The organism is Rhizobium sp. SG2393, assembly GCF_042610495.1.
Taxonomy (GTDB): Bacteria; Pseudomonadota; Alphaproteobacteria; order Rhizobiales; family Rhizobiaceae; genus RU20A.
In genome coordinates this window covers 112,938-168,519 of sequence record NZ_JBHGAP010000001.1, presented here as the reverse complement: position 1 = coordinate 168,519, position 55,582 = coordinate 112,938, and the positions used below count along the sequence as shown (strand labels likewise).

Genomic DNA, 55,582 nt, shown 5'->3' with positions numbered 1-55,582 from the left:
CGCCTACGAGAAGAACCCGGACATGTTTGCAGACGGCAAGGCGCCCGCGCATTTCGCCACGATGCGCTGCCCGGCAAAGACGCCCTGATCCCGCGCAAAAAACAGAAAAGGCCCGGCCGCCATACGGCGCCGGGCCCTTTGCTGATGTCAGTCCGCTGAAAATCAGCCGACGATTTCGGTGCCGGAGAACCAGTAGGCGATTTCTTCGGCAGCGGTTTCCGGGGCGTCGGAGCCGTGAACCGAGTTTTCGCCGATCGAGAGGGCATGCGTCTTGCGGATGGTGCCTTCGGCGGCGTTGGCCGGGTTGGTGGCGCCCATGATCTCGCGGTTCTTCAGGATGGCGTTTTCGCCTTCGAGAACCTGAACGACGGTCGGGCCGGAGGTCATGCCTTCAACGAGTTCGCCGAAGAAGGGGCGATCCTTGTGAACGGCGTAGAAGCCTTCGGCCTGACGCTTGCTCATCCAGACGCGCTTGGAAGCCACGACGCGCAGGCCGGCATCTTCGAGCATCTTGGTGATGGCGCCCGTCAGGTTGCGCTTGGTGGCGTCAGGCTTGATCATCGAGAAGGTGCGTTCAATCGCCATTGTCCCAAATCCCTTGTATCTTGAAACGTTGCCCGCAACGGTTTGCGGATGTGGGCGCCTCCTTACCGGCCTCCTTGCCGCAAAACAAGGGGGCGCGGCCGTTTGGCGCCCCGCACGTGTCAAGTTTCACGCAGCCGTCACGCTGCGCCCCAACGCAGCGTGGAGATCGAGGCAGCGGTCGAACCAGAGGGTGACGGGGTCATCGGCTTCCAGAACCATGGTTTTCGACACGATACGGGCCCACTGGAAGGCGCCGAAGACGATGTAATCGGCAAAGAGCGGGGCCTCGCCGCCGAGAAAGGGCTGGTGGCGGAGCGTGTGGCGCAGCGGCTCCAGCCGGGTGCGAAGCTCGGTGATGGCGGCAGGCGCGCCGGCGGCGGTTTCCTCCAGCGTGCGGCCGAGACGCTTTTCACGGCTTTCGCGGAAATAGGCCTGATCGGCGGGCGCGAGCATCGCATGGATATCCGTGATGAGGATGGGCGTCAGAAGCGGATGGACCCGGGTTTGCGAGAATCCTTCCACGAAGCGGGCCGTGGCGAGCCCGCCCGGACCGCCAAAGAGGCTCGGACGATCCGGATAGGTCTCTTCCAGATAGCGGGCGATGGCGAAGCTGTCGGAGACGAGCGTGTCGCCGTCTTTCAGCAGCGGGACGAGCTTCGTCGCACCGTTTTCGATCGCGGGGATGGCGGTGAAGCCGACGGCGACGGTTTCGGCGGCAAGCCCCTTGTGGGCGAGCGCCATCGCCACCTTCCACACATGCGGCGAAAACGGGCGGGCGGGATCGGCGCCCGCGAGGGCGTAGAGGGTCAGGCTCATGGGCGGCTCCTGCGTTTCGGGATCACGTCCATTCACACATGGCGTTGGGGCGTGATCCAATCAAAACATTTCATCGGTCGCATCACGCCCCTGGATGGCGGAACAGGATAGGGTCGTCTTTTCCTGCAGGGACGAAGCGCCATGATCGATCATTTCCGCATGTTTGCCCGCTACAACCGCTGGGCCAATGAACGCCTGTACGCCGCCGCCGCCACGCTCACCGAAGCCGAGTTCAACGAGAGCCGCGGCGCCTTCTTCGGCTCACTGTGTGCGACACTCAACCATCTCGTGGTGGCCGATGGCATCTGGATGAAGCGCTTTACCGGCGAGGGCGAGGCCGCCAACCAGCTTGCCGCCATCCTTTACACAGAGCTCGCCGCGCTGACGGCGGCGCGCGAGGCGCTTGACGCACGCCTCATCGGCTGGCTGGACGGGCTCGACGATGCGGCGCTTTGCCGTCCCGTCACCTACTCGGCCATCACCAACCCTGCCCCGGTCACCCATGCGCTGGCGCCGGGGCTCTCCCATATGTTCAACCACCAGACCCATCACCGCGGCCAGTGCCACGCCACCCTGACGGCGCTCGGCAAGGAAAGCCTGGCGCTGGACCTGATCTATTTCCTGCGGGCGGAGGGAAAGGAGTGGCTGGCGGCGGGCGAGCCGGCGTGAAACGCAGCGCCTCCCCGCTTGCATCCCCCTGCCCCTCACTCTTATACACGCCGGCATGATCGCGATTTCCGGCCTCACGGCCCGCATTGCCGGGCGACTGCTTATCGAGAATGCTTCCGTCACCTTGCCTTCGGGCACGAAGGCGGGGCTTGTGGGGCGCAATGGCGCGGGCAAGTCCACGCTGTTCAAGATCATCACCGGCGACATGACGCCGGAGGCGGGCACCGTGTCGCTGCCGCGCCAGGCGCGGATCGGCCAAGTGGCGCAGGAGGCGCCCGGCACCGAGGATGCGCTGATCGAGATCGTGCTTTCGGCCGACAAGGAGCGTGCGGCGCTCTTGAAGGAAGCGGAGACGGCCAGCGATCCGAACCGGATCGCGGAGATCCAGACGCGGCTCGCAGACATTGGCGCCCATGCGGCGGAATCGCGCGCGGCCAGCATTCTCGCCGGCCTCGGTTTCGACCATGCCGCCCAGCTTCGCCCCGCCTCGTCCTTTTCCGGCGGCTGGCGCATGCGCGTGGCGCTGGCGGCCGTGCTCTTCTCCGAGCCGGACCTGCTGCTGCTCGACGAGCCCACCAACTATCTCGACCTCGAGGGCACGCTGTGGTTGGAGGATTACATCCGTCGCTATCCGCACACGGTCATCATCATCAGCCACGACCGGGATCTGCTGAACACCGCCGTCAACTCCATCGTGCATCTCGACCAGAAGAAGCTGACCTTCTATCGCGGCCCCTACGACCAGTTCGAGCGGCAGAAGGCGGAGGCCGACGAACTGCAGATGAAGGCGAAGGCCAAGAACGATGCGGCGCGCAAGCACCTGCAGAGCTTCATCGACCGGTTCCGGGCCAAGGCCACCAAGGCCCGGCAGGCCCAGAGCCGCATCAAGGCGCTGGAGCGCATGGGCACGGTGGCCGCCGTGATCGAGGATCACGTGCAGGGCTTTTCCTTCCCCGAGCCCGAGAAGCAGCCGGCCTCGCCGATCGTCGCCATCTCCTCGGCCGCGGTGGGCTACCAGCCGGGCGCGCCGATCCTGAAGCGGCTGAATCTTAGGATCGACAATGACGACCGCATCGCGCTGATCGGCTCGAACGGCAACGGCAAATCCACCTTCGCCAAGTTCATCTCCGGCAAGCTCGCCGCCGAGAGCGGCGAGGTGAAGACGGCGCCGGGGCTGAAGATCGGCTTCTTCGCCCAGCACCAGATGGATGACCTGATCCCCGCCCAGAGTGCGGTGGAGCATGTGCGCCGGCTGATGCCCGGCGAGGTGGAGGCGAAGGTGCGCGCCCGCGTCGCCCAGATGGGTCTTGCGACCGAGAAGATGGACACGCCCGCCAAGGATCTCTCCGGTGGCGAGAAGGCGCGGCTTCTGATGGGGCTTGCCGCCTTCGATGCGCCGAACCTGCTGATCCTCGACGAACCGACCAATCACCTCGATATCGACAGCCGCCGGGCGCTGATCGCGGCCCTGAACGACTATCCGGGCGCCGTCATCCTGATCTCCCACGACCGCCATCTGATCGAGGCGACTGTCGATCGTCTCTGGCTCGTCAAGGATGGAACGGTGACGGCCTTCGAGGGCGACCTTGAGGATTATCGTGGCCTGATCGTCAGCGGCCCGAAGGGCAAGGACGACAAGGCGCGGCCGACGCTTGCCGATGACGGCCTTTCCAAGGCCGACCAGCGCAAGGCCAGCGCCGACCGGCGCGCAGCCCTTGCCCCCTTGCGCAAGAAGATCAATGAAATCGAGTCCCTGACGGCGAAACTCGAGAAACTGATTCAGGCGCTTGATGCAGAGCTTGCGGATCCCGCGCTCTACGAAAAGAGCCCGGCGAAAGCCGCTGCCAAGGCCAAGAGCCGCGCCGATGCGGCTGCGCAGCTTGCCGAGGCGGAGGAAAAGTGGCTGGAGCTTTCGGCGGAGTACGAAGAGGGGATGGCGGGCTAACGGCCTGACGCGCCCCTGCGTGCGCGCTCTCTCCTCATGCGCTCTCTCCTCGCCACCCGCCCCAAACTGGCGACTTCGCGCGATTGACGTTTCTCCCCCACCTCATCAGACTTGCGGCATGGACGCCAACGAGACCGGGGCCGAGCCCGGAGCAACCACCACCATTGATGCCACGCTCTGGGCTTTCCTGCGCGGCGACATGGCTGTCCGGGATTTGGAACTCTGGATCTATTCCGACGATTCCCTGGACACGGTGTTCGGTACAGAGCTCTATCTGACACTCATCTCCGCCAACTGGCGTGATCGCCATGCCGTGGCAAGCCTCATTGAGCGGCTGGAGGCCTTTGGACGTCTGCGGCTTGCCTGCGAATGCATGACGCTGCGCGATCTCGATGTCCTTCCCATGGGCTTCACCGATCGCGCCGACCGCTTCTTCTCTACCGTCGGACCGCGGCACTGGCATGGCGGGGCGGAATGGTGGCTGTTTGCTGCGCGATGCAGCGTCTGCGGCCAGCATTGGCTGGGGGCGCAAAGCGAGCGAGCCTATGATGTCTACGCGCTGCGGCGGCTGAGCCCCGCGCAAGGGTCGCGGATCGCGGGAGACGGAGCCTGGCCGAACGAATTCCGCACCTATGAGCGTGTGCTGGCGGTCGCCGGTGGTTTTGCCGCAACGGCGGAGCCGCTTGAGGAATGATCAGCCTAGTTCAAACGTTGTGATTCCGTAGATGCGATCGAGCGGCAGATCCGGGTCGATGCCGCGATACATACGGGCGGTTTCGAAAACCGGTTTCAGATTGTAGCGGGCAGTAAGCGCCTTTGCGGCGGCATTGGGTTCCGGCACGTCGAGGAAGACGGGGCCGCCCTCGGCGAGGCTGACGAGACGGCGGAAGAGGAGGTCGGCGCCGGTTTCGGTATCGGAAAAGAGCGGGCCGATCTTCGAGCCCTCGTGGCAGCGGCGCACCGTGCCATAGCCTGTGATCTTGCCGGCGCGCAGCAGGGCAACGCTCTGGCGGCCGCCGCTATCCTTCAGCCATTCGGCCAGAAAGGTCTCGCGCCGGGCAGGGTTGAGCGCGCGGTCGTAGTCGACGATCATGGGAACGTGCAGGCGCTGGACCTCGACAAGATCGGCGCTGGCGGCGGCCGGGACGGTCGGCGTGCCGCCGTAGCGGATATTGGCATGGGCGTAGGCGAAGCCGGATTTTCGATAGTTGTCCTGCTGGGCGACCACGCCATCGAGGCCGATGATGCGGTTGCCGGCGCCGGCGATGGCCTCCTGCCAGAGCGTATAGCCGATGCCCTTCCCGCGAAACTCCGGCGCGGCGATGTAAAGGCCGAGGAAGGCATAGGTCTCGCCATAGCGCACCAGCGACAGGCCGGCCGCCAGCCGCCCCGCCACCTCCGCGACGAAGAATCCGCCTGGATCGGTGCGGAAGAAGGCGTCGGCATCACCCGTGCCCGGGTTCCAGCCTTCGGCGGCGGCCCAGTCGATGAGCGTGGCGACATCGGCGGCAGTGGCAGTTCGGATCAGGGGCGACATGGCGTCTCCTTTGCAGGATGAGAAGGAATAGCGTCGAGCCGGACTTTGTCCACCGCCGGAGGGCGGCGAAATCGCGCGGGGCTGCTTGCCGATGCCTTGCGATCTGCTACAACAGCAACAAAAGTCATACTATTTGGGACGGAGATACCATGAACCCCATCCGCATTGCCATCGTCGGCGTCGGCAAGATCGTGCGCGACCAGCACCTGCCGGCCCTTGCGGCCAACAGCGATTACCAGCTGACGGCGGCAGCCAGCCGCAACGGTACGGTGGACGGCATCCCGAACTTCAAATCGATCGAGGAGATGCTGCAAGCCGTGCCCGAGATCGAGGCGGTGTCGCTCTGCATGCCGCCGCAGTTCCGCTATGCGGCGGCCGTGACCGCGCTCAAGGCCGGCAAGCATGTCTTCCTTGAAAAGCCGCCGGGCGCGACGCTGAGCGAGGTCGAGGATCTTGCGGCGCTGGCCGCCGCCAAGGGCTTGTCGCTCTTTGCCAGCTGGCATTCGCGCTATGCGCCGGCGGTGGAAGCTGCCAAGGCATTTCTCGCTGGCACGACGCTCGAAAACGTTCAGGTGATCTGGAAGGAAGATGTGCGCCACTGGCATCCGAACCAGGCCTGGATCTGGGAAGCCGGCGGCCTCGGCGTGTTCGATCCCGGCATCAATGCGCTCTCCATCGTCACCCACATCCTGCCGCGCCCGGTCTTCGTCACCGCCGCGACGCTGGAATTCCCCGAGAACCGCGACGCTCCGATTGCCGCCGCGATCACCTTCAGCGATGCAGAGAAGCTCGCCGTTTCCGCCGAGTTCGACTGGCGCCAGACTGGCAAGCAGAGTTGGGACATCGTGGCAAAGACCGCGGCCGGCACCATGGTGCTTTCCGAAGGCGGCGCGAAGCTCTCCATCGACGGCAAGCTCGTTCATGAGGAGCCTGAGCGCGAATATCCTGCCCTCTACGCCCGCTTCGCCGAGATCGTGAAGGCGGGGCGTTCGGACGTCGATCTGGCACCGCTGCGGCATGTGGCCGATGCCTTCATGCTGGGCAAGCGGAAGGTGGTCGAGGCGTTCTACGACTGAGCGTATAGCGAATAGGATTCTGGGGAGCGGCGTTTCCGGCAAGGGGCATTGTTTTATGGGCACGATTGAGAAACCCGTGCGGCGATGCCACCGGGTTTTTTCATTTCAGGGTCTTTCGGACGGGGCGCTGGAAGCCGCCGGTGGCGAAAGGGAATGGTAAAGTGACGCCTTTCAGCGCCCCGTTCAGCGGTTTTTGTCGGCAAGCCTGACCGCTCGGGCGTGATGAAACCGGCTCGACCCGGTTCCTCGTCCGACCCCTGCGGCGCGGCTTGATGTACGTCGCAACGACCGAGTTTTACAGGACGACGGTGTTTCGCCCGCCGCCATTCACCTCCCTGAGGCCTTGCCTCCGCCCACGGTTCTTCGGGGCGAACGGCCGTTTCGCGGACCCGGACCGGTGGGGGCCACGTCTGCCCCGTCCCAACCCGCGCCGGCCCCGCAACGCCGGCACGCCTGCCGGTGTATCCGCTGCGGGACGGGGCCAGTATGGGGCGGACCTGCCGGGAGGGGGAAAGCGGGGTAGAAAATAGGCCTTGAGGGATCATCGATTTAGCAATCGGAGGATCTGTTCCACGCTGTCCTCGACCGAGAGATGCACGGTGTCGAGGCGCAGGTCTGGCTGCCAGGGTTCATAGGTCAGCGCGCAGATCTCGGTCCAGCTTGGCGGGATGAGCCCCTCCACCTCGGCGGCACGTGTTTCGGCGCGGTGGCGATGGGTTGCGGGATCGGAACAGATGATTTCAACCTCGACGAAGGGCCGGCCGGCAGATGTCGCGACCGCACGAAAGGCGCTGCGGGTGATCTCCAGCGGATTGACGGAATCGGCGATGACGGTCTGGCCGAGCCGGAGATTGTCAGCGGCCAGCCGGGCCAGCGTCACATAGCCGCTGGCGCCGACATCCTGCCCTCCCGCCAGGGGGGCCGTCGCGCGGATGGCCTGCTCGATCGTATCGACGCGCAGGTAGCAGGCGGAAAGCCGCCGCGCCAAGGCCTGCGCCACCGTGCTTTTGCCAGAGCCCGCCAATCCCCCGAGAATGATCAGCATGGGCGATCTCCGCTGGTGGGCGCCTGCGCCGGCTTGGCGCTCACCCCTTCTTCCCCCAACGCCCGTCCCGGTCCTGCTGCCAGTAGGTCAGCTGGTGGCCTTCGGCTTTCAGACGCTTCCATTCGGTGCGGGCGTGTTCGACCTGTTCGGTCTGGAAACCGTCGAAGAGGAAGACGGCGCGCTGGTAGGCGTCGAGCGCGGGCGTCACGACACCGTCGACGAGGAAGCGGACGGTGGCGGCGTTGTCATTGCCGGGGCCAGCGGTGATCAGCACGGGCTGTTCTTCCGCATGCGGGGCCGCATCCGTGCCATGCGGCAGGAAGCTGTCGTCGCGGAAGGACCAGAGGTGGTCATCCAGCCGGTCTCGCCGCGTCTCGTCCGGCACCTGCACCACCACGCGCCAGTCCCGCTCCAGGCATTTTTCCAGAAGCGGCGGCAGCGCGTCTTCCAGCTTGGATTCGGTCAGGTGGTAGAAGAGGACTTCGGTCACCGGTTTACCCCTTATCCCTCGTACTCCTCCCGCACGAGGTCATCGAGCAGGCGGACGCCGAAGCCGGAGCCCCAGGAGGTGTTGATCTCGTCGGAGGGGGAGCCCATGGCGGTGCCGGCGACGTCGAGGTGGGCCCAGGGGGTTTCCTTGACGAAGCGCTTGAGGAACTGGGCGGCGGTGATGGCGCCGGCATAGCGGCCGCCGGAATTCTTCATATCGGCGAACTTGCTGTCGATGATCTTGTCGTATTCGCGGCCCAGCGGCATGCGCCAGAGCTTTTCATTGGTGCGCAGGCCGGCGGCGAGCAGCTTTTCGGAAAGCTCGTCGGAATTGGAGAAGAGGCCGGCATGGTTGCTGCCGAGCGCGACCATGATGGCGCCCGTGAGGGTGGCGAGGTTGATCATCATCTTCGGTTTGAAGCGCTCGTTGCAGTACCAGAGCGCATCGGCCAGCACGAGGCGGCCTTCGGCATCGGTGTTGATGATCTCGATCGTCTGGCCGGACATGGAGGTGACGATGTCGCCGGGGCGCTGGGCGTTACCGTCGGGCATGTTTTCCACGAGGCCGAGAATGCCCACGGCATTGACCTTGGCCTTGCGGGCGGCCAGCACATGCATGAGGCCGATGACGGCGGCCGCACCGCCCATGTCGCCCTTCATGTCTTCCATGCCGCCGGCCGGCTTGATGGAAATGCCGCCGGTGTCGAAGACGACGCCCTTGCCGACGAAGGCGAGCGGCTTGTCCTTCGGCTTGCCGCCTTTCCACTCGATGACCGCCAGACGTGGCGGGCGCGCGGAGCCCTGTCCGACGCCCAGCAGCGCGCCCATGCCGAGCTTCTTCATCTCGCGCTCGGTGAGGATTTCCACTTCGGCGCCGAGCGCTTCAAGCTCCTTGGCGCGGGCGGCGAATTCGACCGGGCCCAGAACGTTCGGCGGCTCGTTGACGAGGTTGCGGGCGAGCACCACGCCGTCCAGCACCGCTTCGGCATCGGTCCAGGCCTTCTTGGCGGCGATGACGGCTGAGGTGACGATGGTGACGCGCAGCGTGCGGTCACGCGGCGTCGTGTCATCGTCGCTCTTCTTCGTCTTGTACTGGTCGAAGCTGTAGGCCGAAAGCGCCATGCCGAGGGCGAAATCGGCCGCCTCGCGCCCGCCGACTTCCAGCGGCTCGGCATCGAGATAGACGGTGATCTTTTCCGATCCCTTGACCTTCGAGGCCGCCACGCCGCCGGCCTTCAGCCAGTCGTGGCGGGTGATCTTGGCCTTGTCGCCGAGGCCAAGCACGAGCAGCCGCTCGAAGGGTGAATTGGTGGGGGCGAGGATATCGAGGGTCGAGAGCGCCTTGGCGGTAAACTTCGCCGTGCGCGCCGCGCGGGCGGAGACACCGTCCGGATCGGCCGCCGTCACCCAGGCAGGCTGGCTGCCTGCGACCTGCAGCAGCACGCCGACACCACCAGCGGGGCGGACGGATTTCGCGAAGGTGATCTCGACTTTGGATGGCATGGATGGCTCCGGGACTGATGTCTTGTGGCGCATGCGACGACGCGCCTGTCGCCACACTGTTACGGAGCGGAGCGGCAAAGGCAAAGAAAAAGGGGCGCGGCGCATGGCAGCAGACGGCTCCATCTACAGGAAAGCGTCATGGCCTATCGCCGCACGCAACTGCCAAGCCTGCCATTCGTCACCAAAAAGCCACCAAAGGAGAAATTGTAGCGCCGCCCCTGCCCGCTGCATTGCCCGCGGCGGAGCCATTGGCTAGAGCTGTGCCCGAGGGGATCGTATTGAGGGCCCACACCAACGCGCGTCCATGAGCTGTGGTCGCCAGATTGCTCCATGAAGGGGTCCACCCCGGGATCACATGACGATACTCGAACGCTACATCCTGCGCCGCGTGTTCCAGATGTTCCTGGCGGCGCTGCTTCCCGTGCTCGGCATCATTTGGACGACGCAGGCGCTGCAGCGAATCAACCTCGTGACGGATACGGGACAGTCGATCGGCGCCTTCCTGCAGCTAGCGACGCTGATCCTGCCGACCGTCATTCCGCTGGTGCTGCCCTTCGCGCTCGCCATCGGCATCACCCAGACGCTCGGCACGATGAACACCGATTCCGAGCTGACGGTGATCGAAGCCGCCGGCGGCTCGCGCAGGATCATCTTGCTGCCCATCCTGATGCTGGCCGCCATCCTCAGCGTCTTCTCGTTTACGGTCGACAATGTGGTGGAGCCGAAGGTGCGCCAGGCCGTGCGGCAGATGATCGCCTCGGCCAACGCCGACCTTCTGTCTTCCGTCGTGCAGGAAAATTCGTTCCGCCGCATCGCCGACGGGCTTTACGTGCAGGTGGGCGGGCGGCGCGGCAATGGCGTGCTGACCGGCATCTTCGTTGCCGATTCGCGCAATCCGGAAAGCGAACTCGTCTATTATGCACGCGAGGGTGCCGTGGACGAGGCAAGCTCGGCGCTGGTGATGAAGGACGGCGAGGTGCATCGCAAGCAGCCGGATGGCGGTGTTTCGATCATCAAGTTCGACAGCTACGCCTTCGACCTCGCGGAGATGACGAAGAAGGCTGCGGGCGCGTCCCTGAAGCCGGGCGACCGGGAGCTTTCCTATCTCTTCCATCCCGATCCGAAGGACGAATTCTACCAGAGCAATCCGCTCTCCTTCTCAGCCGAAATCCACCGGCGCTTCGTGGAATGGACCTTTCCGCTGGTCTTCGCGCTGATGGCGCTCGTCGTATCCTCCGACGCCCGCTCGCATCGCGAGGCGCGCATGCACCCGACGCTGCAGGTGATGATCATCGCCTTCGTGTTCCGCTGGATGACCTTCTATGCTGCCAACAGCGCGGAGGATTCGGCCATCTTCATCCCGATCCTCTATGCCGTGCCGCTCCTGACAACGGGACTTTGCATTCGCCAGCTGATCGGCAGCAAGAAGCTGATCCTGCCGGCGCGGTTCTCCGACCAGTTCCACGATCACATGATCAAGCTGAAGCTGGTCCGGCCGGCCGGTGACGATGCGGGGAACGCTCCATGATCGGCGGCACGCTGTTTGGTTATTTCTTCAAGCGCTATGCGCTGACGACCTTCTATTTCCTCGTCGGGATCTTCTCGCTGATCTTCATCATCGATTTCAGCGAGACGACCAGCCGAATGTCGAACCTGCCGAATTATCACGTGGCGGGCGCGCTCCTCATGACGGCGCTGCGCATTCCGATGATCCTGCAGCAGACCGTGCCTTTCGTGGCGCTGTTTTCGGCCATGACCACGCTGATCGCGCTCAACCGCCGCTACGAGCTGGTGGTTACGCGGGCGGCGGGGATTTCGGCCTGGCAGTTCCTGCGGCCCTTCGTGGCGGGTTCGCTCATCTTCGGCATTCTCGCGGTCGCGGCCATCAATCCCATCGCGGCGTGGGGTGCAAAGAAGGCCGAGGCGCTGCAGGCCGAATGGGGCGGCGGCAATCGGTCGTCCTCCGCGCTTTCCATTCCGTGGCTGCGCCAGATCCACAAGGGCGACGACGCGATCATCGGCGCTGGCTCAGTTCAGGACGACGGCGCGACACTGCTCGATGTCACCGTGATCCATTTTGATCCACAGGGCAGCATCACTGTTCGGCAGGATGCCCGCTCGGCAAAGCTCGAAGATGGTTACTGGCTGCTTAACACCGTGACGGAAACCCGAAACGGGGAATTGCCGCGTCGATTCGAGACACTGAAAATTCCGACGGCGCTCAAGCCCGAATTCGTACGCGAAACGTTAGCCAAGGCAGACGCCATTGATTTCTTTGATCTTCCCCGGAAGATCGAAGTGGCCCGTTCGTTCGGGTTTTCCACAGCGGCGATGGAGACGCAATTTCACTCCATGCTCTCGCTTCCCGTGCTTCTCGTGGCCATGACGCTCATTGCCGCCAGCGTTTCGCTGAAGTTCAGCCGGTTCCACCAGAGCCGGTCGGTAATTCTCGGTGGAATCCTCGCAGGCTTCGTGCTTTATGTCGTGACCGTGCTTGTAAAAGCATTCGGGAGCAGCGGTGTAGTGCCTCCGTTCGTTGCAGCCTGGTTGCCAGTTGTTGTAGCGATGGCGCTGGGCTCGACGATTCTATTGCATCAGGAGGATGGCTAGTGGCGGCACGTGACCGCGACCCGATCAGGCGGACGAAGGTGGCCCTGCTTGCAGGCGTTGCCGCGTTCGGTCTCATGACGGGAACGCCCCTCACCGTTCAGGCTCAGTCCACGACGATCGACCAGTTGCAGCCCAACATCGCGCCCGACGCGAAGATGCTGCTCTCGGCGAACGAGCTTGTTTACAATAATGATTCCGGCCGCGTGATCGTGCGTGGCAATGTGCAGATCAATTATGGCGGCTACCAGATGGTGGCCGAGCAGGTCGAGTACGATCAGAAGGGCGGCCGTGTCATCGCCACCGGCAAGATCGAGCTGATCGAGCCCGGCGGCAACCGTGTGTACGGCGACCGCATGGATCTGACGGACGATTTCGGCAACGGGTTCATCGAGCAGCTGCGAATCGAGACGACCGACCTCACCAAGCTTGCGGCGGCCAGCGGCGAGCGCATCAACGGCGAGGAATTCGTGCTGAACAAGGCCGTCTACACGGCCTGCACCCCGTGTGCGACGAAGCCCGATCATCGCTCGCTCTGGCAGATCAAGGCACAGCGCATCGTACAGAACGGGCGCACCCGGACTGTCCGGCTGGAAAACGCCCGTTTCGAGCTCTTCGGCCAGCCCCTGGTCTACCTGCCGGTGCTTGAACTTCCCGACCATACGGTGAAGCGCAAGAGCGGCTTCCTGTTCCCGCGGGTGAAGTACACGCAGAAGCTCGGCGCGCAGCTGTCCGTCCCCTATTACTGGGCGATCCGCCCGGACATGGATGCGACGCTGACGGCGACGGGACTAACCAAGCAGGGTTTCCTTCTGGAAGGCGAATTCCGCCAGCGCTTCCACAATGGCCAGCACACGCTGTCCTTTGCCGGGATCCATCAGCTTGACCGCTCGGTCTTCACGCCCAACACAACCGATGCCGTAGAGCTGAACCGCGGCATGGTGGCGTCGAAGGGCCGGTTCGAGATCAATCCGCGCTGGACCTTCGGCTGGGACGTTCTGGTCCAGAGCGACAACAACTTCGCCAAGACCTACGAGCTGTCGACCTTCGACGGCACCACCTACACCAACCAGGCCTATTTGACGGGTCTCGGCAGCCGCAACTATTTTGATCTGCGGGGCTTCTACTTCGACATCCAGGATGCCGATCTCGGCAGCGCCAGGGAGAAAAAGCAGGCAATCGCCCAGGTGCTCGACTACTCCTACACCGCACCGAAGCCGGTGGCCGGTGGCGAGCTCAATGTCGATGTCAACCTGACCAACGTTCACCGCAGCGGCAAGGACAGCTTTACCGTTCTCGGCGTCGAGCGTTTTCCGGGGCTCGAAGGCTCCGCGCATCGGCTGACCAGCGAAGCGGAATGGAAGCGGACGTTCATTGTGCCCGGCGGCCTTTCGCTGACCCCGCTTCTGGCGGCGCGCGGCGATCTCGTCGGCCTCAACATGGACAATCCGGGTCCGGGCTACGGTGGCAACTATGCCACCGAAGACGCGGTCACGCGCTCGATGCTGACAGCAGGCCTCGAGGCGCGCTATCCGATCCTGATGGCGACCGAGCACAGCAGCCATGTGCTCGAGCCCATCGTGCAGGTCTACGCGCGCCCGAACGAGGACTTCGGCGGGCGCCTGCCGAACGAGGACGCGCAAAGCTTCGTCTTCGATGCGACCAACCTCTTCGAGCGTGACAAGTTCTCCGGTTTCGACCGGATCGAGGGCGGCTCGCGCGCCAATGTCGGCTTCCGCTACACCGGCAATTTCGACAATGGCTATTCGCTGCGCGGCATTTTCGGCCAGTCCTATCATCTGGGCGGGGTCAATTCCTTTGCCACTGACGATCTCGTCAAGGTCGGTGCGAATTCCGGCCTCGAGACGGATGTTTCCGATTTCGTCGGCATGATCGGCATCGATGCACCCACCGGCGTGACGGCAAGCCTCAGCGCGCGCCTGGACGAGAAGACCCTCGACCTGAACCGTGCCGATGCGACGCTCGGTTACGAAGGCATCTACTGGCAGTCGCTGATCACCTACACCAGCATCGCCGCGCAGCCGCTGTATGGCGAGATCGTCGATCGTGACGAGGTGCAGACCGCCGCAGCCTATCGCTTCGCCGACTACTGGTCTGTCTTCGGCTCGCTGACCTACGACATCAACAACGAGGTCATTTCCCGCAATGGCCTCGGCATCACCTATGATGACCAGGACACGCTGTTTTCGATCGTCTACAAGCGGGAGCGCGACAAGAACTCGACGGTCGCCAATGACTGGTCGATCGGCGCGCGCATCAGCTTCCGCACGCTGGGCGACATCAATGTCGGCGATGCCAAGTTCGACGATCTGAACAACTGACAGCAGACGGGCAAAACGGGCCGGCGCGAGCACGCAGACGTGCCGCCGCCGGCTTTCACCGTCGCACTTGTCATCGTTTGGCCGCATGGTTTATGCATGCCATCGAGCGATGGGGCCGTTGCGGCCACTGGACACAATTCCAATGGGTGGAGTGAAGCGCATGAACCGGATGATCCGCGCAGCCGTGCTGGCAGGCCTCATGGGAGCCGCGATGGTCGCGCCGACATCAACCGCAGCCCTCGCCGCGGGCAGCGGCAGCGCCATCCGCGTCACCGTCAACGATACTGCGATCACGTCCGGCGATATTGCCAAGCGCGTCGCCTTCCTAAAGCTGCAGCGCCAGGGCGGCAATCTGCAGGCCACAGCCCGCGAACAGCTGATCGAGGAAGTGCTGAAGCGCGCGGAAGTCGCCCGCGTCGGCATGTCGGTCTCGACCCAGGATGTGGATGCGGCGTTCCTGCGCTTTGCCCAGAGCAACAAGCTGACGGCCGCCCAGCTCAACACCATCCTCGACAAGGCCGGCGTGACCACCGCGCATTTCAAGGCCTATATCGCCGTGCAGATGAGCTGGCCGCGCGTCGTGAACCTTCGCTACAATCTCGGCGGAAACCGCATGTCGGGCGCCGATCTCGTGAAGCGCATGCAGGAGAACGGCGGCAAGAAGCCCGTGACGACCGAGTATTTCCTGCAGCAGGTGATCTTCGTCGTGCCGGAAAAGCGCCGTGCCCAGATCCTCGGCAAGCGCCAGGCGGAAGCCAAGGCCTCGCGCGCCAAATATCCGGGCTGCGACCAGGCCAAGGTCTTTGCCGCCACCATGCATGACGTGTCCATCCGCAGCCTCGGCCGCGTGCTGGAGCAGGAACTGCCCGATGACTGGAAGCCGCTGGTGCTGAAGGCCGGCGACGGCATCACCACCGATACGCGCGTGACCGAGCGTGGCGTCGAATATCTCGGCATCTGCAAGAAGCGGCAGGTGAACGACGACGTGGCGGCCGAAATCGTCTTCCGCGCCGAGGATCTCGGCAAGAAGAAGGAAGCCGGCGAAGACGAGAACAGCAAGCGCTATCTCGACGAGCTGCGCAAGCGCGCCCAGATCGTCTCGCGCTAAGGACAATTTGATGGCCGGAGCGGCGAAACGGGCGCTGGCGCTCTCGATGGGCGATCCCGCCGGCATCGGCCCCGACGTGGCGCTGGCCTGCTATGCCGCCCGAAAGGACTGGGGCACGCCGCCCTTCCTCTTCATCGGCGATCCCGACGTGCTCCTTTCGCGGGCTGCTGCGCTCCACCTCTCCTTTCCGATCCGCGCCGCAGACGCCGAAAGCGCCTGCGATCTCTTCGACGAGGCGCTGCCGGTGCTGCCGGTTGCCTGCGCCGCACCGGTCGTGGCAGGGGCGCCCGACAGCGCAAATGCGGGCGCGGTGATCGAGGCGATCGAGACGGCCGTGGCGCTGACGCGGGCCGGCCGCACCTCGGCCGTCGTCACCTGCCCGATCGCCAAATCCGTGCTCTACGATGCCGGCTTCGCTTTTCCGGGTCATACGGAATTCCTGGCCGACATTGCCGCACGCGACGGCAAGGGGCCCTATCTCCCCGTCATGCTGCTCTCCGGGCCGAAGCTCAATGCCGTGCCCGTGACGATCCATATTCCGCTGAAGGACGTGCCGGCGGCACTCACTGAAGCACTCGTCTACGACACCGCCGTCATCACGGCCCGCGACCTTCGTGACCGCTTCGCCATCCCCTCCCCGCGGCTGGCGCTGGCAGGCCTCAATCCGCATGCCGGCGAAGGCGGCGCGCTGGGGCTTGAGGACGACGCGATCATCCGGCCCGTGGTCGAGCGCCTGGTGGCCGAGGGCATCCGCGCCGTCGGACCGCTGCCGGCCGACACCCTGTTCCACGACCGCGCGCGCGAGACCTACGACGTGGCGATCTGCATGTATCACGACCAGGCCCTCATCCCGGCCAAGGCGCTCGGCTTCGATGACAGCGTGAATGCGACGCTCGGCCTGCCCTTCATCCGCACCTCCCCCGACCACGGCACGGCCTTTCCGATCGCCGGCAAGGGCATTGCGCGGGCCGACAGCCTGCTGGCCGCCCTGAAGCTCGCCGACAGGCTGGCGGCCTCCTCCAGCGGAGCGGCACGCTGATGGCCGCGCTTGACGGACTGCCGCCGCTGCGCGACGTGATCCAGCGCCATGGGCTGGATGCGAAGAAGGCGCTCGGCCAGAATTTTCTGCTCGATCTCAACCTCACCCAGAAGATCGCCCGCACGGCCGGGCCTCTGGAAGGGGCCACCGTCATCGAGGTCGGCCCCGGCCCCGGCGGGCTGACGCGCGCCATCCTGGCGCTCGGCGCCAAACGCGTCATCGCGATTGAGCGCGACCCCCGCGCGCTTCCAGCACTGGCCGAAATTTCCGACCACTATCCGGGCCGGCTGACGGCGATCGAGGGCGATGCGCTGAAGACGGATTTCGAAGCGCTCGCCAAAGACGCCGACGGGCCGGTGCACATCATCGCGAACCTGCCCTACAATGTCGGCACGCAGCTCCTCGTCAACTGGCTGCTGCCGGCCTCCTGGCCGCCCTTCTATGCCTCGATGACGCTGATGTTTCAGCGCGAAGTGGGCTTGCGCATCGTCGCCGGCCCCGACGACGACCACTATGGCCGCCTCGGCGTGCTCGCGGGCTGGCGCACGGATGCGCGCATGGCCTTCGACGTGCCGCCGCAAGCCTTCACTCCCCCGCCGAAGGTAACCTCCACCGTCGTCCACTTGACGCCGATCGCCAACCCCATCCCCTGCGATCCCGCCAAACTCGAAAAAGTCACCGCCGCCGCCTTCGGCCAGCGCCGCAAAATGCTGCGCCAGAGCGTCAAATCCATTGGCGGCGAAGCGCTTCTGGCGCGGGCGGAGATCGATCCGCAGCGGCGGGCGGAGACGTTGTCGGTGGAGGAGTTTTGCCGGTTGGCGGGGTGTTTGTGAGGGGGTGGTTTCGCTTGAAATGGCGATGCTCGATCGCGGTCGAGGCTATCGTCTACCTGCGATCACAGCAGACATGAGGTCGATCGTTTCTGCCTGGGCTTTTTCCGGCACAGAGGTGAAGGGTTCGCGGATCAGGAGGTGGCGCATCACCGTTTTGGCGAGCAGATCGTCCATTCCTTTGGCGACCTTAAGGGCAACCGCGCAACGGTCGGCGAACGGGCGTAGGGCGTCCTCAAGATAAGCACGTCCCATGACCTCCATCACACAGGCAATGTCGAACATGTCCCGCGGCTGAAGAGAAGCGCCACGATAGAACACTTTCTTCGCTACGATTTCTGCAGGGGTGTCCAACAGGCAGAGTTGGCCGGCGATGTCACGTGAGCGTGTGGGCGCATCCGTGAGAGGCGGTGCACAAATGAAATCGATCTCACCGACATTTGAGAACACGACTTTCAGCACACGAAGACCATCCGTCTGACAGGCATTCGGCGGCTTTGGCAAACGGAACCCCTGTGTCTCAGGATTGAGATATGGCAGGAGTTGGGGATCATCGAGAAAAAGATCAATGTCGAAACTTTCACGGTGCCCGATCTGGAGCATCAGCGACGTTCCGCCGCCGAAGGTCCAACTTCCGTGGATCGGAACCCGCGCACTTGCCTGTTCGAGGATCGAAATCGCGTACTGAAACAATTCGCCCCAATTGCTGGTCTGCATCATCTCAGGACGCTTTGGCCAGCGGGAGATCGTAGCCCGCTAGAGCGGAAAACCGTGTCGCAAGTTCCACAGCACGGTCCTGATCGACTGCCGCCTCCATCAGAAAAGCACGCTGGTCCGCCACCGCCACTTCGGAAAAGAATGCGAAGGCCCATGGGTCCCGCGCATCCACACAGGTGGGATCTGCAAGCTTCGCCGCCAGATCAGAACAGGACAACGTCGATCCGAAGGACGCATTCACCACGGATAAAACAGCAATCGACAGAGCAGACATCGGCGGCCTCCGTGAGCATTTAGATGGAAGATATAACCCTCTCACCTGCCCTGAACAACATTGGTCTACCAGAGAGCTTTTGAGTGGTACGTGGCGCTCACCGCTCATAATGAAACCGGCACTGGACGATCTGCACCTGCCGGGCATCGTCCTTGCCGGTGATGCGGTAGACGAGGCGGTGTTCGGCGAGGATGCGGCGGGACCAGAAGCCGGTGAGGTCGCCTTTCAGCGGATCGGGCTTGCCGAGACCGGTGAAAGGGTTGCGCTTGGTATCGCGGATCAGCTCGTTGAGCTTTTCCAGCATTTTTGGGTCGGTTTTCTGCCAGTAGAGATACTCTTCCCAGGCGTGGGCGGTGAAGAGCAGCTTCATCTCAGAGGTCGGGATCAGTCACGATCACATCGCCATCGGCGAGCTGCGCCAGGCTTTCGCGCAGACGAGAGGCGTTGGCGGGTGTGGAGAGAAGATGCAGCGTCTCGCGCATGCTCTCATATTCGCCCTCGGCCAGAACCACGACGGCCTCGGTGCCCTGCCGCGTGACGAGCAGGGGGGCACGGGACGAGAGAACGTCGTCCACGTGGCTTGCAAGGTTCTGGCGGAACTCTGTCAGGCTGACATTGCCCATGGGCTTCCCCTCTTTCTGTACGTTAATATGTACAGAAATCGGCGAGCGGTCAAGTTTCCAGCCGCTTGCCGTGATGCTTGCCCCTCACTTCAACACCGGTTCCTCATCCAAGAGCTTCCGCACGAAGTCGAACATGCCGTGGCGGCGGTCGCGGCGCAGGCGTTCGGCTTTCACGATGGACTGGATGGCGTCGAAGGCGGCGGTGAGGTCGTCGTTGATGATGACGTAGTCATATTCGCCCCAGTGGGCGATTTCGGAGCGGGAGTTGGCGAGGCGCGTGCGGATCACCTCTTCGGTGTCCTCGGCGCGGCGGTGCAGGCGCGATTGCAGCTCCGTCATGGTGGGCGGCAGGACGAAGATGGAGACGACATCGGCGGCCATCTTGTCCTGCAATTGCTGGGCGCCCTGCCAGTCGATGTCGAAGAGCATGTCGCGGCCTTCGGACATGGCGATTTCCACCGGCTCGCGCGGGGTGCCGTAGAAATTGCCGTGCACTTCGGCCCATTCCAGCAGCGCATCGCTGTCGCGCAGGCGTTCGAATTGCGGTTTGGTGACGAAGTCGTAGTGCACGCCCTCGATCTCGCTCGGGCGGCGCGGGCGCGTGGTGACGCTGACGGAGAGGCCGATGCCCTTGTCCGTTTCCAGAAGCGTGCGGGCAATGGTGGACTTGCCGGCGCCGGACGGCGAGGAAATCACCAGCATGAGGCCACGGCGGGCGATCGGGATGGTCTTTGCCGGGGTCGTGGCGGTGGCGGCGTTCATGGTCTACTCCAGATTCTGAACCTGTTCGCGGAACTGGTCGATAACGACCTTCAACTCGATCCCGGCGGCGGTGACCGCGGCGGAATTCGACTTCGAACAGATGGTATTCGATTCCCGGTTAAATTCCTGTGCCAGGAAATCCAGCTTGCGCCCCACGGGACCGCCGGCGGCGAGAAGATCGCGGGCAGCCGTCACATGCGATGTCAGACGGTCGATTTCCTCGCGCAGGTCCGCCTTGGTGGCGATGAGGGCGACTTCCTGGTGCAGGCGGTCGGCATCGACGCTGACGCCGGTGCCAAGGACTGCGGCGAGCTGGCCGGCAAGACGCTCGGCAATCGCCGCCGGCGAGCGCGACGGGTCGGCCTCGATCTGGCGGGCGAGCGTCTCGATGCGGGCGATCTGGCCGAGCAGGACGTTCACGAGGGCTGCCCCCTCCCGCTCGCGCATGGCAACGAGATCGGCGAGCGCGCCGGAGAGGCCGGCGAGGATATCGGCATCGCGGGCGGCGCGGTCGGCTTCCGTCTCTGACTGCTCGCGGAAATCGACGATGCCGCGCAGCGTCAGCAGCGTATCGAAGCGCAGCGGCGCGGGATCGACGCGGTCGCCGAGGCGTTCCTTCAGGGCGAGAACGGCGGCGAGTGCATCTTCGTTGATCACGGCCTCTACCGCCGCCTCGCCCGAGGCGAGCGTGAGGCCGAGCTGGAGATTGCCGCGCGTCAGGGCCGCACCTGCTAGACGCCGGGCCTCCGCCTCCAGATGATCGAGGCCGGGCGGCAGGCGCAGGCGCAGATCAAGCCCCTTGCCGTTGACGGAGCGTAGCTCCCACACCCAGCGCGCCCGGCCGCTGGTGCCTTCGCGCCGCGCGAAGCCGGTCATGGACTGGACGGTGGATATGGAAGGGGACATGGCATTCTCCCGGATGCGCGGGGCCGGCGGCGGGATCGGCCGCAGCCGGCAACTGATCCTCTCTACAGGTGAAATCGCCGGTGTGACAGGCGGTCAGGCGACGAGCTCGTGGGTCATCCACATATTGGAGGTGTCAGGATGACGACAGGCCGGCTGTGGCGGGGTTGGCAAAGGCCGCCCCCCTTTCCGCCGTCAGGCTCGGCCTCGAGCCCGAGCATCCATAGGACGATCACCGCGCCCTCGACGCGGATCCTCGGCCCGGTGGCCGAGAATGACGTTGCGCGGGGGTGATCGCCTGCCTTCAATCCACCTTGCGTCTCTCGAACGGCGGTCTGCCTCTGACCGCCAACACGTGTTCTCCGGGCTCGTTCTTAACGCGCGTTCTACTGGCTTTGCCCATCGGTCGTTGCCGGCGCGGTGCCATCGGCCGCGGCCTTGGCGGCCTCTGCCGCGCGTTCGGCCTCGATCTTGCGCCAGCGGCGGACATTGGCGTTGTGTTCGTCGAGCGAGGTTGCGAAGACGTGGCCGCCGGTGCCGTCGGCGACGAAGTAGAGTTCTTCGGTACGCGAGGGATTGGCGACGGCTTCCAGCGCCGCACGGCCGGGATTGGCGATCGGCGTCGGCGGCAGGCCCTTGATGATGTAGGTGTTGTAGGGCGTCTGCTTGTCGAGGTCGGATTTCAGGATCGGGCGGTCGGCCGGCTTTCCGTCGCCGCCGAAGATGCCGTAGATGACCGTCGGGTCGGACTGGATGCGCATGCCCTTTTCCAGCCGGTTGATGAAGACGGAGGCGACGCGGGAGCGCTCGTCGGCGCGGCCGGTTTCCTTCTCGACGATGGAGGCCAGCGTCACGAATTCCTCGACCGTCTGGACCGGCAGGTCGCTGTCGCGGCGCGACCAGATCTGCGCGACCAGCGCGGTCTGGGCGTTCTTCATCTGCTCGACGATCTCGGCGCGCTTGGTGCCACGGGAGAACTTGTAAGTGTCGGGACGAAGGCTGCCTTCGGCCGGCAGTTCCCGCGGGAGTTCACCCTCGAGGATTGGATCGTCCTGAAGGCGCTTGAACATCTGCTTGACCGTCAGGCCTTCCGGCAGGGAAACGGAATAGAGGATGGACTTGCCGGATTTCAGGAGCTGCATCACGTCCTGCATGGAGGAGCGTGCCTTGATCTCGTATTCGCCGGCCTTCAGCGTCTCATTGTCGAGATAGGCTTCGGAGACGAAGCGGAAGACGCGCCCGTCGGTGATGATGCCGGCGCGCTCGAGGCCGCTGGCGATCTCGCTCATGCCCGCCCCGTTGCGGACGATGAAATTGCTGTTGGCGGCCAGCGGGCCGGGCGCCTCATAGGTGTGAAGCGCGTAATAGACAGAACCGGCAACAATCAGCGCGCCAAAAACGATCACGCTCATCACGAAGTTCAGGAAGATGACGATCTGCGAGCGCGCCTTGCGCGAGCGGCGCCTGGGCTCCGGAACCTTTTCAGGGCGAAGGGCCTCGTTGGCCGACTTCGGTATGATGAGGCCCTTGCTCGTGCTTTCCTGGCGGGCGGCCGGCTGCTGGCTCTGGTCGTTGAAATCGCTCACGCTTGTCCTGATCCCGAGATTCTCATTCCCAATCGGCCAGCAAGACGAACCTCAGAAATGCTCGCCGGTCTCGTTGGCACGCGCTCGTCCCGTGGACGGCAACGCGACGCACCGTTCAGTCCCAGTCCGGTCGACCACGCCGATGCATCGACATGGCAGACCGCTGCCGCTCCGGTTCAGCAGAGCATTGCGGCAAAAATTCATCGGTCCCGGATGTTCTCCCCGACACCGATGATAACCGGACTTATCCTGTCCGTCTAATGGTTACGCGTACCGCTTCAGGACCAGCGACGCATTGGTGCCGCCGAAGCCGAAGGAGTTGGAGAGCGCGACGTTGATCTCGCGCTTGCGCGCTGTGTGCGGCACGAGGTCGATCTTCGTCTCCACATCCGGCGTATCGAGGTTCAGCGTCGGCGGGGCGACGTTGTCGCGGATCGCAAGTGCGGAGAAGATCGCCTCGACAGCGCCGGCGGCACCGAGCAGGTGGCCGATGGCGGACTTGGTGGACGACATCGAGATCTTCGACGCGGACTCGCCCACCAGACGTTCGACGGCGCCAAGCTCGATCGTGTCGGCCATGGTCGAAGTGCCGTGGGCGTTGATGTAGTCGATGTCAGAGGGCTGCAGGCCGGCGCGCTTCAGCGCCATCTTCATGCAGCGGTACGCGCCGTCGCCATCTTCCGAGGGCGCGGTGATATGGAAAGCGTCGCCCGACAGGCCGTAACCCACAACTTCCGCGATGATCTTCGCGCCGCGTGCCAGCGCGTGCTCCAGCTCCTCCAGCACGACGATGCCGGCGCCCTCGCCCATGACGAAGCCGTCGCGGTCGCGGTCATAGGGGCGCGAGGCGATCTGCGGATTGTCGTTGTGCTGGGTGGAGAGCGCCTTGCAGGCGGCAAAGCCGGCCAGCGAAATGCGGCAGATGGGCGATTCCGTACCGCCGGCGACCATCACGTCGGCATCACCGAGCGCGATCAGACGGGCCGCGTCGCCGATGGCGTGCGCGCCGGTCGAGCAGGCGGTGACGACGGAGTGGTTCGGGCCGCGCAGCTTGTGGCGGATCGAGACATGGCCGGAAGCGAGGTTGATGAGGCGGCCGGGAATGAAGAAGGGCGACAGGCGCCGCGGACCCTTGTCGCGCAGCGTGTAACCGCCTTCGACGATGCCATCGAGGCCGCCGATGCCGGAGCCGATCAGCACGCCGGTGGCGCACTGGTCGTCGTCCGTCTGCGGGTGCCAGTCGGCGTCGTTGAGCGCCATTTCGGCGGCAGCCACGGCGTAGACGATGTAGGGATCGACCTTGCGCTGTTCCTTCGGCTCCATCCACTGATCGACATTGTAGGTGCCGTCGGAGCCATCACCGACCGGGATGCGGCAGGCGATCTTGGCGGGCAGATCATCGACCTCGAATTCGGTCACGCGGCGCGCCCCGTTGCCGCCGGCCAGCAGACGCTGCCAGCTGACTTCGGTTCCGCAGCCCAAGGGCGATACCATGCCCGTACCCGTGATGACGACCCGTCTCATCGTTTCCGTTCCACCCCTGCCCTTTGAGGGAGGGCCGCACACTGATCCCGCGCGCCCGCCCCTGCTTCCGTCACGAACCGGCGCCTGATACGCGATCCATGACCGGAGCTAAGATTTCCGATGGCCGGGAACAAGCACCCGAAACGGGACAACCCGGCCTTTGCTAAAAAAATTCCGGCGTTCGGTTTCCTGAGCGCCGGAATCTGAAATGTGCCGATGAACCGGCCTCACGCCGATTGGAGCGACCGCGCCATGGGGCACACGGTCGCGACGTCGATCAGGCCTGGGCCTTTTCGATGAACTTCACGGCGTCGCCGACCGTGAGGATCGAATCAGCGGCATCATCCGGAATCTCGACGCCGAATTCTTCTTCGAACGCCATGACGAGTTCGACCGTGTCGAGCGAGTCGGCACCGAGGTCGTCGATGAAGCTGGCGCCTTCGGTGACCTTTTCGGCATCGACGCCAAGATGATCGATAACAATTTTCTTCACGCGTTCTGCGATGTCGCTCATGTCGGTTTCCTCGACCTTTGTTACACGACGATGCCTTGCGGGCACCGACATTTCCAATCGTTAAGCCGGATGGACCAGAGCGGTCCCGCCAGCGATACGTTCGACCGGGCCATGCAATCGGGCGCGGCAGGCCTGGGTGGCGCTATGCCGTCCCGATGCGCGGTTTTTCCCGATCGACTGCGCACAGTCATGGCCCGATTAACACGGTTTAGTTTCGCCGCAAAGGGCGAAAATGCCCCGCAAAGCCTTGCTCAACATGGAAAGGCAAGGCTTTGCAACCTGTTCCAGCCCACCCTCTTATACCCGGGCGCCCATCGGCATGATGACAGCGGAGGTGATTCCCGGCGGGCGGAGAGGCGATCAGATCATCGCCATGCCGCCATTGACGTGGATGGTCTGGCCGGTGACGTAGGACGCTTCGTTGGAGGCGAGATAGGCGACGGCGCTTGCCACTTCCTGGCCCGTTCCCATGCGCTTGGCCGGGATCGCGCCCATGATCGCTTCCTTCTGCTTGTCGTTGAGCTTGCCGGTCATGGCGCTCTCGATGAAGCCGGGGGCGACGCAGTTGACGGTGACGTTGCGGGTGGCGATCTCCTGGGCGAGCGACTTGGAAAAGCCGATCATGCCGGCCTTGGAGGCACAGTAGTTCGCCTGGCCCGGATTGCCGGTGACGCCGACGACGGAGGTGATGTTGATGATGCGGCCGAAGCGGCGGCGCATCATCGGATGCGTCAGTTCCCGCGTCAGGCGGAAGACGGCGGTCAGGTTGACTTCCAGCACGGCATCCCAGTCCGCATCGCTCATGCGCACGAACAGGCCGTCCTTGGTGATGCCGGCATTGTTGACGAGGATATCGACGCCGCCAAGCTCGGCTTCCGCCTTCTCGCCGAGCGCCTTGACTTCATCGCGGTCCGAGAGGTTTGCTGGGAAGAGATGGACGCGCTCGCCGAGCTCGGACGCCAGCGCCTCCAGCTTTTCGACACGGGTGCCGTGCAGGCCGACGGTCGCTCCCTGAGCATGAAGAATGCGGGCGATTTCCTCGCCGATGCCGCCGGATGCGCCGGTGACGAGAGCCTTGCGGCCGGAGAGATCAAACAGCATGGGGGTCGTCCCTTCCAGTATTGTGGACTTGTTATGGAGAAGATGCCGCGGCCGCCTTATTGAGCAGCCAGCAGCGCCTCGATATCGGCGGGCGTGTTGACCGCGACGCCGGTGACGGACTTGTCGATGCGGCGGGCGAGGCCCGTCAGCACCTTGCCGGCGCCGACTTCATAAAGCGTCGTCACGCCGTTGGCGCCAAACCATTCGACCGTCTCGCGCCAGCGCACCTGGCCGGTGACCTGTTCGACCAGGAGATCGACGATCTCGTCGGCGGAGGTGACGGGCGCTGCCCTAACGTTGGCGATGACGGGCACGACCGGGTTCTTTCGGGCAACTGTCGAGAGCGCCTCGCGCATGGCCTCTGCGGCCGGCGCCATCAGCGACGAATGGAAGGGTGCGGAGACCGGCAGCAGCAGCGCGCGCTTGGCGCCCTTTTCGCTGGCGAGACTCGCTGCCTTTTCCACGGCCGGCTTTTCGCCGGAAATCACGATCTGGCCGCCGCCATTGTCATTGGCGATCTGAACGGCGCCCTCGCCTGCCGCCGCTTCGCAGACGGCGACGACATCGGCATGTTCGAGACCGATGATCGCCGCCATGGCGCCCTTGCCGACGGGAACGGCGGCCTGCATGGCATTGCCGCGGATGCGCAGGAGCCGCGCGGTATCGGCGAGCGAGAAGGTGCCGGCGGCGCAGAGCGCGGAATATTCGCCGAGCGAATGGCCGCCGACATAGGCGACCCTGGCCTTGAGGTTAAAGCCACGGGCTTCCAGCACGCGGATAGCGGCGATGGAGACGGCCATCAGCGCCGGCTGCGCATTGGCCGTCAGCGTCAGCTTGTCTTCCGGGCCATTCCAGATGATGTCGGAGAGCTTTTCGCCGAGCGCATCATCGACTTCCTCGAACACGGCCCGCGCCTCGGGAAAGGCCTCCGCCAGATCCCGGCCCATGCCGACGGCCTGGCTGCCCTGCCCGGGAAAGGTGAATGCTACGGTCATCGGCGCTCGTCCCTTGTTTCCAGCGGCCGCCGGTCATTTCCTTCGGCCTGTTCTTGGTTTTGGTCCTCAATTCACATTTGGGCACGGCGAGTCAAGGCTTGGCACTGGCCGGGCTCCATGCAGCAGGGCCGGCTTTTCCCTTGCAAGAGCCTGCGAGGCGCTTACATTCGCACCGCCATCGCCGGCCTGGCATTCGCCCGGGCTGCTGCCTTTATCGTCCCAGCGCAGTCTACAGGGTCTCCCGTCCTGTCGATATGTGCCGTCTTCATTGTTTCGTCAGGAACCCACTCCAATGAAATACAATCCGCTTGGCCGCACCGGCATTTCCGTTTCCGAAATTTGCCTCGGCACCATGACCTGGGGCTCGCAGAACAGCGAGGCCGAGGCGCATGAACAGATGGATTTTGCCGTCTCGAAGGGCGTCAATTTCTTCGATACGGCCGAACTCTACCCCGTCACGCCGCTGTCGCCCGACACCTATGGCGATACGGAGCGGCTGATCGGCTCGTGGTTCAAGGCGCGCGGCAAGCGCGACGACATCGTGCTGGCGAGCAAGGTTGCCGGGCCGGGCCGTCCCTATATTCGCGGCGGCAGCCCGATGACGCCGGCGAGCATGGCGCAAGCGCTGGATGCGAGCCTCAAGCGGCTCGGCACCGACTATGTCGATCTCTACCAGCTGCACTGGCCCAATCGCGGGCATTATCACTTCCGTCAGGCCTGGACCTACGAGCCCTCGAAGCAGGATACGGCAAAGGTTCTCGATGATCTCGCAGTGCTCCTCGAAGCGCTCGACGGTTTCGTGAAGGCCGGCAAGGTGCGCGCGGTCGGCGTTTCCAACGATACGACCTGGGGCGTCGGCAAGATGCTGGCGATTGCGGAGACGAAGGGATTTCCGCGTGTCGCCTCGATCCAGAACGAATACAACCTTCTCTACCGCGCCTTCGACCTCGATCTTGCCGAGCTTTCGCATCACGAGGATGTGGGTCTTCTCTCCTATTCGCCGCTCGCCGCCGGCCTGCTGACGGGCAAGTATCTGGGCGGCATCATCCCGGCCGGCTCACGCGCCTCGATCAACGGCGATCTCGGCGGGCGACTCACGCCACATCAGGAGCCGGCGGTGCGGGCCTACAAGGAGATCGCCGACCGGCACGGGCTCGACTTCGCGCAGATGGCGCTCGCCTTCTGCCTGACGCGGCCCTTCATGACGGCCGTGATCATCGGCGCGACCAGCATGGCGCAGCTCAAGACCGGCATCGGCGCGGCCGACCTGACGCTGTCGAAAGAGGTGCTTTCCGAGATCGCGGCAGTGCATCGCCGCTTCCCGATGCCGATCTGAGGGAATGGGCACAGGGTCTGGATTCTCCGTTCTCCGTCATGCTCGGGCTTGACCCGAGCATCCACCCGAGCCTCGGTGCGCGTGGCGTGGATCCTCGGCTCGGAGGCCGAGGATGACCGAGGGTGGGAAGTCGGGCGAGCATCCATCACCGGCCCTCGCATCTTGCGCGCCACCCGCGCCCTGTTCCCATCTCCCGTACAACCGACGGGAAAATTCCCCGCTTGCCCTTGCTTTTCAGGCAAAGCCGCGTATAAGCGCGCCTGTTCAATGATCCGGTCTTTCGGCTGGTGGCTGAACGGAGGGCCGGTTTCCGCGAGGGAGCCTGTCAGGGTCAACAGAGACCCCGCCTCCCGTGTCTCCGCTCTCGACCGTCTCGGAACAACACTTTCTTGCCGGCCCCTCGAGGCCATTAAGAACAGTCGTTGAGGCTTGGCGCCGGACCCGGATCGACAGATGAAGCAAGAAAGGCAAGCCTCCAATGGCTCTTTATGAACACGTGTTCCTTGCCCGGCAGGATGTGTCCGCACAGCAGGTCGATGGTCTCCTTGAGCAGTACAAGGGCGTCATCGAAGCAAATGGCGGCAAGGTCGGGCGTACCGAAAACTGGGGCCTGAAGTCCCTCACCTACCGCATCAAGAAGAACCGCAAGGCGCATTACGTCCTCATGGACATCGATGCTCCGGCCGCTGCCGTCCACGAGATGGAGCGCCAGATGCGCATCTCCGAAGACGTCCTGCGCTACATGACGATCGCCGTCGAGAAGCACGAAGAAGGCGCATCCGCCATGATGCAGAAGCGCGACCGCGACGACCGTCCGGGCCGTGGCGAACGCGGTGAGCGTGGCGATCGCGGTGACCGCGGTCCGCGCGAAGGTGGTTTCAACCGTGGCGACCGCGACGACCGTCCGCGCCGCCCGCGCGAAGACCGCGCGTAATTTCCGGGACAAGGAGACAAGACAATGGCTGAAGCTTCTTCCGCACCGGCACGCCGCCCCTTCCACCGTCGCCGCAAGACCTGCCCCTTCTCGGGCGCAAACGCTCCGCGGATCGACTACAAGGACGTACGCCTCCTGCAGCGCTACATTTCCGAGCGCGGCAAGATCGTTCCTTCCCGCATCACCGCCGTTTCCCAGAAGAAGCAGCGCGAACTGGCCCAGGCCATCAAGCGCGCCCGCTTCCTCGGCCTGCTGCCCTACGTTCTCTCGTAAGGCGGTATGAGGGGCAGCCTGCCTCGTCGTCATTGTCCGCGCCCGGAGCGTGGATCCTCGGGTCAAGCCCGAGGATGACGGGAGGACAGGGATGCCCTGATGCAACGACATGAGGCGTCGGGGCTCCGCTCCCTCCTTCGTCATGGTCGGGCTTGACCCGACCATCCAGATGCCAGGCTGAGCGCTTGCGGCATGGATCCTCGGGTCGAGCCCGAGGATGACGAGACTGGGGGGAATGCTCCGATGCATGACTGCGGACGAGGCGCTGCGGCGGCTCGTCCTACCCTTCCGCGGTGGGCGCGGATCGGACACTGACAAAACCCATGTTGGAGCGAAGCGGCAGAGCCGGCGCCCCTAACTGCGCGATGCGCAGGACAGCGAAAGACGTAAGATGCGTTTCGACAACCGCACGATCCTGACCGGTGTTCTCGCCGGCGTGACCGCCGCCCTGCTTTCGCTGGGCGCGAACGGATCGTCGTCGCTCGCCATTCTTCTTTACGCAGCCTCCGCTCTTCCCATTCTGATCGCCGGCCTCGGCTGGGGCAATGCCGCCTCGATCACCGCGATCGTGACCGGCGGCGTGATTGCCGGCCTCATCGCATCTCCGTATTTCGCGCTAGTCGTTCTGATCGTGACGCTCATTCCGGCCGGCTGGATCGCGCATCTGGCCAATCTGGCGCGTCCCGCCTCCGAACTCGGCGGCCCGGCCGATGCCATGGCCTGGTATCCGCTCGCCGACGTGCTGACGCATCTGGCCGGGCTCGTTACCGCCGGCATGATCGTCATCGGCGTGATCATCGGCTATGACAGCAGCCTGTCCAGCCAGATCGTCGAAATGATGATGGCGACGCTGCAACAGCAGGATCCGACGTTCAATCCGGATGCCGCGACGGTTGCCGCCATCAAGTCGGTCTTCGCCATGGCGCTGCCGCTGGTGCAGGGCGCCATCTGGGTCATCCTGCTGTTCACGGCCTACTATCTCGCGACCCGCATCGTGCAGGCGTCCGGACGTTCCCTGCGCCCGCGCGAGGACATGCCGTCCACGCTGCGCATGCACCGCAATGCGATCTTCATCTTTCTGGCGGGCCTGATGGCCGCCTTCTTCGGCGGCACGATCGGCATTCTGGGCGCACTTGTCTGCGGCACGTTCGGCGCGGGCTTCGTGCTCGCCGGCTTTGCGGTCCTGCACTTCCGCTCCCGCGGCAAGGCCTGGCGCCTGCCGGTTCTGTGGCTTGCCTATCTGTCGGTGGTGTTCTTCTCGCTGCTGCCGGTTCTCGTCTTTCTCATCGCCGGTCTTTCGGACACGCGCCGCACCATTGCGCTGACGCCGACCGGTGGCGCATCCAATCCACCCTCTTCTGCAGACAATCAAGAAACGTAAGAAAGGACAAATCCATGCACGTCATCCTGCTGGAACGTATCGCAAAGCTCGGCCAGATGGGCGAAACCGTCAAGGTTCGCGACGGCTACGCCCGCAACTACCTCCTGCCGCTCGGCAAGGCCCTGCGCTCCAACGAAGCCAACAAGAAGCGCTTCGAAAACGAGCGCGCCACGCTGGAGGCCCGCAACCTCGAGCGCAAGAGCGAAGCCCAGAAGGTCGCCGAGCAGCTCGAAGGCAAGTCCTTCATCATGGTTCGCGCCGCCGGCGAAACCGGCCAGCTCTACGGCTCGGTCGCTGCCCGTGACATCGTCGATGCGCTCGCCGCCGAAGGCTTCAACATCGGCCGCAACCAGGTCGAGCTCAACACCCCGATCAAGGCCATCGGCATCCACCAGGTCGTCCTGCACCTGCATGCCGAAGTCGAGCTGTCGGTCGAGATCAACGTTGCCCGTTCGGCCGAAGAAGCCGAGCGCCAGGCCCAGGGCGAAAACCTCACCTCCGCCGACGCCATCTACGGCGTGGACGAAGACGCCCTGAAGCCGGAAGACTTCTTCAACCCGGAAGCCGAATTCGACGCCGACGAGGAATAATCCTCGACGGCCTCTTCGGAAGGCTTTTGACGGAAGGCCCGGTGCAGCGATGCGCCGGGTCTTTTCGTTCTTGCGGAAATGGGCGGCTCTGCCTTGGCCGGAACGCCTTCGAATCGCCGCCGTGAGTCAATAGAATGCCCCCTCGATCACGATGATTCGTGCGCGGATCGCCTGTGGAAAAGCTGTATAGCCGGCTGGCCGGCAAAAGCATTTGACGCGCCCGGTGCGCGGGTTCAAACGAATATCCTTCTATCAGGCGGCCGGCTTCCCGAGCCGGCGCCCGGACGTTGCGAGAGAGACGATGAACGAAGCTGCCCGACGCATCACCCCTGCCCCGAAGGACCAGACGGACGTGCTCTACCGGGAAGCGCCGAGCAACATCGAGGCTGAGCAGGCGCTGCTGGGCGCCATCCTCGTCAACAACGACGCCTTCTACCGCGTGTCGGACTTCCTGAAGCCCGTGCATCTCTACGAGCCGCTGCACCGGCGCATCTACGAGGTGGCGGGCGACATCATCCGCATGGGCAAGACGGCCAACCCCGTCACCATCAAGACCTTCCTCAAGGCGGACGAGAAGGTGGGCGACCTCACCGTCGCGCAGTATCTGGCGCGTCTTGCCGCCGAGGCCGTGTCGATCATCAATGCGGAAGACTATGGCCGCGCCATCTATGACCTTGCGCTGCGCCGCTCGCTGATCACCATCGGCGAGGACATGGTCAACATCGCCTTCGACGCGCCGCTCGACATGCCGCCGCAGAGCCAGATCGAGGATGCCGAACGGCGGCTCTTCGAACTCGCCGAAACCGGCCGCTACGACGGCGGCTTCCAGTCCTTCTCCGACGCGGTGGCGCAGGCGGTGGACATGGCGGGGGCGGCCTTCGAGCGGGACGGCAATCTCTCGGGGATTTCCACCGGCATCGGCTCGCTCGATTCGAAGATGGGCGGCCTGCAGCGCTCGGACTTGATCGTGCTCGCCGGACGCCCCGGCATGGGCAAGACCTCGCTCGCCACCAACATCGCCTGGAACATTGCCGCGGCCTATGAGGGCGAGGTGCAGGCGGACGGTTCCTTCAAGGCCAAGAATGGCGGTGTCGTCGGTTTCTACTCGCTCGAAATGTCGTCCGAGCAGCTCGCCACCCGTATCATGTCGGAGCAGACGGAAGTCTCGTCCTCGAAGATCCGCCGCGGCGACATCAGCGAACATGAATTCGAGAAGCTGGTCGGCTTCTCCCAGACCATGCAGAAGGTGCCGCTCTATATCGACCAGACCGGTGGTATCTCGATCGCGCAGCTTTCGGCCCGTGCACGGCGCCTGAAGCGCCAGCGCGGCCTCGATTGCCTGGTGGTGGACTATATCCAGCTCATGACCGGTTCGGGCAAATCCGGCGAGAACCGCGTGCAGGAAATCACCCAGATCACCACGGGTCTGAAGGCGCTCGGCAAGGAACTCAACGTTCCCATCATCGCGCTCTCACAGCTGTCGCGCGCGGTGGAAAACCGCGAGGACAAGCGCCCGCAGCTCTCCGACCTTCGCGAATCGGGCTCGATCGAGCAGGACGCCGACGTGGTGCTCTTCGTGTTCCGCGAGGAATATTACGTGAAGAACCTCGAGCCGCGTGACGAGTTCGACCCGAAATACGAAGAGTGGAAGATGCAGTTCGAGAAGGTGAAGGGCACGGCCGACGTGATCATCGCCAAGCAGCGTCACGGGCCGACCGGCACGGTGAAGCTCGCCTTCCAGTCGGAATTCACCCGCTTTGCGGATCTCGCCGACCCGAGCTTCACGCAGTACGAGGAACATTGATCGCGGCGGGCCCGGCCCGCTCTCCTCCAGTCGTTCGACGGCGCGGAAACCGGGTGGGGTTTTCGCGCCGTTTTGCTTTCCGGATGGATGACGTCAGAGGCCGGCGGCGCGCAGCCCCACGACCGTGCCGATGCCGAGGGCGACGCTCGGCAGCAGGCTGAGGCGCTGCGCGGCGAGCACGGTGACGAGGCAGGCGGCGCTTTCGGCCGCACCCGTTGCGAGCGCGGTCGGCGTGACGACGGCCGTCAGCACCGCGGCGGGGATGGCCTCCAGCATGCGCCGGGTGCGCCCCGTCGGCGTCATCAGCCGGATGAGCAGCAGCCCGCCATAGCGGGTGGCGAGTGTCGCCAGCGCCATGGCGAGAATGGCGGCGAGCGTGGCCGGATCGACCTGCAGGGCGGCGGCGTTCATGCACGATCTCCTGCCGCGATGCTTGCCGAGACGGTATCGCCTTCAGCCTCATCCGTCGCGAGCGCTGCCGCCGCGAGGCCGGCCAGCGCACCGGCCAGGATGAACCAGACGCCCGGCAAGAGCCAGTGGACGAGCAGGGCGGCCGCCGCGCTGGCAAGGACGACGGCGCCCGCGCCGCGCCCTTTGCAGAAACCCGAGACGAGCACGATGAAAACGGCCGGAAAGGCGAAATCGAGCCCGAGTGCCGCGGGATCGCCGATGGCCGCGCCCAGCAGCGCGCCGGTGGCCGTTGCGGCCAGCCAGGTGGCATAGATCGACAGCGCCGCGCCGAAATACCAGGCGGGCGTCAGGGATGCGGCCGGATCGCGCCCGCCGTCACGTGCCCGCCTTTCGGCCAGTGCCCAGGCCTCGTCGGTGAGGAAGGGCATGGCGGCGAGGCGCTGCAGGGGCTTGAAACGGCCGAGCTTTCCCGCCATCGACGCCCCCATCAGCACATGGCGCAGGTTGACCAGCAAGGCGGCGAGACCGAGCGCCGCAGCACTTGCCGGATGCGTCCACATATCCATGGCCACGAACTGTGCGCCGCCGGCAAAGACGAGGCCGCTCATGAGCAGCGCTTCAGTCACCGACAGCCCCTTGGCCACCGCCACCGCCCCATAGACCGTGCCGATCGGCACCATCGCGATCATCAGTGGCAGGGCGGTGCGGATGCCGGAAAGGGCCTGGCTGGCCGGAGACGGTGGGCGCGGTCGCGGGGCATGCATGGGGGGATCCTGATGTCGGATGATGGTGCGGTATGGGATAGGGATGTTTCCGGTGCCGGTCTTGAACGGAAGTGATCGGGTGTGGGGTGAGATGGGGCTGTGGTGGGGCACGGTGGCCGGGTTCGGGGTGTCGGGGCCTTGGGTTGCGGGGCTTGGCTGGCGGAGCGGGGTGGCGGAGCGTTGTGGATTACGGCGGACGGGCCCCCTCATTCGCCCTTCGGGCACCTTCTCCCCCTCGGGGAGAAGGGATGGGTGGTCGTGGTGGACGGTGGTGGTCTGGTTCGACGGAGGCGATTTGATCTCGGCGGCCAGCGGGGTCCGGCCTTCTCCCCTCGGGGAGAAGGTGGCGGCAGCCGGATGAGGGGGACGAGCGGGTTCACCGGCGGCCGGAACGGCGCGTCGACTGCGACACCTGCTGCATGGTGGTGGGGCATGACCGCAACGACGGCCGTCTCCCCTACCGCGCCCGGAACTGCCCCGGCGTGATCCCCGTCCGGGCCTTGAAGTGGCGGGTGAAATGGGCCTGGTCGGCGAAGCCGCAGTCGGCGGCGACCTCGGCAGGGGCCGCGCCATCGCGCAGGAACTGGCGGGCGCGGCGGATGCGCAGGTCGGTCAGGAAGGCATGCGGCGTAATGTGGAATTCGCGGCGGAAGGCGCGGATGAGGTGGGCACGGGAGACACCGGAAACGCGCGCGAGATCCTCAAGGCCGACATCCTCATCCCAGTGCGCGGCGAGATAATCGCGGGCGCGGGCAGCCGCAGTCGGCTCGCGGCTGCCGAGAGGGGTGACGATCATGCGGCCGTGACGCGCAAAGAGCGCGGCCATCACCCGGAACATGCCCTCCTGCGCCTCGAGCGCGCCGGCCGGCTCTTCCATGCGCCGGTGCGCGACGTGGAATGCGCTCGCAAGGTCGGGATCGGCGAGCATGCTGGCGCGAAAGCTCGGCGTGCCCTTCGCATGACGCCCGGTCACATCCTCCAGCACCTCTGCCAGCAGGGCGGCATCGGGATAGACCATGCGGTAGCGATAGCCCTCCCCGCCCGGCGCGCCGTCATGCACGGCGCCGGGATCGATGAGATAAAGATGGCCCGGCCCGGTCTCCTCCCGCCGGCCGCCGATGGTGGAGATCTGCGAGCCGTTCTCGATCGCGCCGATCGAGAAGGTGTCGTGGGTGTGGGGGGCGTATTCGTGGGTCAGGAAGGTCGCGCTCAGGCACTCCATGCCGGAAAAGCGGGCATCGCGCCAGAAGCGCGCCCGCTCCGCCGCCGACAGCGGCATTTCCTCCATCGCATGTTCCTGCGAGACATTGTGCATGGCACAAGATATAGGCGCGCGCCGGCTTTGCGTCTTGAACAAAAGTGATAGGGTCGGCGCAACCAGACGAAGGACATGCCCTATGCCGCGCGACACGATGCACACCGCCGAAGACGACCTCTTCGAAAGCGCCTCTAACCGGCTGACCATCGATCTTTCGGCGCTTGTGGCGAACTGGCAGACCATGGGTCGCCTCTCCGGCAAGGCTTCCGCCGCCGCGGTGCTGAAGGCCGACGCCTATGGCACGGGAATCGAGGATGCGGCGATTGCGCTCTACGAGGCCGGCGCGCGGGACTTCTTCGTCGCCAATGCCGAAGAAGGCGCCGGGCTTCGCCCCTTCGTGCCGGACGGACGCATCTACATTCTCGCCGGCATGTGGCCGGGCAATGAGGCGCTGTTCTTCGACAATGACCTCGTGCCGATCGTCAATTCCGAAGAGCAGCTCGCGGTCTATATGTCGGCGATCTCCGAGCGGGGCGATCACCCCTGCGTGCTGCACGTGGATACGGGCATGAACCGGCTCGGCCTTTCCGTGGACGAGGCGCTGGCGCTCGCTCATGATCCGGCCCGGCCCGCAAGCTTTTCGCCGGTGCTGGTCATGAGCCACCTGGCGGCGGCCGATTCGCCGGACCATCCGCTCAATGCCCGCCAACTCGCCGCCTTTCGGGCGGTATCGGCGGCCTACGAGGGTATTCCGGCGAGCCTTGCCAATTCGGCCGGCATTCATCTCGGCCCCGACTATCACTTCGACCTCACCCGCCCCGGCATCGCCACCTATGGCGGCGAATGCGTCAACGACGTGGCGAACCCGATGCGGCCTGTCGTCACCGCCGAGGCCCGGATCGTGCAGGTGCGGCAGGCAAAGGCGGGCGAGACGGCGAGCTATGGCGCGACCGCCGTGCTGGCGCGCGACACGGTGATTGCGATTGCCTCGGTGGGTTATGCCGACGGCTATCTGCGTGCGCAATCGGCCACTGGCGTGCCGCTACGCCAGACCGGCATTGGCGGCGGCGTGGGGTTCCTGCATGGGCAACGGGTGCCGGTTCTCGGCCGGGTCACCATGGACCTGACGCTGTTCGACGTGACCGATCTGCCGGCGGGAAGCGTCAGGGCCGGCGATTATATCGAGCTCTTCGGCAGCAATATCCGTGTCGATGATGCGGCGCGCGCCGCCGGTACGATCGGCTACGAGATGCTGACCAGCCTCGGGCTGCGCTATGAGCGGCGCTATATCGAGGGGTAAGCCGCCCCTCGCCCTCGCGCGCCGCGATCTCTCCGATGCAGAAAATCCCTCTGGCCTCGTGCGACATCCTGCGCTATAACGAGAACAAAAGGAGATCATACATGGATGAGATCCATCTGAGCGAGGAAGACCGGGCCTTCGTCGAGGCCGAGGTGAAGGCGGGGCGCTACGTCTCGGCCGAGGATGTGGTGCGGGCGGGACTGAGCTTGCTGCAGACCGTATCACCGGAGGGGATGGATGATCTGCGCCGCCTGATCAGCGCGGGCGACAGGGATTTCGACGCTGGAGACTTCGCGACGTTCAGTTCTGCGGACATGCTGAAGGCTGACATTCTCGCGCGGACGAAGACGCTGTCGTGAGCGATGCAGACTGGCGCCTGACGATCTCGGCGCATGCTCTTGCCGATCTGGCCGCTTTGTATGACCACATTGCCGCAGAAGATCCCGCTGCCGCCGAACGGCTTCTGGACCAGATGATTGCCAAGATGGACTGGATGCCGAAGGCGAAGTTTCGCGGTGTGTCGCGTGACTGGATTTCGCCGGGACTGCGCGCACTGCCCTTCAAGGGGCGCTGCATCTATTTCCGCCTTGTCGGGACAGAGATCCGCGTCATCCGTGTGCTGCACGGACGCCAGGATATTTCCCAGCCCCTTTTCCCGAACGACGACTGAGACCCCTTCCCGCGATGGCCAAGCTGCGTACCCAATTCATCTGCCAGAACTGTGGAACCGTGCATGCCCGCTGGGTGGGCAAGTGCGAGGGATGCGGGGCTTGGAACACGATCATCGAGGAGGATCCGACGGCCGGCATCGGCGGCGGCCCCGGCAAGACGCCGAAGAAGGGCCGGCCCGTGGCGCTGACGACGCTGTCGGGCGAAACGGAGGATGCGCCGCGCATCGAGACCGGCATTTCCGAACTCGACCGCGTCACCGGCGGGGGCTTCGTGCGCGGGTCTGCGGTGCTGATCGGCGGCGATCCCGGCATCGGCAAATCGACCGTGCTGATGCAGGCGGCAGCCGCGCTGGCGCGGCGCGGCAACCGCATCATCTATGTCTCCGGCGAAGAGGCGGTGGCGCAGGTCAGGTTGCGCGCGCAGCGTCTGGGCGCAGCCGATACCGATGTGCTGCTGGCGGCGGAAACCAATGTGGAAGACATTCTCGCAACGCTTTCCGACGGCAATCGGCCGGACCTCGTCATCATCGATTCCATCCAGACGCTGTGGAGCGATATCGTCGACTCCGCGCCCGGCACGGTGACGCAAGTGCGCACCGGGGTGCAGGCCATGATCCGCTTTGCCAAGCAGACGGGCTCGGCCGTGGTGCTCGTGGGACATGTGACGAAGGAGGGACAGATCGCCGGCCCGCGCGTCGTGGAGCACATGGTGGATGCCGTGCTCTATTTCGAGGGCGACCGCGGCCATCACTACCGCATCCTGCGCACGGTAAAGAACCGCTTCGGGCCGACCGACGAGATCGGCGTCTTCGAAATGTCCGACAAGGGCCTGCGCGAGGTCACCAACCCCTCCGAACTCTTTCTCGGGGAGCGCAACGCATCGGCGCCAGGCGCTGCGGTCTTTGCGGGCATGGAAGGCACGCGGCCTGTTCTGGTCGAGGTACAGGCGCTGGTGGCGCCGACATCGCTCGGCACGCCGCGCCGCGCCGTGGTCGGCTGGGATTCGGCACGGCTGTCGATGATTCTGGCCGTTCTCGAGGCCCATTGCGGCGTGCGGCTCGGCCAGCATGATGTCTATCTGAACGTCGCAGGGGGCTATCGCATCACGGAGCCGGCCGCCGACCTCGCCGTTGCCGCCGCGCTCGTCTCCTCGCTTGCCGGCATCGCGCTGCCGCATGATGCCGTCTATTTCGGCGAGGTCAGCCTGTCGGGTGCCATCCGGCCCGTGTCGCATACGGGGCTTCGGCTGAAGGAGGCCGAGAAGCTCGGTTTCGGCGCCGCCGTCCTGCCGGAAAAATCCGCCGACATGCCGAAGGCCGGCGGGCTTGCGGTTGGCGAGATGGAAGGACTGCCGGATCTCGTCGCGCGCATCGCCGGATCGCGCGGCGCGCTGCAGCCGGCAGAGGACGCGTAGAGCCCGGGCCAGAGTGCACGGGGCATAGGGTCAACGCCCGATCAGGATAGGGTTTTGACCTCAGGGCGCGTCATGCGGTGACAAGCAAACCGGTCAGCGGATCGACGGCGACGGTGCCGCAGGGCTCGTAGGAGCCGACGACGCGAACGTCCGCATCAGCCTTCGCGAGCTGGCGGAAGAAGGCTCGCGCTGCCTCATGGGCGTGGGTGTGGGCGCCGAGACCGGCGTGATGGATGATGTCGTCCAGTTCGTCCAACCGGTCGGCGATGGCTGCCGCATGCCGGGTCCGGAACATTCCGCCGGGCACTGTCAGCAGGACGAGGATCCAGAGTGGGTCCTCCGGCAGGTCGTCCCAGAAACCGGCGCGTTCCTCGGCGGTCGGCTGTTTCCAGTCGGGATCGAGAATGCGGGCCTCAAGAAAGGGAAGGCTCTCGATGGTGGCGAGCGCGGCATTGGCGGCGTCGGCGTGGGTGACCGGGCGCCGGACATAGTCATAGTCGACGGGCGCCCCGATCATCTCGGCGACCAGGGTCCGCCAGAGCCGGAAATGCCGCTCCTTGCCGCGCAGCCAGGACGGTTCGGTGAAGCCTTCAATCCAGGGATGTTCGGCGCTGGAGTTCATCCGGAATTCGCTCTTCTCGCCGGTCGGCGGCCATGGTCGTTTGAGGCCGCGAGCATGCCGCGCCCTCCTTTCGGCCTCAAGGGGTGCGGGGCATCTGCCCAGACATGGTGGCCTCGGCCCGCGCGTCGATTGCGGTGAAGGATCGTGTCACGGGCGTGCCCGGTGCAAGGCTGCGCATTGGTGAACGCAATCGCTTCCAACGCCAAACAAACGTGTCGCGCCGTCTTAGGACTTGCAAAAACGGTGAAAAGCGTGTTCACGAAGCGACGATTGAAAGACGCCCCGGCCGGATTGATATATAGGCTCTGATGCAGGCCTCGCGATTTCAGGCGAGGCGCGCTTTCGCAGCAGGCCTTCGTTCAAAATAGGATCGACATGCCCACCATCACCATCCTCGACGGTATCGTGCTCGGCGTTTCGCTGTTTTCGGCGATCCTTGCCATGGTGCGCGGTTTTTCGCGCGAGGTGCTGTCCGTCGCAAGCTGGGTCGGCGCTGCCGCCGCGGCCTATTTCCTCTATCCCTACCTCCTGCCCTTCGCCAAGCAGTACACGACGAGCGACAATGTCGCGCTCGCCGGCTCGGCGGCGGCGATCTTCCTCGTGGCGCTGATCGTGATCTCGATCATCACCATGCGGATTGCCGATTTCATCATCGACAGCCGCATCGGCGCGCTGGACCGCACGCTCGGCTTCCTCTTCGGCGCGGCGCGCGGCCTGCTGCTCGTCGTCGTCGCCATGCTGTTCTTCAACTGGCTGGTGGCGCCCGCCCAGCAGCCGGACTGGGTCACGAACGCAAAGTCCAAGCCGCTGATCGACAATCTCGGCGGAAAGCTGATCGCGCTGCTGCCGGAAAATGCCGATGCGACGATCCTCGACCGCCTGCGCGGCAAGGCGCCTGCAACCGGCAGCGAGACGGAGGCAGCGCCCGCCGAACAGGCGCCGGCCACCGACCAGCCGGCCACCAGCAACTGACGGCACGCCGTCGCCAAAGGCCCGCATTAGCGGGCCTTCATGATTTCGGACGAAAGAGACTGCCCGGACCGCCGGGCGGCGAAGCAATTTTCGAAGACTGTCGCGGCTTTGCCGGGCGGCGATTTCGGAAGGGGATGGCGATTTGCCTGTCGGCTGACGGGCGCGCGATCCATGGATGGTGAAACAGGCGTTCGGCGCGACGCATTCGCGCCCACAAAGGCAAAGCGATGAGCGAGCTTGGCAATTGCGATTTTCGCGAGATCTTGGACGGCGATGCGCTGCATGAGGAATGCGGCGTCTTCGGCATTCTCGGACATCCGGACGGCGCGACCCTGACGGCGCTCGGCCTGCATGCGCTGCAGCATCGCGGCCAGGAAGCGGCCGGCATCGTCACCTTCGACGGCCGGCAGTTCCACACCGAAAAGCGCATGGGCCTTGTGGGCGACCACTACACCGACCCCGCCACGCTCGCCAAGCTTCCCGGCTACATCGCCATCGGCCACACGCGTTACTCCACGACAGGCGAGGTGGCGCTGCGCAACGTGCAGCCGCTGTTTGCCGAACTGGAGGAAGGCGGCATCGCCATTGCGCACAACGGCAATTTCACCAACGGCCTGACGCTGCGCCGGCAGATCATCGCGACCGGCGCAATCTGTCAGTCGACGTCGGATACCGAAGTCGTGCTGCACCTCATCGCCCGCTCGCGCCATTCCTCCACCGCCGATCGCTTCATCGATGCGATCCGGCAGATGGAAGGCGGCTATTCCATGCTCGCCATGACGCGCACCAAGCTGATCGCGGCGCGCGACCCGATCGGCATCCGGCCGCTCGTGATGGGCGATCTCGACGGCAAGCCGATCTTCGCCTCCGAGACCTGCGCGCTTGACATCATCGGCGCGAAGTTCGTGCGCGACGTGGAGAACGGCGAAGTGATCATCTGCGAGATCCAGCCGGACGGCTCGATCAGCATCGATGCGCGCCGCCCCGCCAAGCCGAAGCCCGAGCGTCTCTGCCTGTTCGAATATGTCTATTTCGCCCGTCCCGATTCGGTCGTCGGCGGCCGCAACGTCTACACGACGCGCAAGAACATGGGGATGAATCTGGCCGCCGAGTCGCCGGTTGCAGGCGACGTCGTGGTGCCCGTTCCCGATGGCGGCACGCCGGCGGCTGTCGGCTATGCGCAGCAGAGCGGCATTCCCTTCGAGTACGGCATCATCCGCAACCATTATGTTGGCCGCACCTTCATCGAGCCGACGCAGCAGATCCGCGCCTTCGGCGTCAAGCTCAAGCATTCGGCCAACCGCGCCATCATTGAGGGCAAGCGGGTCATTCTGGTCGATGATTCCATCGTGCGCGGCACGACATCGCTGAAGATCGTGCAGATGATGCGCGATGCGGGTGCGAAGGAAGTGCATCTGCGCGTTGCCAGCCCGATGATCTTCCATCCGGATTTCTACGGCATCGACACCCCTGACGCCGACAAGCTGATCGCCAACCAGTATGCCGGCGTCGAAGCCATGGCGAAGTTCATCGGCGTCGATACGCTGGCGTTCCTCACGATCGACGGGCTCTACCGCGCCGTGGGCGGCAAGCCGCGCGATCCGGCCAATCCGGAATTTACCGATCACTATTTCACCGGCGACTATCCGACCCGTCTCCTAGACAAGGAAGGCGAAAAGATGGGCCGCAAGGTTTCGATGCTGGTGAGCGGCTGAGGCACCGGCCTCCTCGGATGCCGCGGGCGGGAGGCGCGCGGCGCCGTCATCTTCACATGAGCGAACCGAATGACTGTTGACCTTTCCGGGCGCATCGCCCTCGTGACCGGCGCCTCGCGCGGGATCGGCTATTTCACTGCGCTGGCGCTCGCCAAGGCGGGGGCGCAGGTGATCGCCTGCGCGCGCACCGTTGGCGGGCTCGAGGAGCTCGATGATGCGATCAAGGCGGCCGGTGGCCTGCCGGCAACGCTGGTGCCCTTCGATCTGGCCGATATGACCGCGATCGACCGGCTCGGCGGCGCAATCAACGAGCGCTGGGGCCGGCTCGACATTCTCGTCGCCAATGCCGGCGTGCTCGGCACGATCTCGCCGATCGGCCATGTCGAGGCAAAGGTTTTCGAGAAGGTGATGACGGTGAACGTGACGGCCACATGGCGGCTGATCCGCTCCATCGACCCCTTGATCACACAGTCCGACCAGGGCCGCGCGCTGATCCTGTCATCGAGTGCCGCGCACAAGTGCAAGCCGTTCTGGGGCCCCTACTCCGCCTCGAAGGCCGCCGTGGAAGCGCTGGCCCGCACTTGGGCCGGCGAAAGCCAGCGGCTGCCGCTGCGCGTCATCAGCGTCGATCCCGGCGCCACCCGCACCGCCATGCGGGCGCAGGCCGTGCCCGGCGAAGACCCGGCGACTTTGCCGCATCCGTCAGAGGTGGCGGAAGCGATGCTGCCGCTCTGCGGGCCCGCGCTCACCGAAACCGGCAAGATCTTCCTCGCGCGCGAGCGCAGAATTGTGGATTATCGCCTGCCGGAGTGAGGCCCATGCGCACCCTGCCCCCTGCCGGCCAGTCCTTACCTTGCCTTTCCGGCCGGGTTCTGGTTCCCGGCTCTGCCTCGGGCCGGGTGGTGGCGAGCGGCACGGAGCTGAGCTTCTGGGGCGGTGTCGATCCGGCCTCGGGTCTTATCATCGACCAGCATCATCCGCTCAACGGCCAGTCGCTGGTCGGCGCCATCCTTGTCCTTCCCGGCGGTCGCGGCTCCTGCACCGGCAGCGCCGTCATGCTGGAACTGCTGATGGCAGGGCACGGTCCGGCTGGCCTCGTGCTGGCAAGGCCCGACGAGATCCTGACGCTCGGCGTCATCGTGGCGCGGGAACTGTTCGGCGTGTCCATTCCCGTCGTGGTGCTGGACGAGACCGGGTTCGCAGCCGCGAAGGCGGCCGGACAGATCCGCCTTTCGGACGGGCAGGTCTGGAGGGATGAGGGCTCTATCCCAGGGGCGGAGGAAGCGACAGGCAGCTCCGCCCATACGGCCGGCCAGATCACTGACGGCATCGACCTCAGCCCGACGGACGAGGCCCTGCTCTCCGGCGCACATGGCGAAGCGGCGGCCGTCGCGATGCGGATCGTGCTGCAGATGGCGGCGCTGACCGGCGCGACGCGGCTGATCGATGTCACCCGCGCCCATATCGATGGCTGCATCTATACCGGGCCCGGCATGCTGGCCTTTGCGGAGCGGCTGCAGGCGCTCGGCGGCAAGGTCGCGGTGCCGACGACGCTCAACGCCATCTCCGTCGATGCGCGGCGCTGGCGCGCTCAAGGCATCGATGCGGCGCTCGGCGAACCCGCCGCAAGGCTTGGCGAGACCTATGCGGCCCTGGGAGCACGGCCGACCTACACCTGCGCGCCCTACCTCGCCGACGCCATCCCCGCCGTCGGCGAGCAGATCGCCTGGGCGGAAAGCAACGCCGTCGTCTACGCCAACAGCGTGCTCGGCGCGCGGACGATGAAATATCCCGACTTTCTCGATGCCTGCATCGCGCTGACCGGGCGTGCGCCCGACGCCGGCTGTCACCGGGACGAGGGACGCCGGGCGGTGATGGAGGTCGTCTTTCCGTCGTTTGCAGGGATCGACGATTCCTTCTTTCCGCTGGCGGGCTATCTGACCGGCCTTATTGCCGGCAATCGCATTCCGGTGGTGAGCGGACTGGCGCACTACGCGCCGGACCGGGACGCGCTGAAAGCCTTCGGCGCGGCCTTTGCCACCTCATCCAGCGCGCCGATGTTCCATATTGCGGGCGTGACGCCGGAAGCCATGGGCGGATCGGAAGCAGACGCTGTTGCCAAGGCTGCGGGCGGACGCCCCGTTACAGCCCTCGGCATCGTTACCGAAGTCGTCAGAAACTGCTGGTGGGACCTCAATCTCGCCGAGGGCGAGACGGTGGACCTCGTCTCCATCGGCAATCCGCATGCCTCGCTGGAGGAGATCGCGGTGCTTGCCGGACTTGTCGCCGGCCGGCGCAAACATGCCGATGTCGCCTTCGTCATTACCTGCGGACGGACCATCGAGGCTCAAGCGGAAGGCGCCGGCCATCTGGCGGCGCTGCGCGCGTATGGGGCAGAGATCGTGACGGACACCTGCTGGTGCATGGTCACCGAACCGATTATTCCGCCGAAAGCGCGGGTGATCCTCACAAATTCTGGCAAATTTGCCCATTACGGCCCGGGATTGACCGGACGTGCGTTCCGTTTTGCGGGGCTCGCGGCCTGTGTGGAGGCGGCATGCAGCGGGCGAGCACCGCGGGAGATGCCGGAGTGGCTATCGGCTTGAGAGCCATTTCCGCACTCAGCGATCGCAGAAACTTCCCTGCGAAAACGTAATCCTCAACCCTCGTCGCGCTTTTCACCGGGCAGGAAGTCGCCTTCAGGCGACAGGCTGTTGTCGGCGTGGACGTGGTGGCCCGGCCAGTTGCCGTATTTCTTCTGCCAGGAGCGGGCGCCGAAGGGCAGCGTGCAGAGGTAGAGGACGGCGGTCAGCACCATGGTTTCCCAGGTGAAGCTCATCAGCGTGGCGACGTAGAGCACGACGGCGAGCATGATGGGCAGGACGAGGTCGCGGCGCACGCGACTGCCTTCGGATTTGCCGGACCAGACCGGCAGGCGGCTGACGAGCAGGAAGGCGACGAAGATCGTGTAGAGGGCAGAGAGGATGCCGAAGGTGCGGTCCGGCGCAACGCCGAGCAGGCCGACATAGACCGGCAGCAGCACCAGCATGGCGCCGGCCGGCGCGGGCACGCCGACGAAATACTCGCTCTGCCAGGCGGCCTTCACGTCGCGTTCGGCCATGACATTGAAGCGTGCCAGACGCAGGCCGGCGGCGATTGCAAAGACCAGCGCCGCGATCCAGCCGAAGGAACGGGCCTGATCGAGAATGAAGACATAGAGGACGAGCGCGGGTGCAACGCCGAAATTGACGATATCCGCCAGCGAATCCATCTGCGCGCCGAATTTCGAGGTCGCCTTCATGAGGCGCGCCACACGGCCGTCGATGCCATCGAGGAAGGCGGCGAGCAGCACCATGGCCACGGCAAGCTCGATACGGTTTTCGAAGGCGAGGCGCACGCCTGTCAGGCCCGCACAGATGGCGAGCACGGTGATGAGGTTCGGCACGATCAGCCGGACCGGGATTTCGCGCAGGCGGGGGCCGCGCGCCTCATCATTGGGGCCGTTCGGTTCGAAGGGGGGGAAGGGCGTTTCCATTTCGGATCTCCGGTTCCGGCCCCGGCGGTGGCCGGCGGCAAGGCATGCGATTTCTAGGAGGCGGCGGCCTGTCCGGTCGGCGCCCGGATCATCCGCGGCGGCTGAGCGTCGCGCCCTTGGCCGAGCCGAATTCGGCGAGCACCGTCTCGCCGGCGATTGCGGTCTGGCCGAGGCTGACGCGAGCCTCTGCGCCCTTAGGCAAGAAGACGTCGAGGCGCGAGCCGAAACGGATCAGGCCGAAGCGCTCGCCCGCCTCCAGCCGCTCGCCGACGCTCGACCAGCAGATGATGCGGCGGGCAACGAGGCCGGCGATCTGGACGACGCCGATCTCGCCGTGGCTCGTCTCGATCACCAGGCCGTTGCGCTCGTTATCGTGGCTGGCCTTGTCGAGTTCGGCATTGACGAACTGGCCTTCGCGATAGGCGATCTGGCGGATCGTGCCGCGCATGGGCGCGCGGTTCACATGGCAGTTGAACACGTTCATGAAGACGGTGATGCGTAGCATGGGCTCCGCGCCAAGGCCGAGCTCGACCGGCGGCAGGACATGGGCAATCGAGGAGACACGGCCGTCGGCGGGGCTGATGACGAGATCGTCGTCGAGGGGCGTCAGGCGGATGGGATCGCGGAAGAAATAGGCGCACCAGGCGGTGAGCAGAAAGCCGATCCACATCAGCGGCGTCCAGAGCAGGCCGAGCAGCAGCGAGACGACGAAGAAGATGGCGATGAAGGGATATCCGGCCTTGTGCACAGGCACCAGCGTGTTGCGCACCGTTTTCACCAAGCTCATTCCATCGTCCTTGTCTTCTGTAACGGCAGGGTCGGCCGTTCGCGGTTAAAGCCCCGGAGGGGCCAGTTTGTTCCGGGCGAAGCTGTAGCCCGAATGCCCGGGACGGGCAACGCTTTCCGCCGCCCCTGCCCCCGTGCGCCGCCCCGTCAGAGCGCAGGCCTGCCTCTGACGACGATGCCGAGATCGTCTTCTTCCTGCACCTGTTTCAGCTTTTCTTCTGCCTGCACGGCCTCGCGCTGGCGGTTCCACATGGAGGCGTAGAGGCCGTTCCGCTCGATCAATTCGCCGTGCGTGCCCCGTTCGGCGATCTGCCCGTCCTTCAGGACGATGATTTCGTCGGCATGGATGACGGTGGAAAGGCGGTGGGCGATGACGAGCGTCGTGCGGTTCTGCGAGACGACGTCGAGGGCCGCCTGGATTTCCTGCTCCGTGCGGGTGTCGAGCGCCGAGGTCGCCTCGTCGAGGACGAGGATGGGCGGGCTCTTGAGGATCGTGCGGGCAATCGCCACACGCTGTTTCTCGCCACCCGAGAGTTTCAGGCCGCGTTCGCCGACCATGCTCTTGAAGCCTTGCGGCAAAGCGCGGATGAAGCCGGCGATCTGGGCGATCTCGGCGGCGGCCTCGACTTCCTGTTCGCTGGCGCTGGGGCGACCGTAACGGATGTTGTAGGCGATCGTATCGTTGAAGAGCACGGTGTCCTGCGGGACCATGCCGATGACGGCGCGCAGGCTCTGCTGGGTGACGGCGCGCACATCCTGCCCGTCGATGGTGATAGCGCCGCCCTGCACGTCGTAGAAGCGGTAGAGGAGGCGCGAGAGCGTCGATTTGCCGGCACCCGACGGGCCGACGACGGCGACCGTCTTGCCGGCCGGCACCTCGAAGCTGATGCCCTTCAGGATGGGGCGGGCCGCATCATAGGCGAAGTGCACGTCCTTGAAGGCGATGGCGCCCCTGGCGATCGCAAGGGGCTTCGCATCCGGGCTGTCGACGACCTCGGCCTCCACTTCCAGAAGCTCGAACATCGTCTCGATATCGGTGAGCCCCTGGCGGATTTCGCGGTAGACGAAGCCGATGAAGTTCAGCGGAATGGCGAGCTGGATCAGCATGGAATTGACGAAGACGAAATCGCCGAGCGTCTGCTCGCCGCGCTGGACGGCAAGTGCGGACATGACCATCATCACCGCCGTACCGGCGCCGAAGATCATCGCCTGGCCGAAGTTCAGCCAGCCGAGCGAGGTCCAGACTTCCGTCGCGGCCTTCTCGTAGCGCGCCATGGACTGGTCGAAGCGGCGGGCCTCCATCTCCTCATTGCCGAAATACTTCACCGTCTCGAAGTTCAGGAGCGAGTCGATCGCCTTGGTGTTGGCGTCGGTGTCGCTGTCGTTCATGGAGCGGCGGATGGCGATGCGCCAGTCGCTGGCTCTCACCGTGAACCAGATGTAGACAGCGACCGTCACGGCCGTGACGGCGAGATAGCTGAAGCCGTATCCGCGCCAGAAGATGATGGCTGTGAGCAGGAACTCGATCAGCGTCGGGATGGAATTGAGAATGGTGAAGCGGACGATGGTCTCGATGCCCTTGGTGCCGCGCTCGATGATGCGCGAGAGACCTCCGGTGCGCCGCTCCAGATGGAAGCGCAGCGACAGGCGGTGCATGTGCACGAAGGTGCGGTAGGCCAGCTGGCGCACGGCATATTGCCCGACGCTGGCAAAGAGCGCGTCACGTAGCTGGTTCAACCCGGCCTGCACCAGGCGGGCGACATTGTAGGCGATGACCAGCGCGATGGCGCCGGTGGCCGCGAGCGGCAGGAAGCCCAGCGCATCCGGCTTGCCGTTCAGCGCATCCGTCGCCCATTTGAAGAAATAGGGAACGAGGATGAGGACGACCTTGGCGACCACGAGGATGATAGTGGCCCAGACCACGCGCATCTTCAGGTCGGCCCGCTCGGACGGCCACATATAGGGCCAGAGATTGCGCAGCGTGCCGAGCGGATTGGCCGCATCGGCTGAAATCGTCTTCTTGGGGGGCGTCACGGGCAAACCTGCGGGAAGCGTGGAAAGGATGAAGGGATGCGGCAGGCGGGGCCGTGAGGCGCGCGCGGGCGCGCTTGCTAGATAGGCTCTCCGGCAAGGGCACGCAAGTGTAAGCGGCCGCCTTGGGAAGCTGCCGGCGGCCTGTTCCGGAGGAAACAGCATGGCCCCGGAGAAGATGCGATTGTCGGGTCACTGGATGAGACGGGCTCATCCAAACCAGATCAAGGGACCTCACATCATGCGCAAGATCGTTCTTTCCGCCGCCATCGCCGCTGCCGCCGCTCTCTCCTTCGCCGCCCCCTCGCAAGCCGGCTATTACTCCTACGACTACCAGCCCACCTGCTTCATCAAGAAGATCAAGACCTACGACTACTACGGCAACCTCGTCATCAAGAAGATCAAGGTCTGCAAGTAAGCGCAGCACGCGCCCAAATGCAAAACGGCCCGGGGGGGGGTTCCTTCCGGGCCGTTGCGTTTCGTGGCTGGCACCGCGCTTACTTGCGGATGTGCTCGCGGTGGATTTCCTCGGCTTCCGCATCGGGCAGCGACTTGTCCGGAACGCCGAAGACCTGGCCGGGCAGGATGCGGTCGGGATCCTCGATCTGCGCCTTGTTGGCAAGATAGATCGTCGTGTAGCGCACGCCGGCGCCATAGACGCGGCGGGAGATCTGCCAGAGCGTATCGCCGCGGCGGATGATGACGGACGACTTCGACTGCTGCAGCGGCGCCTGCTGGATCGTCTGGGGCTCGGCACCGGTGGCCGCGGCCTGGCCGCCGGCGGTGGCGGGTGCCGTCGCGGTCTCGGCCGAGGCCGGCGGCGTTGCCGTTGCACCGGCAGGCGCCGTGGCCGTCGCGCCAGCAGCGGGTGCCGACTGGGCAGCGGTGCTGCCGCCTGTCTGTGCCTGCGTGGTGGACGGGGTTGCAGACTGGCTGACGGCCGGAGCGGCGGTCTGTGGCGTCGGCTCGCCGCTGTTCGGCGCAAGCACGGCTGCAATTGCCTGCTCGATGGACGGCAGGCCGGCGGCCACGGCAGCGGCATCCTGCGGGAGCGCGCGCAGCTTGGCGAGGGCTTCCGCGGCAGCCTTTGCGCTGCGGGCGATCAGGGCCTGACCTTCCGGATTGGCGGTATCGGCCGTCTTGAAATCAGCCAGCGAACCGAGCGCGATTTCCGTGGCCGAGCGGGCCGCGGCCAGCTCTTCCACGTTCGGCGTGGCACCATTCGCGAAGAGACCCTTCAACAGTCCGAAGGCCTTGGTGACCTGCGAGCGGAGACCATCGAAGCTGCCGCCGGCAAGCGGGGCCATGGCGGCGCCCGGCGTCTGGCTGGCACCGGCAACGGCTGCGACCTGATCGCCTTCCGGACGATCGAAGGGAACGGCGGCGCGAAGCTCCACCTTGGCTCCATCGGGGCTCAGCATGTCGGCACGGATCGTGTGATTGCCGACCGAAAGCGCGATACGGCCATCGACGACGAAATTGCCCGTCTCGTCGGCCGGCGCGGACCCGACCAGCTGATCATCAGCATAGACGCGAACGGTGGCGCCGGGCTTGGCCTTGCCGGCCACGAAGAGGCGGTCACCTTCGATCTCGACGGCGGCAACCTGGAGGGCGGCCGGTTCGTTGCCGGCCGCGGCCGGGGCGGTTGCAGTGGGCGCCGCCGTCTGTCCGGAGGCCGGCGTGGACGACTGGCTGGCATCGGCGGACTGCGCGGCGCCGGCCGCCGGGGCCTGCGTTGCCTCAGCCGTGGTGGTGGCCGCGGAAGTCGCAGACGGCACGGCCTTGGCGGCACCGGCTTCGGGCGTGGTGATCAGGCGGCTCGCCTCACCCGGCCTCGAGACCATGGCCAGAAGCTTGCTCTTGTCTTCCGCGGGAACAGAGACCGTCGCGACCTCATCGGAACGGCTCTCCTTGCCGGCCTTGTCGGTGGCGGCGATCACAAGCTGATAATCACCGGGCGCGAGCGGCTCGTTGAGGATGGCGACGAACTCGCCGGAAGGACCGGCATCGGCGGTCGCGAGCACCTTGTCGCCGCTGAGGATGCGGATCGTCGTGTTGGGCGCGGCGCGGCCCGCAATCACGGTCGCGCCATCGGGTTCGACGCGCAGCACGTCGAAGGTGGGCGTACCGGCAGCCGCCTCGGGCGATGCGGTCGGTGTTGCAGCGCCACTCGTGGCAGCCGTCTCGGCGGCCGTGGAAGCAGCAGGGGTCGCATCAGCCGGCTTGGCCGTCTCGCTTGCGGTGGGGGCCGGCGCGGTCGTGGAGCCTGATGCGCTATCGGCGGGCTTTGCAACGTCGCTGGCTGCATCGGCGCCTGGCCGGTCGGTCTTGGTGGTCGTCGCTGCCGCATCACCGGCAGGCGGCGTCGCTGCAGCATCCGTCGTCGTGGCGGCGGACGGTGTCGTCGTCGTTTCGCTCGCCGGCGTATCCTGCGCGATGGGCGCGTTGGGTGACTCCCAGTTCGGAACGACAAAGAAAACCATCAGCAGGATCGCGACCGCGAGGACGCCAATGGCCAGAACGGCCGCCATGTTCTTTTGCATGCCCATTCTCCAGCCGGCCTCTGCCGGACCTTCTCAGCCCCCCGGCCGCCGCCCCCAAGGCAATGGCCGCACGGGGCCTGCAAACCCCTTGATCCGGTCGACATGCGAAAAGCATGCCCGTTGCCCCCGATCCTGATCGAAAAGAGCTAACGATTTCCGACGCTTTTCACAAGCTTTTCCGCCTATTCGCAGGAATTCCCACGCGTTTTTGCGTCATCTTCGCCACCGTATGGCTTGACGCCCGGCAACAGGCGCGGCCACCCTGACCGTCATGAGTGACACGACCCTTCCGATTCGATCCGTCTGCGTCTATTGCGGCTCCCAGCCCGGACGTTCTTCCTCCTATGTCGAGGCCGGCCGGGCGCTCGGCCGTTCGATGGCGGAAAACCACCTGCAACTCATCTATGGCGGCGGCACGCGCGGCATTATGGGCGCTGTGGCAAGCGGGGTGCTGTCGGCCGGCGGACGCGTCACCGGCATCATTCCTGAATTCCTGATCGACATGGAAGCAACGCGCCACTCGCTCGGCCAGTTGTCCGAACTCATCGTCACCCCGGACATGCATGCCCGCAAGCACAAGATGTTCGAGCGCGCCGATGCCTTCGTCACCCTTCCGGGCGGCATCGGAACGCTGGAAGAGATCGTTGAGATCATGACATGGGCGCAGCTCGGCCGGCACCGCAAGCCGATGGTCTTTGCCAATATCGGCGGGTTCTGGGATCCAATGCTGAAGCTCATTCGCCACATGGCCGACGAAGGCTTCATCCACCACGCCGACCTCGTCCAGCCGATCGTGGTCGATGAGGCGGAGGCGATCGTGCCCGCCATTCTCCAACACTGGGCCGGCAAGGTGGACCGCGAGGGCGAAGGCCGCATCATCGACAAGCTGTAAGCGGCGCGGCCGCGCCTCGTCCCCGCCGCCTCCGCGGAGATCTCAGCCGCTTTTCGGCTCTACGATGGCCGATGCGGCCGCCCGGCGGGCCCGCGCCGAGCGCAGCATGGAGCCGGTGTAGAGAAACAGCGCGACCCAGATCAGCGCGAAGGCCACCAGCTTGCCGGGTCCGAAGGGCTCCTTGAAAACGAAGACGGCCGTCAGGAAGATCATGGTGGGCGCGATGTACTGCATGATGCCGATGGTGGAGAGCTTCAGCAGCTTGGCGGCGTTGGCATAGATCATCAGCGGGACGGCGGTGACGATGCCGCAGGCCAGCAGAAGCAGGAGATCGGCGGTACCGGTGTCGCCGAAATGGCCCTGCCCGCTCGTTTCAAGATAGAGGATATAGCCGAGCGCCGGCAGGCTGAGCAGCATCACTTCAAGGAAGAAACCCTGGTTGGGGCCGACAGGCAGCGTCTTGCGCAGGAAGGCGTAGAAGGCCCAGGAGACGCACAGTCCGACAGAGACCCACGGCACACCGCCAGCCTCGATGGCGAGCAGGACGACCGCAAGGCCGGCTAGCGCGATGGCGATCCACTGCGTCCGCTCCAGCCTCTCCTTGAGCAGGATGGAGCCGAGGAAGATCGAAAAGAGCGGGTTGATGTAATAGCCGAGCGCCGTCTCGATGGCGCGGCCGGCGCCGATCGCCCAGACATAGATGCCCCAGTTGATCGTGATCAGGCAGGCCGTTACCGCCGCCATGGCCAGCATGCGCGGTGTCTTCAGCGCCTTCACGACATCCGCGGTCCGGCCGAGCCAGATCAGCACGGCTCCGGCAATCGGCAATGACCAGACGATGCGGTGGGCGACCACCTCCGTCGCTGGAATATGGCCGACCGCCTTCATGAAGAAGGGCAGGAAGCCCCACAGAAGATAGGCCGTCAGCGCATAAAGGAAGCCGGCAAGCGAATCGCCGCTGTCTGCCGGTGCCGGAGCGGCCTGTTCCGCCATGATGTTTCATCCCGTCGCATTGTGATTTTTGCGGCGGGTGTAACGCATGGGCCGTGAATGGGCCAATTCATTTCGTTGAATGGTGGATCAGCTTGTCTTCGGCCAGGTGCCGGCGGGCCATTCCCGGGCGGTATGAATGACGCGCAGAATGACAATGCGCTCCTTCCCGGCATCGTTTCCCGAGGGCGCCTGCTGCACGGCATAGGCAAGAACATAGGGAAGACCGACTATGGATTTCTCGAACGTTCCCGGTACGCGTGGACGGTGCCGACCGCCCCCCTACTCCGCCGCCGCGGCCTTGCCCGCCTCGCCCCGCACCTTGAGAAGCTTGTAGACGATACTGTCCATCAGTGCCTGGAAGGAGGCGTCGATGATGTTGTCGGAGACGCCGACGGTCCACCAGCGGGCGCCGGTGGCGTCGGTGGATTCGATCAGCACGCGGGTGATGGCTTCCGTGCCGCCGTTGAGGATACGGACCTTGTAGTCGGCAAGCTCAAGATCGGCGATTTCGGATTGGTAGCGGCCGAGATCCTTGCGCAGCGCGAGATCGAGCGCGTTGACGGGGCCGTGCCCTTCCGCGACGTTCATCATGGTCTCGCCATCGACCACGACCTTCACTACGGCTTCCGACACGGTCTTCAGATTGCCGACCGCATCGTAGCGGCGCTCGACCATGACGCGGAAGCTTTCCACATGGAAGAAATCCGACACGGAGCCGAGGGTGCGCTGGGCGAGCAGCGCGAAGCTCGCATCCGCGCCCTCATAGGCATAGCCGGTGGCCTCGCGCTCCTTGACGATCTGGATCAGCCGGTCGAGCTTCGGATCGTCCTTGGCGACCGCGATGCCGCGCAGCTTCAGCGCATTGATGAAATTGGCCTTGCCGCCCTGGTCCGACACCATGACCTTGCGCAGGTTGCCCACACTTTCGGGCTCCACATGCTCGTAGGTCCGCGGGTCCTTCAGCAGCGCGGAGGCATGGATGCCGGCCTTGGTGGCAAAGGCGGAGGCGCCGACATAGGGCGCCTGATGATCGGGCGAGCGGTTGAGCAGCTCGTCAAAGGCATGCGACAGACGGGTGAGGCCCGTCAGGCGCTCGGCATCGATGCCGATTTCGAAGCGGTCCTTGTAGGCGCTCTTCAGCGCCAGCGTCGGGATGATGGTCACGAGGTTGGCATTGCCGCAGCGCTCGCCGATGCCGTTCAGCGTGCCCTGGATCTGGCGGACACCGGCTTCCACTGCAGCCAGCGAATTGGCGACCGCCTGTCCCGTATCGTTGTGCGCGTGAATGCCGAGATTGGCGCCGGGCACGCCGGCCGCAATCACCGCCGCGACGATGTCGCGGATTTCAGGCGGCTGCGTGCCGCCATTGGTGTCGCAGAGCACCACCCAGCGGGCGCCGGCGGCGAAGGCCTCCTTCGCGCAGGCCAGCGCATAATCGGGATTGGCCTTGTAACCATCAAAGAAATGCTCGCAATCGACCATGGCCTCGCGGCCGGAAGCGACGACCGCCTCGACGGAGGCGCGGATGGATTCGAGATTTTCCGCGTTGGAACAGCCGAGCGCGACGCGCACATGGTAGTCCCAGCTTTTGGCAACCAGACAGATCGCATCCGCCCGCGCCGCCAGCAGCGCCGTCAGGCCGGGATCGTTGGAGGCGGACACACCGGCGCGCTTCGTCATGCCGAAGGCGACGAACCGGGCGCGGCCGGTGCGCTTCTTCGCAAAGAAGGCCGTATCGGTGGGGTTCGCGCCGGGATAGCCGCCCTCGACATAGTCCATGCCGACCTCGTCCAGCATGGCCGCAATCGCAATCTTGTCTTCCACGGAGAAATCGATGCCGGGTGTCTGCTGCCCGTCCCGAAGCGTGGTGTCGAAGAGGTGGATGCGTTCTCTGGTCATGGTGTTCCCTCCCTGGGAACGTGTCGGCTTTTCGTATCACGTGACGGACGTTGTTTCCGTCAAGTCATTATCGGCGGCGGTGGAGGGTGGCATACCCCCCTCTGCCCTGCCGGGCATCTCCCCCGCAAGGGGGGAGATCACCTGGAGCGCTGTCCCCGTCCTAAACTGCGGCCGCTTCAGGAGCGAAGGTCAGGCCACCTGCGGATCTCCCCCCTTGCGGGGGAGATGCCCGGCAGGGCAGAGGGGGGTGTGCAGCGATCTCGATCGCCTCAGCTCTTCCCCGCAAATGTGTCCGTCGCGTAGATCAGCCGATCCAGAATGCCGGGTTCGGAATAGGCATGTCCGGCGCCCTCGATCAAGTAAAACTCGGCATCGGGCCAGGCCTTGTGCAGCGCCCAGGCATATTTTGCGGGACACGGCATGTCGTAGCGGCCGTGGACAATGACGCCGGGGATGCCGGCGAGCTTGTGGGCGTCGCGCAAAAGCTGTCCCTCCTCCAGCCAGCCGGCATTGACGAAGAAGTGGTTTTCGATGCGGGCGAAGGCGTAGGCGAACTCGTCCTCGCCGAAGCGGTCGCTGGTGGAAGGCTCCGGCAGGAGCGTGATCGTCTCGCCCTCCCAGACGCTCCAGCTCAGCGCGGCCGCGAGCCGCGTCGCCTTGTCGGGGCTCGTCAGGCGGCGGTGATAGGCGTGCATCATCTCGTGGCGTTCTTCCGGCGGAATGGGCGCGATGAAGCGTTCCCACTTGTCGGGGAACATTTCGCTGACGCCGAACTGATAGTACCAGTCGAGCTCGGCCCGGGTCAGCGTATAGATGCCGCGCACCACGAGTTCGGATACCCGCTCGGGATAGGTTTCGGCATAGGCGA

General features: G+C 65.1%; 53 protein-coding genes and 2 pseudogenes (2 of these 55 only partly in view). 27 read left to right on the top strand and 28 right to left on the bottom strand.

The features are described 5' to 3' along the window. Positions 1–88: the end of a hypothetical protein gene (locus ACED18_RS00815; protein WP_377288079.1), read on the top strand. The gene continues 458 nt to the left of window position 1, outside the view; 88 of the gene's 546 nt are visible here — the last part of the coding sequence; its start codon lies off the left edge, out of view; it ends in the stop codon at positions 86–88. A 74-nt stretch (positions 89–162) separates the two neighbouring features. Here the strand turns inward: ACED18_RS00815 and ndk are convergent, their stop codons facing one another. After that, positions 163–585 (bottom strand): nucleoside-diphosphate kinase, encoded by a 423-nt coding sequence (gene ndk, locus ACED18_RS00810; protein ID WP_377288077.1) that lies wholly within the window; start codon positions 583–585, stop codon positions 163–165. Positions 586–711: 126 nt separating this feature from the next. After that, positions 712–1,401, bottom strand: coding sequence for a glutathione S-transferase family protein (locus ACED18_RS00805; protein ID WP_377288075.1), 690 nt, complete (start codon positions 1,399–1,401; stop codon positions 712–714). A gap of 141 nt (positions 1,402–1,542) precedes the next feature. Between ACED18_RS00805 and ACED18_RS00800 the strand changes: the two genes are divergently transcribed. The 3 genes from ACED18_RS00800 to ACED18_RS00790 all read left to right on the top strand — a co-directional run bounded on the left by ACED18_RS00800 (position 1,543) and on the right by ACED18_RS00790 (position 4,709). Further along, a complete protein-coding gene (locus ACED18_RS00800) occupies positions 1,543–2,070 on the top strand; it encodes a DinB family protein (RefSeq protein WP_377288073.1) in 528 nt (175 codons plus the stop codon). Between the two features lie 55 nt (positions 2,071–2,125). Next, complete coding sequence (locus ACED18_RS00795) at positions 2,126–4,015, top strand: ABC-F family ATP-binding cassette domain-containing protein (protein ID WP_377288071.1); 1,890 nt, start codon at positions 2,126–2,128, stop codon at positions 4,013–4,015. A 118-nt stretch (positions 4,016–4,133) separates the two neighbouring features. Beyond that, positions 4,134–4,709, top strand: coding sequence for a hypothetical protein (locus ACED18_RS00790; protein WP_377288069.1), 576 nt, complete (start codon positions 4,134–4,136; stop codon positions 4,707–4,709). On the opposite strand, the gene ACED18_RS00785 is transcribed toward ACED18_RS00790, so the two are convergent. Beyond that, a complete protein-coding gene (locus ACED18_RS00785) occupies positions 4,710–5,552 on the bottom strand; it encodes a GNAT family N-acetyltransferase (protein WP_377288067.1) in 843 nt (280 codons plus the stop codon). Between the two features lie 149 nt (positions 5,553–5,701). Between ACED18_RS00785 and ACED18_RS00780 the strand changes: the two genes are divergently transcribed. Further along, positions 5,702–6,628 (top strand): Gfo/Idh/MocA family protein, encoded by a 927-nt coding sequence (locus ACED18_RS00780; protein ID WP_377288065.1) that lies wholly within the window; start codon positions 5,702–5,704, stop codon positions 6,626–6,628. A gap of 541 nt (positions 6,629–7,169) precedes the next feature. Here the strand turns inward: ACED18_RS00780 and ACED18_RS00775 are convergent. From ACED18_RS00775 to ACED18_RS00765, 3 genes and pseudogenes are all read right to left on the bottom strand, one after another. Continuing rightward, positions 7,170–7,703 (bottom strand): annotated as a pseudogene (locus ACED18_RS00775) (AAA family ATPase); the annotation flags it as partial. Between the two features lie 10 nt (positions 7,704–7,713). Further along, positions 7,714–8,163, bottom strand: a complete 450-nt coding sequence (locus tag ACED18_RS00770; protein WP_377288063.1) for a DNA polymerase III subunit chi — start codon at positions 8,161–8,163, stop codon at positions 7,714–7,716. Between the two features lie 11 nt (positions 8,164–8,174). Next, positions 8,175–9,665, bottom strand: coding sequence for a leucyl aminopeptidase (locus ACED18_RS00765; RefSeq protein WP_377288061.1), 1,491 nt, complete (start codon positions 9,663–9,665; stop codon positions 8,175–8,177). A gap of 355 nt (positions 9,666–10,020) precedes the next feature. Between ACED18_RS00765 and lptF the strand changes: the two genes are divergently transcribed. The 6 genes from lptF to rsmA all read left to right on the top strand — a co-directional run bounded on the left by lptF (position 10,021) and on the right by rsmA (position 17,594). Continuing rightward, positions 10,021–11,193 (top strand): LPS export ABC transporter permease LptF, encoded by a 1,173-nt coding sequence (lptF, locus tag ACED18_RS00760; RefSeq protein ID WP_377288059.1) that lies wholly within the window; start codon positions 10,021–10,023, stop codon positions 11,191–11,193. Continuing rightward, positions 11,190–12,275 carry an LPS export ABC transporter permease LptG gene (lptG, locus tag ACED18_RS00755; protein WP_377288057.1) on the top strand — a complete coding sequence of 362 codons (1,086 nt, stop codon included), beginning with the start codon at positions 11,190–11,192 and terminating at the stop codon, positions 12,273–12,275. Before lptF ends, lptG begins: the two co-directional genes overlap by 4 nt. Then, entirely contained in the window at positions 12,275–14,614 is a 2,340-nt protein-coding gene (locus ACED18_RS00750; protein WP_377288055.1) for an LPS-assembly protein LptD, read from the top strand. The genes lptG and ACED18_RS00750 overlap by 1 nt, the downstream gene beginning before the upstream one ends. Positions 14,615–14,750: 136 nt before the next feature. Continuing rightward, positions 14,751–15,722 carry a SurA N-terminal domain-containing protein gene (locus ACED18_RS00745; RefSeq protein ID WP_377290961.1) on the top strand — a complete coding sequence of 324 codons (972 nt, stop codon included), beginning with the start codon at positions 14,751–14,753 and terminating at the stop codon, positions 15,720–15,722. 10 nt (positions 15,723–15,732) lie between these two features. Continuing rightward, positions 15,733–16,761, top strand: coding sequence for a 4-hydroxythreonine-4-phosphate dehydrogenase PdxA (gene pdxA / locus ACED18_RS00740; RefSeq protein WP_377288053.1), 1,029 nt, complete (start codon positions 15,733–15,735; stop codon positions 16,759–16,761). Then, a complete protein-coding gene (gene rsmA / locus ACED18_RS00735) occupies positions 16,761–17,594 on the top strand; it encodes a 16S rRNA (adenine(1518)-N(6)/adenine(1519)-N(6))-dimethyltransferase RsmA (RefSeq protein WP_377288051.1) in 834 nt (277 codons plus the stop codon). Before pdxA ends, rsmA begins: the two co-directional genes overlap by 1 nt. Positions 17,595–17,639: 45 nt before the next feature. Here rsmA and ACED18_RS00730 read toward each other — a convergent pair whose 3' ends face one another. The 11 genes from ACED18_RS00730 to fabD form a co-directional block, all read right to left on the bottom strand. Continuing rightward, positions 17,640–18,311, bottom strand: coding sequence for a nucleotidyl transferase AbiEii/AbiGii toxin family protein (locus ACED18_RS00730; RefSeq protein ID WP_377288049.1), 672 nt, complete (start codon positions 18,309–18,311; stop codon positions 17,640–17,642). Between the two features lies 1 nt (position 18,312). Beyond that, the gene (locus ACED18_RS00725; RefSeq protein ID WP_377288047.1) at positions 18,313–18,582 is read right to left on the bottom strand and encodes a hypothetical protein; all 270 of its coding nucleotides are present in this window, start codon (positions 18,580–18,582) and stop codon (positions 18,313–18,315) included. 97 nt (positions 18,583–18,679) lie between these two features. Beyond that, the gene (locus ACED18_RS00720; RefSeq protein ID WP_377288045.1) at positions 18,680–18,952 is read right to left on the bottom strand and encodes a Txe/YoeB family addiction module toxin; all 273 of its coding nucleotides are present in this window, start codon (positions 18,950–18,952) and stop codon (positions 18,680–18,682) included. A 1-nt stretch (position 18,953) separates the two neighbouring features. Next, entirely contained in the window at positions 18,954–19,205 is a 252-nt protein-coding gene (locus tag ACED18_RS00715; RefSeq protein ID WP_377288043.1) for a type II toxin-antitoxin system Phd/YefM family antitoxin, read from the bottom strand. Between the two features lie 84 nt (positions 19,206–19,289). Then, complete coding sequence (gmk, locus tag ACED18_RS00710) at positions 19,290–19,967, bottom strand: guanylate kinase (RefSeq protein WP_377288041.1); 678 nt, start codon at positions 19,965–19,967, stop codon at positions 19,290–19,292. A gap of 3 nt (positions 19,968–19,970) precedes the next feature. Further along, positions 19,971–20,873, bottom strand: a complete 903-nt coding sequence (locus tag ACED18_RS00705) for a YicC/YloC family endoribonuclease (protein ID WP_377288039.1) — start codon at positions 20,871–20,873, stop codon at positions 19,971–19,973. 383 nt (positions 20,874–21,256) lie between these two features. Continuing rightward, entirely contained in the window at positions 21,257–22,456 is a 1,200-nt protein-coding gene (gene mltG, locus ACED18_RS00700; protein WP_377288037.1) for an endolytic transglycosylase MltG, read from the bottom strand. Positions 22,457–22,720: 264 nt separating this feature from the next. Next, positions 22,721–23,980, bottom strand: a complete 1,260-nt coding sequence (gene fabF, locus ACED18_RS00695; protein WP_377288035.1) for a beta-ketoacyl-ACP synthase II — start codon at positions 23,978–23,980, stop codon at positions 22,721–22,723. A gap of 277 nt (positions 23,981–24,257) precedes the next feature. Next, entirely contained in the window at positions 24,258–24,494 is a 237-nt protein-coding gene (locus tag ACED18_RS00690; protein WP_062468856.1) for an acyl carrier protein, read from the bottom strand. Positions 24,495–24,854: 360 nt separating this feature from the next. Next, positions 24,855–25,592: a 3-oxoacyl-[acyl-carrier-protein] reductase gene (fabG, locus tag ACED18_RS00685; RefSeq protein ID WP_377290959.1), complete on the bottom strand. Its 738-nt coding sequence runs from the start codon at positions 25,590–25,592 to the stop codon at positions 24,855–24,857. 59 nt (positions 25,593–25,651) lie between these two features. Continuing rightward, positions 25,652–26,590, bottom strand: a complete 939-nt coding sequence (fabD, locus tag ACED18_RS00680) for an ACP S-malonyltransferase (protein ID WP_377288032.1) — start codon at positions 26,588–26,590, stop codon at positions 25,652–25,654. Between the two features lie 292 nt (positions 26,591–26,882). Between fabD and ACED18_RS00675 the strand changes: the two genes are divergently transcribed. The 6 genes from ACED18_RS00675 (at position 26,883) to ACED18_RS00650 (ending at position 32,908) form a co-directional block, all read left to right on the top strand. After that, the gene (locus ACED18_RS00675; RefSeq protein ID WP_377288030.1) at positions 26,883–27,926 is read left to right on the top strand and encodes an aldo/keto reductase; all 1,044 of its coding nucleotides are present in this window, start codon (positions 26,883–26,885) and stop codon (positions 27,924–27,926) included. Between the two features lie 478 nt (positions 27,927–28,404). Beyond that, positions 28,405–28,860: a 30S ribosomal protein S6 gene (gene rpsF / locus ACED18_RS00670; RefSeq protein WP_149736614.1), complete on the top strand. Its 456-nt coding sequence runs from the start codon at positions 28,405–28,407 to the stop codon at positions 28,858–28,860. A gap of 24 nt (positions 28,861–28,884) precedes the next feature. After that, complete coding sequence (gene rpsR / locus ACED18_RS00665; protein ID WP_149736613.1) at positions 28,885–29,133, top strand: 30S ribosomal protein S18; 249 nt, start codon at positions 28,885–28,887, stop codon at positions 29,131–29,133. Positions 29,134–29,524: 391 nt separating this feature from the next. Further along, positions 29,525–30,514: a DUF2232 domain-containing protein gene (locus tag ACED18_RS00660; RefSeq protein WP_377288027.1), complete on the top strand. Its 990-nt coding sequence runs from the start codon at positions 29,525–29,527 to the stop codon at positions 30,512–30,514. A 14-nt stretch (positions 30,515–30,528) separates the two neighbouring features. Next, positions 30,529–31,104, top strand: coding sequence for a 50S ribosomal protein L9 (gene rplI / locus ACED18_RS00655; RefSeq protein ID WP_377288025.1), 576 nt, complete (start codon positions 30,529–30,531; stop codon positions 31,102–31,104). A 301-nt stretch (positions 31,105–31,405) separates the two neighbouring features. Continuing rightward, entirely contained in the window at positions 31,406–32,908 is a 1,503-nt protein-coding gene (locus ACED18_RS00650) for a replicative DNA helicase (protein ID WP_377288023.1), read from the top strand. A gap of 93 nt (positions 32,909–33,001) precedes the next feature. Here the strand turns inward: ACED18_RS00650 and ACED18_RS00645 are convergent, their stop codons facing one another. The 3 genes from ACED18_RS00645 to ACED18_RS00635 all read right to left on the bottom strand — a co-directional run bounded on the left by ACED18_RS00645 (position 33,002) and on the right by ACED18_RS00635 (position 35,398). Next, positions 33,002–33,319 (bottom strand): AzlD family protein, encoded by a 318-nt coding sequence (locus tag ACED18_RS00645; protein WP_377288021.1) that lies wholly within the window; start codon positions 33,317–33,319, stop codon positions 33,002–33,004. Further along, on the bottom strand, positions 33,316–34,083 hold the full coding sequence (locus tag ACED18_RS00640) for an AzlC family ABC transporter permease (RefSeq protein WP_377288019.1): 768 nt from the start codon (positions 34,081–34,083) through the stop codon (positions 33,316–33,318). Before ACED18_RS00640 ends, ACED18_RS00645 begins: the two co-directional genes overlap by 4 nt. Positions 34,084–34,540: 457 nt before the next feature. Next, positions 34,541–35,398, bottom strand: a complete 858-nt coding sequence (locus ACED18_RS00635; RefSeq protein WP_377288017.1) for an AraC family ligand binding domain-containing protein — start codon at positions 35,396–35,398, stop codon at positions 34,541–34,543. An 82-nt stretch (positions 35,399–35,480) separates the two neighbouring features. On the opposite strand from ACED18_RS00635, the gene alr reads away from it, so the two are divergent. The 4 genes from alr to radA all read left to right on the top strand — a co-directional run bounded on the left by alr (position 35,481) and on the right by radA (position 38,726). Then, a complete protein-coding gene (gene alr / locus ACED18_RS00630) occupies positions 35,481–36,641 on the top strand; it encodes an alanine racemase (RefSeq protein WP_377288015.1) in 1,161 nt (386 codons plus the stop codon). Between the two features lie 101 nt (positions 36,642–36,742). Further along, positions 36,743–37,000, top strand: a complete 258-nt coding sequence (locus ACED18_RS00625) for a type II toxin-antitoxin system ParD family antitoxin (RefSeq protein WP_377288013.1) — start codon at positions 36,743–36,745, stop codon at positions 36,998–37,000. Next, a complete protein-coding gene (locus ACED18_RS00620) occupies positions 36,997–37,311 on the top strand; it encodes a type II toxin-antitoxin system RelE/ParE family toxin (protein ID WP_377288011.1) in 315 nt (104 codons plus the stop codon). Before ACED18_RS00625 ends, ACED18_RS00620 begins: the two co-directional genes overlap by 4 nt. 14 nt (positions 37,312–37,325) lie before the next feature. Then, positions 37,326–38,726, top strand: coding sequence for a DNA repair protein RadA (gene radA, locus ACED18_RS00615; protein WP_377288009.1), 1,401 nt, complete (start codon positions 37,326–37,328; stop codon positions 38,724–38,726). Positions 38,727–38,796: 70 nt separating this feature from the next. Here radA and ACED18_RS00610 read toward each other — a convergent pair whose 3' ends face one another. Continuing rightward, the gene (locus tag ACED18_RS00610) at positions 38,797–39,348 is read right to left on the bottom strand and encodes a hypothetical protein (RefSeq protein WP_377288007.1); all 552 of its coding nucleotides are present in this window, start codon (positions 39,346–39,348) and stop codon (positions 38,797–38,799) included. A gap of 375 nt (positions 39,349–39,723) precedes the next feature. On the opposite strand from ACED18_RS00610, the gene ACED18_RS00605 reads away from it, so the two are divergent. From ACED18_RS00605 to ACED18_RS00590, 4 genes are all read left to right on the top strand, one after another. After that, the gene (locus tag ACED18_RS00605; protein WP_377288005.1) at positions 39,724–40,320 is read left to right on the top strand and encodes a CvpA family protein; all 597 of its coding nucleotides are present in this window, start codon (positions 39,724–39,726) and stop codon (positions 40,318–40,320) included. Between the two features lie 227 nt (positions 40,321–40,547). Beyond that, the gene (gene purF, locus ACED18_RS00600) at positions 40,548–42,035 is read left to right on the top strand and encodes an amidophosphoribosyltransferase (protein WP_377288003.1); all 1,488 of its coding nucleotides are present in this window, start codon (positions 40,548–40,550) and stop codon (positions 42,033–42,035) included. 69 nt (positions 42,036–42,104) lie between these two features. Continuing rightward, entirely contained in the window at positions 42,105–42,848 is a 744-nt protein-coding gene (locus tag ACED18_RS00595) for an SDR family NAD(P)-dependent oxidoreductase (protein ID WP_377288001.1), read from the top strand. A 5-nt stretch (positions 42,849–42,853) separates the two neighbouring features. Further along, on the top strand, positions 42,854–44,641 hold the full coding sequence (locus ACED18_RS00590; protein ID WP_377287999.1) for an aconitase X: 1,788 nt from the start codon (positions 42,854–42,856) through the stop codon (positions 44,639–44,641). A 53-nt stretch (positions 44,642–44,694) separates the two neighbouring features. Here ACED18_RS00590 and pssA read toward each other — a convergent pair whose 3' ends face one another. The 3 genes and pseudogenes from pssA to ACED18_RS00575 all read right to left on the bottom strand — a co-directional run bounded on the left by pssA (position 44,695) and on the right by ACED18_RS00575 (position 48,390). Then, entirely contained in the window at positions 44,695–45,570 is an 876-nt protein-coding gene (pssA, locus tag ACED18_RS00585; RefSeq protein ID WP_377287997.1) for a CDP-diacylglycerol--serine O-phosphatidyltransferase, read from the bottom strand. An 88-nt stretch (positions 45,571–45,658) separates the two neighbouring features. Further along, a pseudogene (locus ACED18_RS00580) lies at positions 45,659–46,360 on the bottom strand (phosphatidylserine decarboxylase); the annotation flags it as partial. 143 nt (positions 46,361–46,503) lie between these two features. Further along, the gene (locus tag ACED18_RS00575) at positions 46,504–48,390 is read right to left on the bottom strand and encodes an ABCB family ABC transporter ATP-binding protein/permease (protein WP_377287995.1); all 1,887 of its coding nucleotides are present in this window, start codon (positions 48,388–48,390) and stop codon (positions 46,504–46,506) included. 238 nt (positions 48,391–48,628) lie between these two features. Here ACED18_RS00575 and ACED18_RS00570 point away from each other — a divergent pair, with 238 nt between their 5' ends. Further along, complete coding sequence (locus ACED18_RS00570; protein WP_377287993.1) at positions 48,629–48,805, top strand: hypothetical protein; 177 nt, start codon at positions 48,629–48,631, stop codon at positions 48,803–48,805. Positions 48,806–48,884: 79 nt separating this feature from the next. On the opposite strand, the gene ACED18_RS00565 is transcribed toward ACED18_RS00570, so the two are convergent. Next, on the bottom strand, positions 48,885–50,930 hold the full coding sequence (locus ACED18_RS00565; protein ID WP_377287991.1) for a LysM peptidoglycan-binding domain-containing protein: 2,046 nt from the start codon (positions 50,928–50,930) through the stop codon (positions 48,885–48,887). A 271-nt stretch (positions 50,931–51,201) separates the two neighbouring features. On the opposite strand from ACED18_RS00565, the gene ACED18_RS00560 reads away from it, so the two are divergent. Further along, the gene (locus tag ACED18_RS00560; RefSeq protein ID WP_377287989.1) at positions 51,202–51,822 is read left to right on the top strand and encodes a TIGR00730 family Rossman fold protein; all 621 of its coding nucleotides are present in this window, start codon (positions 51,202–51,204) and stop codon (positions 51,820–51,822) included. Positions 51,823–51,864: 42 nt separating this feature from the next. Here the strand turns inward: ACED18_RS00560 and rarD are convergent, their stop codons facing one another. From rarD to pip, 3 genes are all read right to left on the bottom strand, one after another. Next, on the bottom strand, positions 51,865–52,815 hold the full coding sequence (gene rarD / locus ACED18_RS00555) for an EamA family transporter RarD (RefSeq protein ID WP_377287987.1): 951 nt from the start codon (positions 52,813–52,815) through the stop codon (positions 51,865–51,867). 279 nt (positions 52,816–53,094) lie between these two features. Further along, positions 53,095–54,714 carry a citramalate synthase gene (cimA, locus tag ACED18_RS00550; protein WP_377287985.1) on the bottom strand — a complete coding sequence of 540 codons (1,620 nt, stop codon included), beginning with the start codon at positions 54,712–54,714 and terminating at the stop codon, positions 53,095–53,097. Positions 54,715–54,983: 269 nt separating this feature from the next. After that, positions 54,984–55,582, bottom strand: the 3' portion of a protein-coding gene (gene pip, locus ACED18_RS00545; RefSeq protein WP_377287983.1) for a prolyl aminopeptidase. 361 nt of this gene lie beyond the right edge of the window; the window shows 599 of its 960 coding nt (coding positions 362–960); its start codon lies beyond the right edge, outside the window; the stop codon is at positions 54,984–54,986.

What these genes read in the sequence shown, in the direction of transcription:
- purF (WP_377288003.1), top strand. Translation starts at nt 40,548, where the DNA reads ATGAGCGAGCTTGGCAATTGCGATTTTCGCGAGATCTTGGACGGCGAT.
- ACED18_RS00715 (WP_377288043.1), bottom strand. Translation starts at nt 19,205, where the DNA reads ATGGGCAATGTCAGCCTGACAGAGTTCCGCCAGAACCTTGCAAGCCAC.
- ACED18_RS00795 (WP_377288071.1), top strand. Translation starts at nt 2,126, where the DNA reads ATGATCGCGATTTCCGGCCTCACGGCCCGCATTGCCGGGCGACTGCTT.
- radA (WP_377288009.1), top strand. Translation starts at nt 37,326, where the DNA reads ATGGCCAAGCTGCGTACCCAATTCATCTGCCAGAACTGTGGAACCGTG.
- ACED18_RS00640 (WP_377288019.1), bottom strand. Translation starts at nt 34,083, where the DNA reads ATGCATGCCCCGCGACCGCGCCCACCGTCTCCGGCCAGCCAGGCCCTT.
- ACED18_RS00635 (WP_377288017.1), bottom strand. Translation starts at nt 35,398, where the DNA reads ATGCACAATGTCTCGCAGGAACATGCGATGGAGGAAATGCCGCTGTCG.
- rpsF (WP_149736614.1), top strand. Translation starts at nt 28,405, where the DNA reads ATGGCTCTTTATGAACACGTGTTCCTTGCCCGGCAGGATGTGTCCGCA.
- fabD (WP_377288032.1), bottom strand. Translation starts at nt 26,590, where the DNA reads ATGACCGTAGCATTCACCTTTCCCGGGCAGGGCAGCCAGGCCGTCGGC.
- rsmA (WP_377288051.1), top strand. Translation starts at nt 16,761, where the DNA reads ATGGCCGCGCTTGACGGACTGCCGCCGCTGCGCGACGTGATCCAGCGC.
- ACED18_RS00765 (WP_377288061.1), bottom strand. Translation starts at nt 9,665, where the DNA reads ATGCCATCCAAAGTCGAGATCACCTTCGCGAAATCCGTCCGCCCCGCT.
- ACED18_RS00720 (WP_377288045.1), bottom strand. Translation starts at nt 18,952, where the DNA reads ATGAAGCTGCTCTTCACCGCCCACGCCTGGGAAGAGTATCTCTACTGG.
- ACED18_RS00805 (WP_377288075.1), bottom strand. Translation starts at nt 1,401, where the DNA reads ATGAGCCTGACCCTCTACGCCCTCGCGGGCGCCGATCCCGCCCGCCCG.
- ACED18_RS00800 (WP_377288073.1), top strand. Translation starts at nt 1,543, where the DNA reads ATGATCGATCATTTCCGCATGTTTGCCCGCTACAACCGCTGGGCCAAT.
- ACED18_RS00650 (WP_377288023.1), top strand. Translation starts at nt 31,406, where the DNA reads ATGAACGAAGCTGCCCGACGCATCACCCCTGCCCCGAAGGACCAGACG.
- pdxA (WP_377288053.1), top strand. Translation starts at nt 15,733, where the DNA reads ATGGCCGGAGCGGCGAAACGGGCGCTGGCGCTCTCGATGGGCGATCCC.
- cimA (WP_377287985.1), bottom strand. Translation starts at nt 54,714, where the DNA reads ATGACCAGAGAACGCATCCACCTCTTCGACACCACGCTTCGGGACGGG.
- ACED18_RS00675 (WP_377288030.1), top strand. Translation starts at nt 26,883, where the DNA reads ATGAAATACAATCCGCTTGGCCGCACCGGCATTTCCGTTTCCGAAATT.
- alr (WP_377288015.1), top strand. Translation starts at nt 35,481, where the DNA reads ATGCCGCGCGACACGATGCACACCGCCGAAGACGACCTCTTCGAAAGC.
- ACED18_RS00625 (WP_377288013.1), top strand. Translation starts at nt 36,743, where the DNA reads ATGGATGAGATCCATCTGAGCGAGGAAGACCGGGCCTTCGTCGAGGCC.
- fabF (WP_377288035.1), bottom strand. Translation starts at nt 23,980, where the DNA reads ATGAGACGGGTCGTCATCACGGGTACGGGCATGGTATCGCCCTTGGGC.
- ACED18_RS00645 (WP_377288021.1), bottom strand. Translation starts at nt 33,319, where the DNA reads ATGAACGCCGCCGCCCTGCAGGTCGATCCGGCCACGCTCGCCGCCATT.
- ACED18_RS00705 (WP_377288039.1), bottom strand. Translation starts at nt 20,873, where the DNA reads ATGTCCCCTTCCATATCCACCGTCCAGTCCATGACCGGCTTCGCGCGG.
- ACED18_RS00660 (WP_377288027.1), top strand. Translation starts at nt 29,525, where the DNA reads ATGCGTTTCGACAACCGCACGATCCTGACCGGTGTTCTCGCCGGCGTG.
- rpsR (WP_149736613.1), top strand. Translation starts at nt 28,885, where the DNA reads ATGGCTGAAGCTTCTTCCGCACCGGCACGCCGCCCCTTCCACCGTCGC.
- rplI (WP_377288025.1), top strand. Translation starts at nt 30,529, where the DNA reads ATGCACGTCATCCTGCTGGAACGTATCGCAAAGCTCGGCCAGATGGGC.
- ndk (WP_377288077.1), bottom strand. Translation starts at nt 585, where the DNA reads ATGGCGATTGAACGCACCTTCTCGATGATCAAGCCTGACGCCACCAAG.
- ACED18_RS00590 (WP_377287999.1), top strand. Translation starts at nt 42,854, where the DNA reads ATGCGCACCCTGCCCCCTGCCGGCCAGTCCTTACCTTGCCTTTCCGGC.
- ACED18_RS00595 (WP_377288001.1), top strand. Translation starts at nt 42,105, where the DNA reads ATGACTGTTGACCTTTCCGGGCGCATCGCCCTCGTGACCGGCGCCTCG.
- ACED18_RS00790 (WP_377288069.1), top strand. Translation starts at nt 4,134, where the DNA reads ATGGACGCCAACGAGACCGGGGCCGAGCCCGGAGCAACCACCACCATT.
- ACED18_RS00570 (WP_377287993.1), top strand. Translation starts at nt 48,629, where the DNA reads ATGCGCAAGATCGTTCTTTCCGCCGCCATCGCCGCTGCCGCCGCTCTC.
- lptG (WP_377288057.1), top strand. Translation starts at nt 11,190, where the DNA reads ATGATCGGCGGCACGCTGTTTGGTTATTTCTTCAAGCGCTATGCGCTG.
- ACED18_RS00690 (WP_062468856.1), bottom strand. Translation starts at nt 24,494, where the DNA reads ATGAGCGACATCGCAGAACGCGTGAAGAAAATTGTTATCGATCATCTT.
- gmk (WP_377288041.1), bottom strand. Translation starts at nt 19,967, where the DNA reads ATGAACGCCGCCACCGCCACGACCCCGGCAAAGACCATCCCGATCGCC.
- ACED18_RS00560 (WP_377287989.1), top strand. Translation starts at nt 51,202, where the DNA reads ATGAGTGACACGACCCTTCCGATTCGATCCGTCTGCGTCTATTGCGGC.
- ACED18_RS00780 (WP_377288065.1), top strand. Translation starts at nt 5,702, where the DNA reads ATGAACCCCATCCGCATTGCCATCGTCGGCGTCGGCAAGATCGTGCGC.
- ACED18_RS00730 (WP_377288049.1), bottom strand. Translation starts at nt 18,311, where the DNA reads ATGATGCAGACCAGCAATTGGGGCGAATTGTTTCAGTACGCGATTTCG.
- ACED18_RS00565 (WP_377287991.1), bottom strand. Translation starts at nt 50,930, where the DNA reads ATGCAAAAGAACATGGCGGCCGTTCTGGCCATTGGCGTCCTCGCGGTC.
- lptF (WP_377288059.1), top strand. Translation starts at nt 10,021, where the DNA reads ATGACGATACTCGAACGCTACATCCTGCGCCGCGTGTTCCAGATGTTC.
- rarD (WP_377287987.1), bottom strand. Translation starts at nt 52,815, where the DNA reads ATGGCGGAACAGGCCGCTCCGGCACCGGCAGACAGCGGCGATTCGCTT.
- ACED18_RS00605 (WP_377288005.1), top strand. Translation starts at nt 39,724, where the DNA reads ATGCCCACCATCACCATCCTCGACGGTATCGTGCTCGGCGTTTCGCTG.
- pssA (WP_377287997.1), bottom strand. Translation starts at nt 45,570, where the DNA reads ATGGAAACGCCCTTCCCCCCCTTCGAACCGAACGGCCCCAATGATGAG.
- ACED18_RS00610 (WP_377288007.1), bottom strand. Translation starts at nt 39,348, where the DNA reads ATGAACTCCAGCGCCGAACATCCCTGGATTGAAGGCTTCACCGAACCG.
- ACED18_RS00725 (WP_377288047.1), bottom strand. Translation starts at nt 18,582, where the DNA reads ATGTCTGCTCTGTCGATTGCTGTTTTATCCGTGGTGAATGCGTCCTTC.
- ACED18_RS00785 (WP_377288067.1), bottom strand. Translation starts at nt 5,552, where the DNA reads ATGTCGCCCCTGATCCGAACTGCCACTGCCGCCGATGTCGCCACGCTC.